The sequence below is a fragment of the uncultured Dechloromonas sp. genome (assembly GCF_945957265.1).
Taxonomy (GTDB): Bacteria; Pseudomonadota; Gammaproteobacteria; order Burkholderiales; family Rhodocyclaceae; genus Azonexus.
The window spans coordinates 1-43,501 of record NZ_CAMFKO010000036.1 but is presented as its reverse complement, the minus strand read 5'-3'; the positions used below and the strand labels follow the sequence as shown (position 1 = coordinate 43,501).

The following is a 43,501-nucleotide window of genomic DNA, read 5'->3' as shown; positions in this document are numbered from 1 at the left end:
GCGCCAATGATAGTGAGCTTCCGCTCGCGAAAGTAGGTCAACGCCAGACTCCCATACTAAAAACCCCCTCCGGATATCCGGTGGGGGTTTTTGCTTTGCAGATTTGAAAAATTGCCCTTTGCACACGGCTTCGGATGCGGTGCAATCCCGCATCCGAACAGGTATTACGACTGAAAGGCCGGCGGGCGGCGCTCGTGTTGAGCGACCATGCTTTCCTTCAGGTCACTCGATAGCAGCATGGCGGCGTTCCAGGTTGCAACGTAGTTCAATCCATCGGCCACGCTGTGGTCGCGGCTATAGTTCAGGATTTCCTTGGTGCCGCGAATGGCCAGGGGGGATTTGCAAGTGATGCTTGCGGCGATTTCATGCACGCCGGCCAGCAGCGCATCCCGGGATGGGAAGATGCGGTTTGCCAGGCCGAGGGAAAGCGCTTCACCTGCGTCCATCGTGCGCCCGGTGAAGGCCAGTTCCCGGACGATACCTTCGCCGACCAGTCGTGGCAGGCGCTGGAGCGTTCCGACGTCGGCCACCATGCCGATATCGATTTCCTTGATGGAGAACACCGCATCGCTGGCGACATAACGCATATCGCAGCAGGTGATGAGATCCAGCGCGCCTCCGATGCAGGCGCCATGGATGGCTGCCAGGACTGGCTTTCGGCATTGCTCGATGCTGCTCAGGCAGCCCTGGAGATCGAGAATGATGCGGCGCAGGGTTTCCCGGCTGCGGGCGCCGTCCGGATTGGCGATCTGCTGTTGGATGCCGGCCAGCATGGCCAGATCAATCCCCGCGCAGAAATTCCTGCCGTCGCCGCTCAGTACGGCAACGCGCGCCTCCGGCGAGCAATCAACCCACGCGAAGGCCTGTCGTATTTCCTGCCACATCGTTTCATTGAGGGCATTCGACTTGTCTGGGCGGTTGAGGCGGATGTCGGCGACATGTTCGCTAAGCGCGATGCTTATGGTCTTGAATTCGGGAAGGTTCATCGGGGGCTGTCTCCATCGTTTTTTGTTCCCCGATCATACGCGAATCGCCCGGATTCCCGGCAGTCCCGGTATCAGGCCATGCTGGCCAGCGCCGAGGCAAGGTCGGCGTTGTCGTCTGCAGCTTTGCCGGCCTGGCTGTCGATCTCCACGATATAGCCGGCAAGACGCAACTGTTCCGCCCAATATTCGGTGTGCTGCCGAGAGGGATGCCACGGACCGTGCTCAATGATGGGACGTTCGGTTCCGTTACGGTAGCGGGTGACAACGCGGTACACGATTCGACTCGGAATTCTATGCGGAGTGTGCTGCCCTTGCTGCGGGCTTACTCGGCGTTCTTGGCTTTCTGCCAGAGTACGTCGCCACGCCCGCTAGCCCGATTGAGCAGTCGGCCGAGAATGAAGAGCAGGTCGGATAGCCGGTTGATGAAGCGGCGGGCGGCTTCCGAGAGCGCTTCTGCGCCATGCAGCCGGACCATTGCGCGTTCGGCACGCCGGCACACGGTTCGGCAAAGGTGGGCAACAGCGGCCGGACGGGTTCCGCCGGGCAGGATGAATTCCTTCAGCATCGGCAGATCCCGATTGAAATCTTCTGCCAGTTCCTCAAGGCGGGTCACCTGGGCATCCTTCATGATGGCCATGCCGGGCAGGCAAAGTTCGCCGCCCAGATCGAACAGGTCATGCTGGATATCGAGCAGGGCCGCCCGCACAGGATCGGGCAGTTCCTCACAAAGCAGCAGTCCGATGGTCGAGTTCAGTTCGTCCACCTCGCCGATGGCGTCGATACGGAGGCTATCCTTGGTCGTCCGGCTGCCATCGCCCAGCCCCGTTGTTCCGGCATCTCCGGTGCGGGTGACGATTTTGGACAGGCGGTTTCCCTTGCGTTCCTTGGGGTTGCTGTTCTCACTCACAATGTTTCTCCTTGTATGCTGCAGATTATACTGACAGGCCGTTCGAGAGACTGCCCCGACCATGCCAAAGTTCGCTGCCAACCTGAGTTTCCTGTTCACCGAACATGCCTTTCGGGAGCGTTTTCGCCTTGCCGCCGCGGCTGGTTTTCAGGGGGTCGAGTATCTCTTTCCTTACGACTGGCCGGCCCACGACCTTGCCGAGTGGCTGATGGCGGCCGATGTGGAACAGGTGCTGTTCAACCTTCCTCCCGGCGATTGGGCTAACGGCGAGCGCGGGCTGGCCTGTTTGCCGGGGCGCCAGGCCGAGTTTGCGGACGGCGTCGAGCAGGCTGTGAACTATGCGCTGGTGCTCGATTGCGAGCGGGTTCATTGCATGGCGGGTTTGCGTCCGTGGGGTGTTGCGGAGGCCGAACTGGAGGACGTTTATGTCGCCAACCTGCGCCATGCCGCCGATCGTTTCGCGACCGTCGGCACCACCGTCATGGTCGAGCCGATCAACAGCCGGGTCGATATGCCCGGATACTGGCTGGACGATATCGACAAGGCGCTCCGCCTGATCGAGCGCATCGACCGCAGCAACGTCAGGCTGCAACTCGACCTCTACCATGCGCAGATCATCCAGGGCGACCTGGCGCGCACGATAGAAGAGAACATCGACCTGATCGGGCATGTGCAGATCGCGGACAATCCGGGGCGCCATGAGCCGGGTACGGGAGAGATTCACTATCCCTACCTGTTTTCGCTGCTCGACCGCGTGGGCTATGCAGGCTGGGTCGGATGCGAATACAAACCCCTGACCACGACCGAAGCCGGCCTTGCCTGGCTACCGCGGCGAGCTTGAGCGCGATGCGTGCTATTGTTTTCCTGCGCTCGGGAACTGCCGCCCATCCTGGCCGCCCCGTACCACCGCCGATGATTTTCGTGCCATCCTGATCAGGTGAACCCGCCATCATGACAGCAATGAACGACACCCCGTTTTCGGTCGACAAGGACAGCCTGCTCCGGCGACTGCGACTCTATCTGCCGGATCGCTGCCTGCTCGCCGACGAGGAGGATTTGCGCCCCTACGAATGCGATGGACTGACGGCATTCCGCGAGCTTCCGCTGCTTGTTTGCCTGCCCGAGACCGAGGGGCAGGTCATCGACATCCTGCGTACCTGTCATCAGCTGGGCGTTCCGGTGGTGGCCCGCGGCGCGGGAACCGGGCTCTCGGGCGGCGCGATGCCCCATGCCCAGGGCGTCGTGCTGTCGCTGGCGCGCTTCAACAGGATACTGCGCGTCGACCCGCTGGCCCGGCTGGCCGTGGTCCAACCCGGGGTGCGCAACCTTGCCGTGTCCGAGGCGGCCGCGCCGCATGGCCTGTATTACGCACCCGATCCGTCGTCCCAGATCGCCTGCACGCTGGGCGGGAACGTCGCGGAAAACTCGGGCGGCGTGCATTGCCTGAAGTATGGCCTGACCGTCCATAACGTATTGCGTATCCGCGTAGTCAGCATCGAAGGCGAGGTCTTCGACATTGGTTCGGAAGCGCCGGATTCCCCTGGCTACGACATGCTGGCGCTGTTGATCGGTTCCGAGGGGATGCTGGGCGTGGTCACCGAGGTGACCGTCAAGCTGGTTCCCAAGCCGGAACTGGCGCAGGTCGTCATGGCCTCGTTCGGCGATGTGGCAAAGGCCGGCGACGCGGTCGCCGCCATCATTGCCGCCGGCATCATCCCGGCCGGCCTGGAAATGATGGACAAGCCGGCGACGGCGGCAGTCGAGCCCTTCGTCAAGGCCGGCTACGACCTGGACGCCGAGGCCATCCTGCTCTGCGAGTCGGACGGTACGCCGGAAGAGGTGGCCGAGGAGATCGCCCGCGTCATCGACGTGCTGAAGAATGCCGGGGCCAGCAACATCAGCGTCTCGCAGTCGGAGGCCGAGCGCCTCCGTTTCTGGGCCGGGCGCAAGGCGGCCTTCCCGGCGGTCGGCAGGATCACGCCGGACTACTATTGCATGGACGGCACCATTCCACGCAAGCGGCTGGCCGAGATGCTGTCGGCGATCGCCGGCATGGAGCGGAAATACGGACTGCGCTGCGCCAACGTCTTCCACGCCGGGGATGGCAACCTGCATCCGCTGATCATGTACGACGCTTCGGAGCCGGGGAACTGGGAAAGGGCCGAGGCTTTCGGCGCCGAAATACTCGAGCTGTCGGTGGCCCTGGGCGGATCGATTACCGGCGAGCACGGCGTGGGAATCGAAAAAATCAATCAGATGTGCGTCCAGTACGCGACACCGGAGCTCGACGCCTTTCGCGGCATCAAGCACGCCTTCGACGAGCAGGGCCTGCTCAACCCGGGCAAGGCGGTGCCCAGCCTGCATCGCTGCGCCGAGTACGGCCGCATGCACGTGCATCGCGGCGAACTCAAGTTTCCCGAACTGGAGCGCTTCTGATGACGCTCGACAAGATCGTTCAGGCTGTCAGGGCAGCGCACGACAGTCATTCCGCCTTGCGTATTCGCGGCGCCGGCAGCAAGGATTTCTACGGCGGGATGCTGTCGGGGGAAACACTCGACGTCGCCGGATACCGCGGCATCGTGGCTTACGAGCCGACCGAGCTGTATATCACGGCCCGCTGCGGCACGCCGCTCGCCGAGATCGAAGCCGCCCTGGCCGAGCGCGGGCAGTTGCTGGCCTTCGAGCCACCCCGCTTTTCGGGGGCCACGGTGGGCGGATGCGTGGCGGCAGGCCTGTCCGGGCCGCGCCGCTCGCAAGCCGGTGCCGTGCGCGACTTCATGCTCGGTGCCCGCTTGGTCGATGGGATGGGGCAGGTGCTCAATTTTGGCGGCCAGGTCATGAAGAACGTTGCCGGCTATGACGTCTCGCGCCTGCTGGCGGGCAGCATGGGCACTCTGGGGATAATGGCCGAGGTCAGCCTGAAAGTGCTGCCGCAACCCACGGCGGAACGGACGCTGGTGTTTGCGATGGACGCGGACGAGGCGATTTCCCGGCTGAATCGCTGGGGCGGGCAGCCATTGCCGATCTCCGCCTCGTTCTGGCACGACAAGCAGCTTTGGCTGCGCCTGTCCGGCGCGCGGGCCGCGGTCGAGGCGGCGATGTCCAAGCTGGGTGGCGCCGAAATGGCCGCAGACAGCGGATTCTGGGCGTCGGTGCGCGAGCAGACGCATCCGGCGTTCGCCGCCGACATCCTGTGGCGCCTGGCCCTCCCTTCGACGGCCGGCGATCCCGGTCTGGCCGGCTTGCGCGCCATCGAATGGGGTGGTGCGCTGCGCTGGTATGCCGGCGAGCAGGAAGCGGTACGCGGGGCTGCCGCGCGCCTAGGCGGCCATGCGACGCTCTATCGCGCTCCCGAGTCGCTGCGCTGCCGGGAGGGGGCATTCGCCCCGCTGTCGCCGGCCATGCTGGCGCTGCACCGGCGCCTCAAGAAATCCTTCGACCCGAAGGGCATCCTGAATCCTGGTCGTTTGTACGCGGAGTTCTGATGGATACCAAACTCACCGACGAACTGCGGGCGACGCCTGGCGGCCGGGTGGCCGAGGAAATCCTGCGCAAATGCGTTCATTGCGGCTTCTGTACGGCAACCTGCCCGACCTATCAACTGCTGGGCGACGAACTGGATGGCCCTCGCGGCCGAATCTACCTGATCAAGCAGGTTCTCGAGGGCAAGCCGGTCAGCGAGAAGACGCGGACCCATCTCGATCGCTGCCTGACTTGCCGCTCCTGCGAAACGACCTGCCCCTCCGGGGTCAAATACAGTCATCTGCTCGACGTCGGCCGCATGGTAGTGGAAGAAAAACTGCCCCGCCGCCTGGGCGACCGGCTGATGCGCACGCTGCTCAAGACGGTGCTGCCCAACCCGGCGTTGTTTGCGTCGGCCGTTGCCGTGGGCCGGGCCATGAAGCCGCTGTTGCCTTCGGCGCTGGCCGACAAGCTGCCGCCGGCGCTGCCGGCCGGCCGCCCCTGGCCGGAAGGCAGGGCGCATGGCCGGCGCATGCTCGCCCTGGCCGGTTGCGTCCAACCCGCGCTGGCGCCGAACATCAACGCCGCGCTGGCGCGCGTGCTGGATCGCCTCGATATCACGCTGTTCGAAGAGAGCAAGGCCGGATGTTGTGGTGCCGTGCGCTTTCACCTCAACGCGCAGGAGGATGGCAAGGCCGACATGCGCCGCAATATCGACGCCTGGTGGCCCCATGTCGAGGCCGGGGTCGAGGCGATCGTGGTCACCGCATCGGGCTGTGGCGTTCAGGTCCGGGACTACGGACATGCCCTGGCCGACGATCCCGCCTATGCTGAAAAAGCGCGCCGCATCGCCATGCTTTGCCGCGATCCCGCCGAGATTCTTGTGGCAGAAACGGATACACTGTTGCCGCTTCTTGGCAAACGTGCCGGAGAGCGGGGCAATCTGGCGTTTCATTCGCCATGCACCCTGCAGCATGGCCTGAAGATTCGCGGTGTGATCGAAACGCTGTTGCAGGCCGGCGGCTATGTGCTGACCCCGGTCGCCGACGCGCATCTTTGCTGCGGTTCGGCGGGCACCTATTCGGTGCTCCAGCCGGAGCTGGCGGGGCGCCTGCGCGACAACAAGCTGCAGGCGCTGCAGGCCGGCGGGCCGGCGCTGGTCGCCACCGCGAACATCGGCTGCCTGATGCATCTGCAGGCCGGAAGCGACCTGCCGGTGAGGCACTGGATAGAACTGATAGACGAGGGTTTGGCGTGATGGCTGAGGCCGCAAATTCTGTTTTCGAGATTACGAAATCGCTGGATGAGCAAGGGAGCGGGCGGATCAAGCGCTTGCTCGAGGGCGGCGTGAAGATTCCGCCGCAGCCGCGCGTGCTCGACGAGCTGCGCAAGCTGATGGCGCGCAAGGAAATGGATGTCCGCCTGCTGGCCCGTGTCATCAACCAGGACCCGGGGCTGACGGCGATACTGTTCAGGATCGTCGGGAATTCGGCCTATCGCCAGCATCCGCCGATGAGCACGGTCGAGGAGATCCTCCATGCCGTCGGTGTGCGCCAGACCTTCAACCTGGTCCAGGCCATCTCGCTGGCCGGGCTGGGGGCGATCAAGAAGAACCGTCAGGTCTACGAGGCGTTCTGGGCGCGTTCGCACACCATTGCCCAGATGGCCATGCTGATTGCCGACGAGCGCATCGCCGTGTGCAACATCTTCCCCGATCAGGCCTATCTGGCGGGGATTTTCCACGACTGCGGCGTGCCGCTCTTGATGCAGCGTTTCCCGACCTACTGCGCCGAGATGCAGCTGGGCGCGCCGGGGCAATGGATCGACCTCGCCGAGGAGGATCGCAAGTTCAACGCCGATCACTGCGTGGTCGGCTATCTGGTCGCCCGTCACTGGTGTCTGCCGGAGTTCATCTGCGACGCCATTCGTTACCATCATTCGATCAACGAGCTGGGCGCCCACGAGGCGCGCAGCATGGTCGCCATCCTGCAACTGGCCATCGAGATCCATTGCGTCGACCAGCGCATGGACAACCCGGAGTGGGATGCCATTCGCGGCGATGTGCTGCCCGAGCTGGGGCTGAGCGACGATACCTTGCCGGAGTTCGTGGATATCGTTCTCGAACGCTTTCAGGGAGTCGCCAATGTGTCGTGATTGCCGCGAAAGCGACGCCGCAACAGTGTTAATCAGGCTTCCCGTCTTTCGTGATAATCTCCCGGCCGAAAAGGAGGAGGGATGTCGATAGCTGTCGACGCGTGCGCTGCGCAACATCAAGGGGATCGCAAGGAGCAGCAGGACCGCGTGGCGATCCTGCCGCATGCCCGCCGCAAGGGCGTGGCGCTGGCCGTGGTCGCCGACGGCATGGGGGGGCACACCGGCGGCGCCCTGGCCGCCGAGCAGGTCATCCATACCGCGAAAACCAATCTGGACCACTTCCTCGGTGCCGACGAATGCCCGCAAGGCATGCTGGAAAACAGCATGGCCGAGGCGCACACCATGATCAAGGCGTCGCGCTTCATGAACGAAATGGACCCGCACAGCACGGCGGTGATGTTGTTGCTGCAGCCCGGGCGGGTCACCTGGGGGCATTGCGGCGACAGCCGCCTGTATCATTTCCGGGGCAATCGACTGGTTCGCCGGACCGTCGATCACTCGTACGTCGAGCATCTGCTGGCATCCGGCAAGATCACGGCCGAGCAGGCGCTCACGCATCCCAACCGCAACGTCCTGCTGGCTTCCCTCGGCGGCCAGGATGAGCCCAAGATCACTCTCGACGAGGTGACCGAACTGACCGCCGGCGATTCCTTCGTGTTGTGTTCGGACGGTTTGTGGGCCTATTTCGACGATCGCGAACTGGGTACCCTGGTGGCCGAGAATTCCGCGCGCCAGGCTTGCGAAATCCTCATCGACAAGGCCCGGCAGCGGGCCAAGGGCGGGGGGGACAACTTGTCGCTGGCCATTATCAAGCTGGTCGAGGCCTTGCCGCCCAAGAAAGCGGCGCCTCCGCCCGGTTTCGTACCGCGCTCGCAGCTCTGATCGGGCAGCATCAAAACGATAACGGCGCCTGGAAGGCGCCGTTATCGTTTGCGGGTGTCGGTCCTACTTGCGGCCCAGTCCGCCGAGCAGCGCGGCGACGACGCGTTTGGGCTTGTGCGGGTCGGCCTTGGGCGGCGCCTTCGGCGAGTCCGGGATTTCGCCGCGCGGGGAGGTTTCCTCGTACGGCTTGCTGAAATCGAAGCCATCGGCGGCGATCATCGGGTTGCGACGCGGCGGGCGGCGGTCGCTGCGTTCGTGGCGTTCCGGCTTGTGGGCCAGCGGCGCCTTCGGCGGCGGCGCCGACGAGCGCTTGCGCTTGTTTCCCGGCGGGTACTCGTATTCCGGCTCCGGTTCGAAACCGGCCACCTCGACCTGTTCGATGGGGCGCTTGATCAGTTTTTCGATATCGACCAGATAGCCGACCTCGTGCGCGCTGACCAGCGAGATGGCATTGCCCATCTTGCCGGCGCGGCCGGTGCGGCCGATGCGGTGCACGTAGTCTTCCGGCGTGTGCGGCAGTTCGTAGTTGATGACGTAAGGCAGGTCGTCGACATCCAGGCCGCGGGCGGCGACGTCGGTGGCGATCAGGGCATGCGTCTCGCCGGCCTTGAAGGCGTCGAGCGCCTTGATGCGGTCGATCTGGCTCTTGTCGCCGTGGATGGCGTCGGCCTTGATGCCGGCCCGCTGTAGTTCGCGGGTCAGGCGCGAGCAGCCCTGCTTGGTGCGCATGAAGACGATGCACTGGCGGATGTCGCCGGACTTGAGCAGCTTGGTCAGCAGGCCGCGCTTGCCGTATTCGGAGACCGGGTGGACGCGGTGGGTGATGGTGTCGGAGACCTGGTTGCGGCGGGCGACTTCGACCAGCACCGGCGATTGCAGCATGGTGTCGGCCAGTTTCTTGATCTCTTCCGAGAAGGTGGCCGAGAAGAGCAGGCTCTGCCGTTGCGCCGGCAGCATTTTCAGGATGCGCGTGACGTCGGGGATGAAGCCCATGTCGAGCATGCGGTCGGCTTCGTCGAGGACCAGGGCCTGGACGGAGTTGAAGCTGACGCTCTTGTTCTCGACGTGGTCGAGCAGGCGGCCCGGCGTGGCGACGAGGATTTCGACGCCCTTCTTCAGTTCGGCGATCTGCGGCTTGATGTCGACGCCGCCGAAGGCGCACATGGCGCGGATCGGCGTGTGCTTGCTGTAGGACTTGACCGACTCGAAGACCTGCAGCGCCAGTTCGCGGGTCGGCGCGAGGATCAGGGCGCGTACCGGGTGCTTGGCCGGCGACGGGCTGCTGCTCGCGAAGGGCAGGATGCGCTGCAGGATGGGCAGCGTGAAGGCGGCCGTCTTGCCGGTGCCGGTCTGGGCGCCGCCCATGATGTCCTTGCCGCTGATGACGAGCGGAATGGCCTTGGCCTGGATCGGCGTCGGTTTGGTATAGCCCTCGTCGGTGACGGCACGCAGCAGTTCGGGCGCGAGGCCGAGGTCGGCGAAGGTGATTTCGGGGGCTGTTTCGGCAGCCGGGGTGCCGGTTGCGTCGCCGGCTAAGGTATTGATTTCAGACATGGGCCGGAATTATACGCCTACCGTTCGCTGTCGGTCAGAATACATGGGCCGCCGGGAGCGGGAGAATGGCCTTTGTCGGAAAAACGCCCGGGTTTACAGTCCGCCGACCATCGTTTCAAGCTGCTGCCGGCTGATCGGTTTGACCAGCACGTCGTCGAAACCGAGGCCCTTCAGGCGATCCAGGTCTTCCTGGAAGGCATGCGCCGTGTAGGCGATGATCGCTGGTTGTGGCGACAGGGCGCTGGCCTTGAGCTGGGCGCAGGTTTCCTCGCCGGACAGTCCGGGCATGCTGATGTCGAGCAGGATCAGGCGGAAAGCGTTTTGCCTTGCCAGCGCCAGGGCGGTCAATCCATCCGCAGCTTCCCTGACCTCCCAGCCCAGGCGCTTGAGCAGCGCCGATGCGAGCAGGCGATTGGTCGGCTGGTCGTCGACGACCAGGGCCAGCGGTTGATCAATCATTGATCGCTCCAAGGGGGAGGAAGACGGTGAAGGTCGAGCCGATGTTGACTTCGGATGTCAGCACGATTCTACCCCCCATGTGTTCGGCGAGCTGTTTGACCAGGGCGAGCCCAAGACCCGTTCCGCCTTGTTCGCGGGTCAGGAAATGCTCCAGTTGCTTGAACTTCTCGAACACCGTCTCCTGGCTGCCCGGCGGAATGCCCATGCCGGTATCGCGTACGGAAAAGGCAATTTCATCCTCAGCCCGGCTGACATCGAGCGAAATTTCTCCGCGCGCCGTGAATTTGACGGCATTGCTCAGCAGGTTGTTGAGGATCTGGCGCAGGCGTATCGGGTCGGTCGGGAAGGTGGCGGGCAGCCCCTCGGCGATCCGCGCCTGGAAGCGGAGGCCCTTGCCTTCCGCGGGAACCCGGTGCAGCGCGGCGCATTCCTCGACGATGCCGGCGATGGACGTCGGAATGGACTGGAAGCCCATTTCGCCCGATTCGATCTTGGCCAGGTCGAGTATTTCATTGACCAGGCTGAGCAGGTGGCTGCCGCTCTGTTCGATGATGGCGGCGTATTCCTGGTGGGCCGGGTTGGCCAGTTCGAGCTTGAGGAGCTCGGCGAAACCCAGTATGCCGTTGAGCGGAGTCCGCAATTCGTGCGACATGGTGGCCAGGAAGGCCGATTTCTGGCGACTGGCTTCCTCGGCTTTTTCGCGCGCATCGTCGAGGCGCTTGAACGATTCCTCGACCGAATCGGCCATGTGATTGAAGGAGCGGGCCAGTTCGCCCATTTCGTCGGTGCCACGCGCATCCAGCCGGCGCCTGAGGTTGCCGCGCTGGAAGTCGTGAATGCCGTCGATCATCCCGGTGATCTGTCGGGTCAGCAGCCCGGCCATCCAGACGGCAATGCCGATGACGATGATCACCATCAGCAAGGTCGAGCCCCACAGACCGAAGGCGGTGGCTGCCAGACTCTCGCTGATGTGATCGAGCAGTTCGCTGCGGCGGTGCTTGAAGTCGGCATCCTTCTGTTCGACCAGGGTATTGATCCGCATTGCCGTGTCGGTTGCCGCTTTGTGGAATTCATCGACGTTGGCGCCGATGGTGACGAAACCGAATCCCTGCGGCGTCTTGCCGTACTGGCCGGTGTAGTAGGGGATCGCGGCAGCCGTCGTGAGTTTCCACAGGCCCGAGAAGAAGATCACGAAGGAGCCCGATCCGCCGTGTTCGGTCAGGGCGTTCCAGCCATCGCACTGCGGCGAGAAATTGAGGTAGCGGCAGTCGAGGCCGATGCTTCCTGCGTCGACCTGCGCCTTGGCCGGCTTGCGCTTCAGGTTCTGGTCGCGGAACGGCGGCACGCCGGCCAGGAACTCGTCGGAGGGCTTGCCGCTGGCCTGCCATTCCGCGTAAAGGTCTGCGTCCATCCACGGCGTGGCCGGGCGCCCGGTCTGCGGGTCGTAGCCGACGATCATGTAGTCGCGGGGGTGGGAAATCGAGCGGCTGCGGTGATCCCAGAGAAACGCGTAGTTGCCCTTGATGGCATCGGCGATCGGGGTGAAGCGTTCCTCGGTCGGCATCAGGCGATCGGAGAACTGGCGGATGTGGTCGTGGTCGAGGGCCAGCGTGACATAGCCGGCGATCCGGCCTCCCCGGAGCACCGGCATGGCCCAGCGGACAATCCCGCGGAAGCGCCTGCCGACCGGGTTTTCCGTACCGGCATAGGCCGAGTCTTCGGGGGCGAAGGGTTTCCCGGCTTTTTCGAGAGCGGCGGGCAGGTAGGGGCCGATGGCATGCGTCCCCACATAGGCGCCGATCACGTTGGAGACATGAATCTCCCCGGGCTTGAGCTTGCCCAGCTCGGCGAAGTAGTTCTCGGCCTTGACGAAGGTGTTGGCCGGGTCGGCAATGTTGCGCCGGCGCTTGTCGGTCAGGTCGCCGCGCGTGACCTTGATCTTTTCATTGCCGGCCAGGTCGACGAAGGTGATTTCGACGAACAGCGGGCGGCGTTGGCGTTCTCCGAGGTATTCCGGAGGGCGCGCATGGAAGTCCTTGGCGTTGTCGGGCAGCGGCGGACGGGGAGGCTTCGTCTCTGTCGCGACCGTTTGTTCGGGAACCCAGGATTTCCCGTCGTCGGCCAGGCGCCACTTGCCGTGCTGATAGATGTCGCGCTGGTGCTCGTTCAAAAACTGCGCGAAAGCCTCCTCGGAGGGCGGGAGGGTGGCGGCCTGGCGGATGTCGTTGTCGCGGTCGTACAGAAAGTTGGCGATTTCCTTGGCGGTATCCGTCGTCAGCGCCTCGATCGCCTCGCGCGAGCGCAGATCCAGCGCGCGTATCGAATCGTCGGTGACGGTCTTGCCCATGGACTTCATGGTCACCAGGATGGCATCGGCCATGCCGCCGGCCTTGGCCGATACGTCGTTGCCCAGGCGACTCGTGGCATACCAGGCGAACCAGGCGAGCAACAGCAGCGGGATCACCTTGATCAGCACGAAGATGGTGATCAGTTTTCCGCGTATTCCGCCCATGAAAGCCGGGAAGGGCATCGATATTCTCCGAGAGGAAAGCTGGCGTGGCGGGCGGTTTAGTGTTTATCCACTTTCTTTTCGCCTTCCGCTTTGGCCTCTGCCTTGGGTTCAGCCTTTGTTTCTGCCTTGGCGTCGCTTGCCGCGGTGGCTTCGGTCGCGTCCTTCTTCGCCTTCTTCCTGGCGCCCGGGGGTTCCGGAGGCGGCAGTTGCGGGGCGACCGTTTCCAGCTTGTTTTCCCGCATGTATTCGTCCATTTCCCGCCAGCCGGCGTAGATGCCGGCTTTCGGCAGCCAGCCGTAGATCGAGTAGCAGTCCTCGATGGCGCGCCCCGATTGGCGGCAGGCGCTGCCGACAGCCTTGGCTTCCGGCTCCATGCGGGCTTCTTTCCTGGCAGGGTCTTCCAGGCCAAGCTTCTGGCCGATCTGGTCGCACGCGTTGAGTGCGATGGCGGCGATGGCGGCTAAGATGTACGTTTTCATGTTCGCGATTCTCGCATATTTGTAAAAGACAGGGAGAGGCGATGCCCTGATTTTGACGGGTATAATCAAGCGCTTTACGCTTCCGGAGTACCCATGCAGCATCGAATTCTCCCTTCCGTCGTCGCCATTTCCCTGGCCCTTGCCTGTGCCACCGCATCGGCGGCCAAGCCGGCAGCCAAGGCTGCGGCCAAAGCGGCGCCGGCACCGGCGGTCGCCGCCGATTTCGAACTCGCGCACAATCTCGGTCCGGCTGGCGAGGAGCAACTGCAGGCCCTGGTCGATCGGTTCAACAAGGAAACGGGTGGCAACCTGAAGCTGTCCCGCCTCGAGAAGGGTGAAAAGCCGGCCGGCCTGAACCTGGTTCGCCGTTATGACATGACCGATATCCTGGCCCAGCCGAAGAGCTTCGTGCCCTTGCACGAGATGATGGCCAAGGCGGGCCAGCCGCTGCAGCTGGCCGATCTCTCCCCCGACCTGAAGGCCGGCGCGGTCGACGGCAAGGGGCGCCTGGTCGCCTTGCCGCTGGTCTATTCGACGCCGGTGCTGTTCTACAACAAGAATGCCCTCCGCAAGGCGAAGCTGGACCCCGAGCAGCCGCCGAAGACCTGGTTCGAGATGCAGGGCGTGCTCGACAAGCTTCAGGATGCCGGCTATTCCTGTCCCTATACCTCGTCGTGGCCGGTCTGGGTCCATGTCGATAACGTGAGCGCCGTGTCCGGGGTTCCCGCGGTCAGCGACAAGGGAGCCCTGACCTTCAACGGGCTGCCGCAGGTCAAGCACATCGCGATGATGGCAACCTGGACCAAGGCCAACTACTTCAAGCTGTTCGGGCGTCGCGACGAAGCCAGTGCCAGATTCCATGCCGGCGAGTGCGCCATGATCACGACCGATTCCCGCGAGCACGTCGATTTCCGTGACGCCAAGGGGGTCGAGCTGGGCGTGGCGCCGCTGCCTTACCACGACGACGTTTATGGCGGTCGCCAGAACACGCTGGCCGATGGCGGCTCGTTGTGGGTCGGCGCGGGCAAGTCGGCTGCCGAGTACAAGCAGGCGGCGAAGTTCGTTTCCTTCCTGCTGTCGCCGGAGATGCAGATAGAAATGGTGCGCATCTATGGCGGCTTGCCGCTGACCGCGGCGGCGCGCTCGGCGGCGCGGAGCAAGCTGCTGCAGGATGGCGACAAGACCCTGGAAGTGGCGTATGCCTCGATGAAGGGGCGCGGTACCGCGAACGTCCCGCACGTTTCCGATGCCGACCCGGTTCGCATCATTGCCAACGAGGAACTGGAAGCCGTGTGGGCGGACAGGAAGCCGGCCAAGGCCGCGCTCGACACGGCGGTGTCGCGTGGCAACGCGGTATTGAATGCCAAGCCGGCCCTGAAGAAGGCGCAGCCCTTCTGATGACGCCGCCGCTGCCGCGCTGGTTTGCCCATCGCGGCGGCGGTTCGCTGGCGCCGGAGAACACCCTGGCCGGCATCCGGCTGGCGGCGCGGCTCGGTTACCGGGCTGTCGAGTTCGATGTGATGTTGTCGGCGGACGGCACGCCGGTCCTCATCCACGACGAAACGCTGGAGCGGACGACCAACGGCGTCGGGCGCGTCTGCGAAACGCCGGATGCCGAGCTGTTCGCGCTCGATGCCGGCAACGGCGAGCGCATCCCGCGTTTTTCCGAGGCGGCCGCCTTGTGCCGCCAATACGGCTTGCTGGCCAATGTCGAGATCAAGCCGGCCGGCGGATTCGAGCGCCAGACGGCCGAGGCGGTCGCCCGTCAGGCGAGCGCGCTGTGGCAAGGGGCCGAGGTGATGCCCCTGCTTTCCTCCTTTTCCCTCGAGGCCGTCGAAATCGCCCGCGACCTGGCGCCCGCTCTGGCGCGAGGCCTGCTGTTCGAGCGGGTTCCCCGGGATTGGCCACAGGAGATGGCGCGCCTGCAGGCGGTGACGCTGCATTGCAACGCCAGGCACCTGGCCGACGATACCCTCGCCGCCTTGACGGATTCCGCCGTTCCCGTGTTGTGCTACACCGTCAACGATCCGGCGCAGGCAAGCGCCCTGTTCGCGCGGGGCGTCAGTGCCGTCTTCACCGACCGGCTCGATCTGTTCGCCTCCGAAACAAGTGCTTACAAAGGCTTGCATTTGGATGGCTGATTTTTAACGCGGTTTAACTTCTAATGGCGTCCAGGGAGTTCGCCCTACATCACAGGAGGAAAACATGAAAACCGTCAAAGCACTTGCCGCCATCGCCGTCGTCCTGCCCACCCTGGCTTTCGCCCAGGCCAATACGCCGGGCGTCGACCAGCGCCAGATCAACCAGGAGCGTCGCATCGACCAGGGCGTCGCCTCGGGCAGCCTGACCCCGCGCGAGGCGAACCGCCTGGACCGCGGCCAGCAGCATGTCAACAACATGGAAACCCGGGCCAAGGCGGATGGCGTGGTGACCCGCCAGGAGCGGGCGCGCATCCATCACGCGCAGGACGTGCAAAGCGACCGTATCTACCGCCAGAAACACGACCGCCAGCATGACTACAATCACGATGGCCGCATGGATCGCCCGCGCCATCGCTGAATCCCTGTCGCCGACACCGAAAACCCGCCGCCGCGCGGGTTTTTCTTTTTGCGCCGGCGGCGTCCCGGCGGGCCATGCTCCTGCACTGAAGGCCGGCACTTTCATTTAAAATGGACGGTTTCGAATTCCAACGCCGCGAAGGCCGCCAGCTTATGAAAAGCTCTGAAATCCGCCAGCAATTCCTCGACTTCTTCGCCTCGAAGGGGCACCAGATCGTCGCCTCCTCGTCGCTCGTTCCGCACGATGACCCGACGCTGCTGTTCACCAACGCCGGCATGAACCAGTTCAAGGACGTCTTCCTCGGTTTCGACAAGCGCCCCTACAGCCGCGCCACCACCTCGCAGAAATGCGTTCGCGCCGGCGGCAAGCACAACGACCTCGAGAACGTCGGCTACACCGCGCGCCACCACACCTTCTTCGAGATGCTGGGCAACTTCAGCTTCGGCGACTACTTCAAGCGCGATGCGATCAAGTACGCCTGGGAACTGCTGACCGAGGTCTACAAGCTGCCCAAGGACAAGCTGATGGTCACCGTCTATGCCGAGGACGACGAGGCCTACGACATCTGGCACAAGGAAGTCGGCGTGCCGGCCGAGAAGATCGTGCGCATCGGCGACAACAAGGGCGCCCGCTACGCTTCCGACAACTTCTGGATGATGGGCGACACCGGCCCCTGCGGCCCGTGCACCGAGATCTTCTACGACCACGGCGAGCAGCACTGGGGCGGCCCCCCGGGATCGCCGGACGAAGACGGCGACCGCTTCATCGAAATCTGGAACAACGTGTTCATGCAGTTCAACCGCGACGAAGCCGGGGTCATGCATCCGCTGCCCAAGCCGTCGGTCGACACCGGCATGGGCCTGGAGCGCATCTCCGCCGTGCTGCAGCACGTCCATGCCAACTACGAGATCGATCTCTTCCAGAAGCTGATCGCCGCCGCCGCGCGCGAAACCTCAGATGCGGACATCAACAGCCCGTCGCTGAAGGTGCTGGCCGACCATATCCGCGCCTGCTCCTTCCTCATCGCCGACGGCGTCATCCCGGGCAACGAGGGCCGCGGCTACGTGCTGCGCCGCATCATCCGCCGCGCCATCCGCCACGGCTACAAGCTCGGCGCCCGCGCCGCCTTCTTCCACAAGATGGTGCCGGACCTGGTGGCCGAGATGGGCGAAGCCTATCCGGAACTCAAGGAAAACCAGGCCAAGGTGGTCGCCACGCTGAAGCAGGAAGAAGACCGCTTCTTTGCCACCATCGAGCACGGCATGGCCATTCTCGAAGGCGAACTGGCCGACATGGCCGCCAAGGGCATCGCCGTCTTCAACGGTGAAACCGCCTTCAAGCTGCACGACACCTACGGCTTCCCGCTCGACCTGACGGCCGACATCTGCCGCGAGCGCGACTTCACCGTCGACGGCGCCGCCTTCGACGCCGCGATGGCCCGCCAGAAGGAGCAGGCGCGTGCCGCCGGCAAGTTCAAGATGGCGCTGGCGCTGGAATATGCCGGCGAGGAAACCACCTTCCACGGCTACGAATCGCTCGACGCCAGGGGCAAGGTGCTGGCGCTGTACAAGGACGGTGCCGCCGTCAATGAGCTGAACGAAGGCGACCTCGGCGTCGTCGTCCTCGACAACACCCCGTTCTATGCCGAATCCGGCGGCCAGTGCGGCGATCGCGGCGAACTGAAGGGCGTCGGCGGCATCTTCGCGGTCGAGGATACGCTGAAGATCCAGGCCGCCGTCTTCGGCCACCACGGCGTGCTGAAGACCGGCAAGCTGGTCGTCGGCCAGGAAGTCGCGGCCCGTGTCGACGCGGTGTCGCGCGCGGCGACGGCCCGCAACCACTCGGTCACCCACCTGATGCACAAGGCCTTGCGCCAGGTGCTCGGCGGCCACGTGCAGCAGAAGGGTTCCCAGGTCGATCCGGACAAGACCCGTTTCGACTTCGCGCACAGCCAGCCGATGACCGCCGAGGAAATCCGCGAGGTCGAGGAAATCGTCAATGCCGAGATCCTCGCCAATGCCGCCACCGACAGCCGCGTCATGGCCATCGACGATGCCCAGAAGTCGGGCGCGATGATGCTCTTCGGCGAAAAGTACGGCGATGAAGTGCGCGTCGTCGCCATCGGCTCGTCCAAGGAACTGTGCGGCGGCACGCACGTCGGCCGTACCGGCGACATCGGCCTGTTCAAGATCGTCAGCGAGGCCGGCGTTGCCGCCGGCGTGCGCCGCGTCGAGGCGATCACCGGCAACAACGCGCTGGCCTACGTGCAGGCGCAGGAAAACCGTGTCCAGGGCATCTCCGCGCTGCTGAAGACGACCCCGGAAGAGATCGCCGAGCGCGTCGTCGGCATCATGGACAACGTCCGTGCGCTGGAAAAGGAGCTGGCCCGCCTGAAGTCGAAGCTGGCTGCCTCGCAGGGCGACGATCTGGTCGGCCAGGCCGTCGACGTCAAGGGCGCCAAGGTATTGGCCGCGACGCTGGAAGGTGCCGATGTCACCGCCTTGCGCGAAACCATGGACAAGCTCAAGGACAAGCTGAAGTCCGCCGCCATCGTGCTGTCGTCGGTCGCCGACGGCAAGGTCACGCTGATCGCCGGCGTCACCGCCGACCTGACCGGCAAGGTCAAGGCCGGCGAACTGGTCAACCTGGTCGCCCAGCAGGTCGGCGGCAAGGGGGGCGGGCGTCCGGACATGGCGCAGGCCGGCGGCACCCAGCCGGAAAACCTGCCGGCCGCGCTGGCCTCCGTCCAGGGCTGGGTCGACGCCAAGCTGTGAAAGCGCTGGCCGCCATCCTGCTGATGCTGGGGGCGGGGCTATGCCTCGCCGCCGAGCCGGAGCGCACGCCGATCGAGGCCGTGACCTCCGACGGGCAGCCGGTGCGCCTGTTTCCGAACGGGCACTGGGAGTTCGTCGATACGGCCAGGGCCGAAGCCGCCCGGAAAGTCGCGGCCGACTACCCGGAAAACAAGGTGCGCAACGCCGAGGCGCAAGGGGGATTGTTCGGCGTCGGGCGTACCCTGATGCCGGGCGACAAGGACTACAACCGCGGCTCGCTCAATCCCAAGCTGCGTTAAGCGGCCAGGCCCGCGCCGCTCAGTTTTCCAGGCGGCGCGTGGCGCCGCCCGTCGCTTCCTCGGCGATGCGGGTTGCCTCGCCGTCGATGACGGTCGATGAGCGTTCCGGCGCGGCGCGGAAGGGGTTTTCCTGGGTCATGCCGTCCCAAGGCTCGGCACGCTGGCGATTGATCTCCTGGCGCAGTTTCCGGGTCCGCCACCACAGCCAGCCGCCGAGAACCAGGCCGAGGACGGCGACGACGGCCAGGGCGACCAGCGAAAACATGAAAGCCAGAACGAGGAAGGCGGCACTCAGGACGAAGGCGAGCAGTTTGGCCAGCGGCCCCTGGGGCGGCCGGCCAAGCGCGTTATGTCCGAATTGCTGGTATGGGCGTTCGCTATCCATGGCATGTCGTGAAGTAGGTGACCCGACGATTATAGGGGCGGCCTGCCCGGCCGGATGTTGTCAGGCTGTGGCGGTTTTGTAACGAAACTCAGGCCGACTGTTCCTGGCCGATCTCGTTGGCCCATTGCAGGGCCAGGGTCTGCGCCCGATTGATGGCTTTCACGCCCAGGCCGGGCAATTCGGCCAGTGCGGCGCTCAGGTCCCTGGTGTCGCCGCGCTCGCTGCTTTCGGTGATGCGCAACAGGGCGCCCAACCGGCCGCTGCCGTGGCACAGCGCATCCCGCACGTCGCTGGCGAGGCCGAGCGGGGCGACGATTTCCTCGATGGTCTGGGCGACCAGAACGGGCATCAGGGACATGATGCCGACCATGAAGACCCGGTCGGCCAAGCCGCTGTCGCCGGGGCTCAGTTCGTCGGCCAGCAGTTCCATCAGCCGGCCGCGCGTGGCCGCCATCTGGAGGAGCGGGTTGCCGCTTGCGCTCTGCTTGCCCGAGGCGAAGAGCAGCAGCTGCAGCCAGCGCTGGAGCTGGCGTCGGCCGAGAACGGCGATGGCGTGGCCCAGCGAGGTGATGCGTTCGGTGCAGCCGGCGCCGACGGAGTTGGTCATGCGCAGCAGGTTGACGGTCAGGCCCGGCTCGGGCTTCAGCGCCGCTTCGAGTTCGCAGGTGTCGGCGTCGCCAAGCAGCAGCCCCATCAGCTTCATCAGCGACAGCTGCGAGTGATCCAGCTTCTTGCCGGCGATGATGGTCGGTTTGGCGAAGTAGTAGCCCTGGAACAGGGTGAAGCCCAGCTTCAGGCACTGTTCCATCTGCTCGCGCGAGTCGACCTTCTCGGCCAGCAGTTGCTTGCCCATGGGCTTGAGCTTCATGCTCAGCTGCATCAGCTGGACGCGCGACAGCGGCTGGATGTCGACCTTGACGATGTCGACCAGGGCCAGCAGCTCGGCAAACTCCGGCTCGAGCTGGATGACATCGTCGAGGGCCAGCGTGAAACCGGCGGCTTTCAGGGCGCCGCAGCGCTCGACGACGGCCGGCGTCGGCGGCACGGTTTCCAGGATTTCCAGAACGACCGCGTGGCGGGGCAGCAATTCGAGCATGTCGCTGAACAGGAACGCTTCGTCGACATTGATGAAGCCGCGATGCTTGCCCAGTGCCGCCGCGACGCCGAGTTCGGTGAAGGCGTTGGCGATGACGGTGGCGGTGGCCTCGACCCCGTCGGTGACGTCGGCAAAATTGTGGCTGCCGCTGCGGAAAAGGAGTTCGTAAGCGAACAGCTGCTGGTCGCGGTCGAGGATCGGCTGGCGTCCGAGGAACAACTGGTCGGCGGCTGATTCGCTCACGAAAATTCCTTAAAACGGTAGCTGGATGCCTGGCCACACCGCGTTGAGCGCCTGCCGGAAACCCTGCTGGATGCGTTCCAGCGCCGCCGCATTGTCGGCTTCGAAGCGCAGGACGACAACCGGCGTGGTGTTCGACGGGCGGGCCAGCCCGAAGCCGTCAGCGTACTCCACCCGGACGCCGTCGATCGTGATGATTTCCTCGGCGCCGGCGAATTTTCCGTTGGCCTTCAGTTTGTCGATCAGGGCGAACGGCTCGCCTTCCGCCATCTTGATGTTCAGTTCCGGGGTCGACGGGGCATTGGGCAGGTTCTTGAGCACCGGGTTGGCGTCGGCCGCCTTGCTCAGGATCTCGAGCAGGCGGGCGCCGGTGTACAGGCCGTCGTCGAAGCCGTACCAGCGTTCCTTGAAGAAGGTGTGGCCGGACATCTCGCCGGCCAGCGGGGCGCCGGTTTCCTTGAGCTTGGCCTTGACCAGCGCGTGGCCGGTGTTCCACATCAGCGGCACGCCGCCGTGCTGGCGGATCCACGGGGCGAGCAGGCGGGTGCATTTGACGTCGTAGATGACCTGGCCGCCCGGCACGCGCGACAGCACGTCGGCGGCGAAGAGCATCAGCTGGCGGTCGGGGAAGATGATCTCGCCGTCCTTGGTCACCACGCCGAGGCGGTCGCCGTCGCCGTCGAAGGCGATGCCGATCTCGGCGTCGGTTTCCTTGAGCGCCCTGATCACGTCGGCCAGGTTTTCCGGCTTGGAGGGGTCCGGGTGGTGGTTGGGGAAATTGCCGTCGACCTCGCAATAGAGCGGCACGATGTCGCAACCCAGGCGTTTGAACAGCTCGGGGGCGATCGCCCCGGCGACGCCGTTGCCGCAATCCATGACGATCTTCATCGGGCGGGCCAGCTTGACGTCGCCGACGATCTTGTCGACGTAGGCGGCCGTGATGTCGGCGCTGCGGCGCTGGCCCTGGCCGTGCTTCAGGTTGCCGGCCTCGATCCGCTTCTTGAGGTCCTGGATGGCGTCGAGGGCCAGCGTGGTGCCGCCGATGACCATCTTCAGGCCGTTGTAGTCCGGCGGGTTGTGGCTGCCGGTGACCGAGACGCAGGAGTGACAGCCCAGTTCGTAGGCGGCGAAGTAGGTCAGCGGGGTCGGCACGCAGCCGACGTCGATGGCGTCGACCCCGGCGGCGTTGATGCCGTCCATCAGGGCGCCGGCCAGTTCAGGGCCGGACAGGCGGCCGTCGCGGCCGACGGCGATGGCGGTCTGGCCCTGTTCGACGGCCAGCGAACCGAGGGCGTGGCCAACCTGGCGGACGACGTCGGCGGTCAGCGATTTATTGACGATGCCCCGGATATCGTAGGCCTTGAAAATTTCGGCAGGAAGCTGGTTCATGATGATGTTTGCTTATGACAATTCGGAAATGAAGAAGTGTAAGAGCCTTTGCGGCAGCCAGTCTAGGTTTCCCGGAAAGGAACCGCTGACGAAGCCGACGTGGCCGCCGGTGGCCGGCTGCTCGAGGCGGACGCTGGCGCTGATGTCGGCCGGGCCGGGCAGCGCCGAGGCCGGCAGGAAGGGATCGTTTCTCGGATTGACGACCAGGGCGGGCACGGCAATCGTTTTCAGCCAGGCCTTGGCCGACGAGCGGGTCCAGTAATCGTCGGCACCGGCAAAACCATGCACCGGGCCGGTCACCGCGTCGTCGAAGTCCCACAGGTTGCGCGAGCGGCGCATCCGGGTTTCGTCGAAAAGCCCGGGGAAGCGCTCAAGACGGGCGGCCGACCGGGATTTCAGCGTGTCGAGGAAATGCCGGGTGTAGATGCGGTTGAAGCCCCGTGCCAGATGGTGGCCGCAAGCGGCGAGGTCGAGAGGGGCGCAGATGCCGGCGACGCCGGTGACCAGCGTGGCGGCGGATTGCTGCTGTTCGCCGGCCCATTTGAGCAGCGCGTTGCCGCCCAGCGAAATCCCGGCGGCGTGCAGGCGGCGGCCGGCGTTGCCCTGGTGCAGGCGACGCAGGATCCAGTCGATTTCCGTCGAGTCGCCGGAATGGTAGGCGCGCGGGCGGCGATTCAGTTCGCCGGAGCAGCCGCGGAAGTGCGGCAGGGCGAGGCGCCAGCCGATGCGCCGGCAGGCGCGGGCGGTCGAGATGGCGTAATGGCTGCGGGCGCTGCCTTCCAGGCCATGGAAGAGAACCAGCAAGGGCGATCCGGCCGGGCCGTCGAGGTGATCGACGTCGATGAAGTCGCCGTCCGGCGTTTCCCAGCGCTCGCGGCGCAGCGGGATGGCTTGCGGCTTGATCAGCAGGGGCCAGAGGGTCTGGGCCTGGCCACCGGGTAGCCAGCCGGGGGCGCGGTAGGGGTTCAATGCAGCGTATGCGGGATGGCGTCGGCCATGGCCTGGTGGCCATCGTCGGCGGCCGAGGCATGCCGGCTGACCATCCGCCAGCCATGGGCGCCGCGGACGTAAACGTGGGTGACGTGGAGCGGTCCGTGCGGGCTGGGATCATCGCCGACGAACAGGATTTCCGTCAGGTGATGGATGGCCATGACGCTACCCTGCCAGTGGGCAATCGACTCGGGCTGGACCTTGATGCGGGCGCTGGTGAAGATGCTGCGCCAGCTTTCGCGGATCGGCGCCTCGCCGCGCAGGCGGACGCCGGTCGGATGTACGCAGATGGTGTCTTCGTCCTCGGCCCAGACCAGCATCAGCAAATCGGCATCGCCGTGCGCGATGGCGTCGTAGAAGGCATGTTCGACATCGTCGGGCGAGGCGAAATGACCGGGCTTGCTCATGGCGAGATCCATTGTTGGCAATGCGCGAGAACCTGCCCGGGCGACAGTTTGTTCAGGCAATCGAGATGGCCGAGCGGGCACTCCCGCTTGAAGCAGGGGCTGCAGTCGAGGTTCAGGCTGACGATGTCGGCGCGATTCGACAAGGGCGGCGTGAAACCCGGCGACGACGAACCGTAGAGGGCGACGATGGGCCGGTCGAGGGCGGCGGCGACGTGCATCAGCCCGGAGTCGTTGCACACCACCAGGTCGGCCAGGGCCAGCAGGTCGACCGCCTGGCCGAGCGACGTGGCGCCGCACAGGTTGCGGCACAGGCCGGGCGCGAGCCGGGCGATTTCCTCGGCGACGGCGTGGTCCTTGGGCGAGCCGAACAGCCAGATGGCGCAGCCTTGTTCCGCCAGGCTGCGGGCCAGCGTGGCGAAATGCGCGGCCGGCCAGCGCTTGGCCGGGCCGTATTCGGCGCCCGGGCAGAAGGCGACGATGCGTTCCGGCTTGCTCAGGCCGAGTTCGGCCAGGGTGCGCTGCCGGTCGGCCTGGCTGGAGCTGATGCGCGGGTGGGCGATCGGCTTGGCCGGCGGCGTGCCCGGGGTTTCGGCCAGTTGCATGAAGCGCTCGACCATCAGCGGCAGCGCCTGCTTGTCGAGGTCGTGGCGGACATTGATCAGGCCGTAGCGCGATTCCCCGGTGAATCCGACGCGTTGCGGGATACCGGCCAGCCACGGCACCAGGGCCGATTTCAGCGAATTGGGCAGGACATAGACCGCGTCATAGCCGCGGGCGGCGAGATCGCGGCCCAGGCGCCAGCGAGCTTTCAGCGACAACTGGCCGTGCCCGAAGGGGCTGTCGACGACATCGCGGATTTCCGCCATGCGATGCAGCACCGGCGCCACCCAGCGCGGCGCCAGGGCGTCGAGTTGCAGGCCGGGGTGGCGGGCGCAGAGCCGCGCAAACAGCGGCTGCGCCATGATGGTGTCGCCGATCCACGAGGGGGCGACGATGAGGGCTTTCATCGCGTTGCTAGTAGCTAGTTGTTAGTCGCTAGCAACTAATGACTAGCGACTAGCGACTAGTGGTGTCCCTTGGGCGCTTCGCCGGTGAAGACGTACTTGGCGCTGCAGTACGGGCAGGTGACTTCGCCGGTCTTCAGCACGTCGAGGAAAACGCGCGGATGCTGGCTCCACAGCGGCGCGTTCGGCGTTGGGCAGTGCAGCGGCAGGTCGTGGGCGGTGATTTCGATGCTCTTCTTGTCGGACATGGTTTTCTCCCTGGATTAGACGACGGCCAGCCAGTCGGCATGCGCGGCGGAGCGGCCATAGACCACGTCGAAATACTTTTCCTGCAGCGCCTTGGTGATCGGGCCGCGATGGCCGACACCGATCTGGCGGTTGTCGAGTTCGCGGATCGGCGTCACTTCGGCGGCGGTGCCGGTGAAGAAGGCTTCGTCGGCGCAATAGACTTCGTCGCGGGTGATGCGCTTCTCGATGACCTCGATGCCCAGCTCGCCGGCCAGTTGCATGACGGTGGCGCGGGTGATGCCTTCCAGGCAGGCCGTCAGGTCAGGCGTGTACAGCTTGCCGTTCTTGACGATGAAGAGGTTCTCGCCGGCGCCTTCGCAGGCGTAGCCTTCCGGATCGAGGAGCAGGGCTTCGTCGTAGCCGTCGGTGGTCGCCTCGTTGTTGGCGAGGATGGAGTTCATGTAGTTGCCCGAGGCCTTGGCGCGCACCATGGTGATATTCACGTGGTGGCGGGTGTAGGACGAGGTCTTGATGCGGATGCCGCGCTGCATGCCTTCCTCGCCGAGGTAGGCGCCCCACGGCCAGGCGGCGATGATGACGTGAACCTTGGCGCCCTTGGGCGAAACGCCCATCTTTTCCGAGCCGTAGAAGGCGAGCGGACGGAGATAGCCGGATTCGAGCTTGTTGGCGCGGATGACTTCCTTCTGCGCCTCGTTCAGTTCCTCGACCGAGTACGGCATCTGCATCTGGAAGATGTGAGCCGAACGGAACAGGCGCTCGGTGTGTTCCTTGAGACGGAAAATCGCCGTGCCGCGCTCGGTCTTGTAGGCACGGACGCCCTCGAATACGCCCATGCCGTAGTGCAGGGAGTGGGTGAGGACGTGGGTGGTCGCTTCGCGCCAGGGCACAAGCTTGCCATCCTGCCAAATGAAACCGTCGCGATCCGACATGGACATGGTGATTCTCCGTGTTGCCGTGTGTAAAAGCCCATAATTCTAGCCGAATTCAGACGGTAAAATAATGGTTTTGCCGTTCGAGTCTCGCCATGGTCTGGAAGCCCCACGTCACCGTCGCCGCCGTCGTCTATCGCGACGGCAAGTTCCTGTTGGTCGAGGAGGAAACCGAGGCCGGCCTGGCCTTCAACCAGCCGGCCGGACACCTCGAGGAGGACGAGCCGCTGGTCGATGCAGTGGTGCGCGAGGCGCTGGAGGAGACGGCCTACCACTTCAAGCCGACGCACCTGGTCGGCATCTACCACTGGAAGCATCCGACCAAGGAAGACACGACCTATCTGCGCTTCGCCTTTGCCGGCGAATTGCGTGGCTTCGAGGCGGACCGCAAGCTGGACGACGGCATCGTCGCCGCCCGCTGGCTGACGCTGGACGAGGTCCGGGCGACGCAGGCGCGCCATCGCAGCCCGCTGATCCTGCGCTGCTGCGAGGATCTGCTGGCCGGCAAGCGCTACCCGCTCGACATGCTGGTGCACTACGACTGATGTTGCGCTGCTGGTGCCTGCTGCTCGCCTGCTTCTCCGGCGGCCTGTTCGCCGATGAGTCGGTGCGCATCTGCCACGGCTATGGCTGCGAGCATCAGGTAGCGGTGCGTTATACCGAAGGCCAGCTCGGGCAGGTTCGCCGGATGCTGTTTGCCGCGGCCGACCCGGCCGGCGAGCGCGGCGTGCTGGCCGTGGCTGTCGGCCGCCTGTACGAGTGGGGCGGCGAGCAGTCGGATATTCGCAACGATCGCGGCGGCAATTTCGACGACGACAATGTGTCGGGCAAGATGGATTGCATCGATCATTCGACCTCGACCACCCGCCTGCTGCAGTTGCTGGCCAGGCGCGGCTACCTGCGCTGGCATCGCGTGCTCGAGCCGGAGAGCCGGAATTTCGCCGGCCTGGTGCCGGTGCATTGGTCGGCGGTGATCGAGGAAAAAAGTCAGGAGGGCGAACCGCGGCGCTACGTCGTCGATAGCTGGTTCGTCGATAATGGAAAGCCGGCGGTGGTGTTGCCGCTGGAAGACTGGAAGAAAGGGGCTGGGCCCGATGTCTAAGAAAACCGTGGTCGTCGGCTTGTCCGGCGGTGTCGATTCCTCCGTGGCGGCCTTGCTGCTCAAGCGCCAGGGCTGGAACGTGATCGGCCTGTTCATGAAGAACTGGGAAGACGACGATACCGATGAGTATTGCTCGTCGCGGCAGGATCTGATCGACGTGATGAGCGTCGCCGACCGCATCGGCATCGACGTCGAAGTGGTCAATTTCGCCGCCGAATACCGCGAGCGCGTGTTCTCCGAGTTCCTGCGCGAGTACCTGGCCGGGCGGACGCCGAATCCGGACATCCTGTGCAACTCGGAAATCAAGTTCAAGGCCTTCCTCGACCATGCCATGAAACTGGGCGCCGAGAAGATCGCCACCGGCCACTACGCCGGGGTGCGCGAGTTCGACGGCGAGTTCCAGCTGCTGAAGGCCGAGGACGGCACCAAGGACCAGAGCTATTTCCTGTATCGGCTGAACCAGGCGCAGTTGTCGAAGACCCTGTTCCCGCTGGCCGACATCTACAAGCGCGAGGTGCGCAAGATCGCCGAGGCGGAAGGCCTGCATGTCGCCGCCAAGAAGGATTCGACCGGCATCTGCTTCATCGGTGAGCGCCCGTTCAAGGATTTCCTGTCGCGCTACCTGCCGCCGAAGAAGGGCGAGATCCGCCGCCTCGACGACGGCAAGGTCATGGGCGAGCACGACGGCCTGATGTACCACACGCTCGGCCAGCGCAAGGGGTTGCATATCGGCGGCATCAAGGAAAAGGGCGTGGCGGGCGGCGGCGACCACGACGCCTGGTTCGTGGCCGGCAAGGATATGGACAGGAACGTGCTGTACGTCGTGCAGGGGCACGATCATCCGGCCTTGCTCAAGGAAGGGCTGGTCGCCGAGCAGTTGAGCTGGGTGTCGGCCAAGGCGCCGCACACGCACTGGGTGTATACCGCCAAGCCGCGCTACCGGACCTCGGACCAGCCGTGCGAAGTGGAGCGCGTCGATGCGGCGTCCTGCGAGATTCGCTTTGCCGAGCCGCAGTGGGCGCTGACGCCGGGGCAGTCGGTGGTTCTGTACGAAAGCCGCGTCTGCCTCGGGGGCGGCATCATCCGCTAGGCGCTTGCGCCGACGGTGCCGGGGTCAGCGGTTTTCGATCACGGCACCAAAGGCGTGCACCAGGTCAGGGTCGTGCTTGCTGCCCGACTCGCTGACCAGGATGTCCATGACCGCCCGGTGGTTGCGCGCGTCATGGTAGGGGCGGCGGGCGATCATCGCATCGTAGCTGTCCACCACGGAAATGATGCGGGCGTCGAGCGGAATGGCGCTGCCCTGGAGTCCGTCCGGGTAGCCCGAGCCGTCGAAGTGCTCGTGATGGTGCCTGACCGTGCGCGCCACGCTGCTCGCCCGGCCGCCGTTGATGGCGAGAACGATCTGCTCGCCGATCAGCACGTGCTGCTTCATGCATTCCCACTCGTGGGCCTCGAAGGGTGCGGGCTTGCGCAGGACGGTGTCGGGGATGCCGATCTTTCCCAGGTCGTGGAAGCGCGCCCCCAGCGACAAATGCTCCAGTTCCTTGCTGGTCAGGCCCAGGTGCTTGCCCAGGGCTTCCGACAGTTGGACGACGCGATCGCAGTGGACGCGTGTGTAGTGGTCACGAGCGCCCAGCGCAACCGTGAGTGCGTGGGCGATGGCGTCGATCGGCGTTGCCGCTTCGGGGGGAGAAATCATGCGTGACGTCCTCTGGATGGTCCCGGCTAGAGGGAGACTGGCCAAAAGGATTTTGGTTCAGTGGGTATAAACGAAAAGGGCGCCTGTGGCGCCCTGGATTGGCTGTGCGGTGCGCTCAATCGTGCGGGATCGTGTCGGCGAAGGCCGGGCGCTGCATCAGTTTGTCATACAGCTTGGAAAGGTTCGGATGGTCGGCCTGCCAGGCGATTTCCGGGAAGCGGAAGTTCAGGTAGCCGAGTGCCGTGCCCAGCGCCAGGTCGGCCATCGAAATGTGCGTGCCCATGCAGAAGCTCTTTTCGTCCAGCTCTTCCGACATGAAGGCGAGCGCGCGCTTGACCTTGGCGAACTGGCGTTCGACCCAGTCGGCGCTTTGCTCGCTGGCCGGGCGCTTGCGCTCGAGGAGGGCGGCGACGGCGGCGTCGCACAGGCCGTCGGCCAGGGCTTCCCAGCGCTTGACCTCGATGCGCTCGCGGTTGGGGGCGGGGAAGAGCTTGTTGTTCGGCGTGACGTTGTCGATGTATTCGACGATGACGCGGGAGTCGAACAGCGCGGTATCGTCGTCAAGAACCAGAACGGGAATCTTGCCCAGCGGATTGTAGTCCGGCACTTTGCTGTCGTTCGCCCAGGGCGAGTCGACCACGAAATCGTATTCAATCTTTTTTTCCGCCAGCACGATACGCACTTTGCGCGTGTAGGGGCTGGTATGGGAGCCGATCAGCTTCATCGCGAGCTCTCTGGTTTGGGGGCTTCGATTATAGCGTATGGGCAGCGCATGGCGGGGAAGGTAAAATTACCGGCTTATTGAAAAGGATGTGCATATGACCTTCGATCCCTTGACTGCCCTTTCCCCGCTCGACGGCCGCTACGCCGGCAAGGTTGACGCCCTGCGCGAGCATTTTTCCGAGTTCGGCTTGATCCGCGCCCGCCTCAAGGTGGAGATCGAATGGCTCAAAGCCCTGTCAGCCGAGCCGCATTTCGCCGAGATCGCCGCCTTCTCGCCGGCCACCGTCGCCGAGCTGGACGCGCTGGTCGCCAACTTCGGGCCGCAACAGGCCGCCGAGGTGAAGGCCATCGAAGCCACCACCAACCACGACGTCAAGGCGCTGGAATACTGGATCAAGGACAAGACCAAGGGCAATGCCGAAGTGGTCAAGGTCAGCGAGTTCATTCACTTCGCCTGCACCTCCGAAGACATCAACAACCTGTCGCACGCGCTGATGTGCCAGGGCGCCCGCGAGCAGGCCATGCTGCCGACGCTGGACAAGGTCATCGCCAAGCTGGTCGAACTGGCCCACGCCTACGCCGACATCCCGATGATGAGCCGCACCCACGGCCAGCCGGCGACGCCGTCGACCATGGGCAAGGAAATGGCCAATACCGCCTACCGCCTGCAGCGCGCCCGCGCCCGCATCGCCGCCGTCGAACTGCTCGGCAAGATCAACGGCGCGGTCGGCAACTACAACGCCCACCTCGCCGCCTACCCGGGCTACGACTGGGAAGGCTTCGCCAAGAAGTTCGTCGAGTCGCTCGGCCTCGTCTTCAACCCCTACACCATCCAGATCGAGCCGCACGACGCGCTGGCCGAGCTGTTCGACGCCTTCGCCCGCGCCAACAGCATCCTGGTCGACCTCGACCGTGACGTCTGGGGCTACATCTCGCTCGGCTTCTTCAAGCAGAAGGTCAAGGCCGGCGAGATCGGCTCGTCGACGATGCCGCACAAGGTCAATCCGATCGACTTCGAGAATTCCGAAGGCAACCTCGGCCTGGCCAACGCCGTGCTCAAGCACCTCGCCGAGAAGCTGCCGATCTCGCGCTGGCAGCGCGACCTGACCGATTCGACGGTGCTGCGCAACATGGGCGTCGGCCTCGGCTACACGCTGCTCGGCTACGATTCGCTGCTGAAGGGCCTGGGCAAGCTGGAAATCAATGCCGACCTGATGAAGGCCGACCTCGACGCCAACTGGGAACTGCTCGCCGAGCCGATCCAGACCGTGATGCGCCGCTACGCCGTGCCGAACGCCTACGAAAAGCTCAAGGAACTGACCCGCGGCACCCGCGTCTCGCGCGACGGCATGCAGGCCTTCGTGTCCACGCTGGACATCCCGGAAGCCGCCAAGGCCGAGCTGCTCAAGCTGACGCCGTGGGACTACACCGGCAAGGCCGCCGAACTGGCCAAGCGCATCTAAGCCATGAAGTGCAGCAAGTGCGGCCAGGACGTGCCGGCCGATGCCATCTACTGTCCGCATTGCACCGGCGACCGGAAAACCACGGATCAGGAAGTGATCCGTGGCGGCATCCGGGGCGGTGCGATCGGCCTGTTCCTCGGCATGCTGCCGATGGCCTGGCTGCTCTTCCATTTCGGCGCCGAGCGCGGCATCAAGGCCATCGCCTTCACCGTGCCCATCGCCACCTTCACCACCGGCCTGGTCATCGGCCTGGTCAGGGCCAAGCGGGACTGGAAGTAGGGGGGGGCTGGTTGCTGGTAGCTAGTCGTTAGTTGCTAGCAAAACCCAATGCCAACCCCGAGCGCTAACGACTAACTACCAACGACTAGCAACTAAAAATGTCTTTTGCCGAAAATCTGAAGAAACTGCCGGGCATCTCGCACCTGGCCGCCATCAACCTGCTCGACGCCGACGGCAATGTCGCCGCCAGCATCGAGAACAAGGCCGGCAGCCAGGGTTCACTGGCGGTCTACAACCATCTGGCGCAGACCTACGGGTCGATCAACGCCGAGGCGGCCAGGAAAGGCCTGGAAATCTTCGCCGAGCATACCGAGGACGAGCGCGCCAATCCGGGCAAGCATCCGAACATCGCCCGCCTGCTGGCCATCGACGCCGGCGCGCCGGCGCTGCGCGTCAAGCACGTCTTCGCGGTGTGATCCCGGGTCGGTGACCCAGGTCACTGAAATGCAGCCTGTGGCTGATAGAGTGCGGTTTGACGGGCCGTTCGAAAGTATTTGGGAATAGTTGCCGGCCCGGCTGCGTATACATCGGTGTATTTAACCCAACAACGGAGAAGAATTCATGAAGTCGAAGCTTTTGCTGTCCCTGCTGGCGGTCGCCATGGCCGGTACCGCCGTCGCCCAGGTCAAGCCGGAAGATGCCATCAAGTTCCGCCAGTCGGGCTATGGTTTCATGGCCTGGAACATGCAGCGCATCAAGATGAACGTTGAAGGCGGCAACTACAACAAGGAAGAGGTCGTCAAGGCGGCCAACGCCATCCAGGCCATCGCCAACGCCGGCATGGGCGCGCTGTACCTGCCGGGCACCGACAAGGGCACCGGCTGGGAGCCGACCCGCGCCAAGGCCAACATCTGGACGGACAAGGAAAAGCTGGGCAAGGTGGCCATGGAGTTCAACAAGGAAGCCAATGAAATGGCCAAGGTCGCGGCAAGCGGCGACGCGGCTGCGGTTGGCGTCCAGTTGGGCAAGCTCGGCGGTACCTGCAAGGGATGCCACGACGATTTCAAGGCCAAGAAGTAAGGCCGCACGTTCCGGTTGCGGCATGCAGGCGCCCTTGGGCGCCTGTTTCATTTGACGAGGAAGGGCAGGGTATGAGCAGCAAGCGGATTCTCCTGTGGGATCTACCGACGCGCCTGTTTCACTGGCTGCTGGCGGCCTCGGTGGTCGCCGCCGTGGTGAGCGGGCAAATCGGCGGCAATCTGATCGAGTGGCATGGAAAAATCGGCATCCTGATCGCCGGCCTGCTGGGCTTTCGCCTGGTCTGGGGCGTGCTCGGCTCGACCTACGCCCGTTTTGCCCATTTCTTTCCGACGCCTGCCAGGATCAGGGCCTACCTGGGCGGTCGCTGGCGTGGCGAGGGGCACAATCCGCTCGGCGCGCTGTCGGTATTCGGCCTGGTCGTTCTGCTGCTCGTGCAGGTGGTCAGCGGGCTGATGGCCAACGACGACATCGCGTTTACCGGGCCGCTCGCCGATCTGGTCAGTCGCGAGATCAGCAACCGGCTGACCGGCGTGCACCAGCTGCTGTCGAATGTCCTGATCGGGCTTGTCGTCCTGCACATCGTCGCCATCGCTTTCTACGGCCACGTCAAGAAGCGGAACCTGGTCAAGCCGATGATTACCGGCTGGAAAGAGGATGCGGATGGCGAATCCGCTCGCGGCGGCGGTTTTCTGGCGCTGCTTGTCGCGCTGGCGATTGCCCTGGCGGCGATCTACGGTGCCAGCGGCGCCTGGTTGCCGGAGGCGCCGCCGCCGGCGGTCGGCGACGTGCCGACCTGGTAGCGGTACGGGGCGCCTTGGCGCCTCAGTCTTGCCGGTCCGCGTCGTATTGCAGCCAGTGCAGGACGGCTTCGTAGAGCTTGGCGGGGCTGATCGGCTTGGGCAGGTGGCTGTTCATGCCGGCCTCGAGGCAATCCTTGCGGTCTTCGTCGAAGGCGTTGGCGGTGGTGGCCAGGATCGGCGTGGCGGTGTTCAACGACTGGCCGCGGATGGCCCGGGTGGCTTCGGTGCCGCTCATGCGCGGCATCTGCATGTCCATCAGGATCAGCGCATAGGCGTTCTGGCGCGATAGCGCGAGGGCTTCCATGCCGTCGCCGGCGATGTCGACGGCAAGCCCCGCGTGCTCAAGCAACTCGCGGGCGATTTCCTGGCTGACCGGTTCGTCGTCGACAATCAGTATCCGCGCTCCCCCGAATCTGGCGCGGATCGTTTCCTCGGTTGCCGGCCCCGAAACGCTTGCGGGCAGGGGTAGCGAGGGCTGATGCAGGTCGCTGAGCCTGACGGTGAACCAGAAGGTGCTGCCGCGCCCGGGCTGACTCCTGACGCCGATGCTGCCGCCCATCAACTCGACCAGGCGCTTGCAGATGGCGAGGCCCAGGCCGGTGCCGCCATGGTGCCGGCTGGTCGAGCTGTCCGCCTGCTCGAAGGCCAGGAACAGCCGTTCCTGGTCTTCCGGCTGGATGCCGATCCCGGTGTCCTCCACTTCGAAGTGCACCATCAGCTCGTCGCCCTCGCTGCTCATGATGTCGGCGCGCACCGCCGCATGTCCGTGCGGCGTGAATTTCATGGCGTTGCCGAGCAGGTTGATCAGTACCTGGCCGAGGCGCAGCGGGTCGCCCGTCAATACCCGGTTCATCAGTTCCGGCGCGATGGCGATCCGGACATCGAGCCCGCGATTGCTGTCGGCGCGCAGGAGCAAGGCGTTCTGGACGTTGTTGATGACGCCCGACAGGGTGAATGGAACCGACTCCAGCGACATCCGGTTGGCCTCGATCTTGGAAATGTCGAGGATGTCGTTGATCACGGCGAGCAGATGGTTCGACGAACCGAGAATCTTGCCGATCTGGTCGCGCGCTTTCGGATCGTCGGTGCGTTTCATCAGCAGCGACGCCATGCCGATGATGCCGCTGAGCGGGGTGCGCAGTTCGTGGCTCATGTTGGCCAGGAAAGTGCTCTTGGCGCGGTTGGCCCGTTCGGCTTCCTCGACGGCGCGAATCAGCGCCGCTTCGTCCTGCAGGCGACGATTGCTGCTTTCCAGCGCCAGCGTGCGCTGGCGCAGCGCCTCGGTCAGGGCGTGGGTATCGGCCAGCGTGTTGCGATTCGTCCTCAGCAGCAGGAGCAGGTCGCCGAGCGGATTGTGGGCGGGAAGGGCGTGGAGCGGGATACCCAGGCTGGTCAGTTCGTCCGGATCGGTGACCCAGGGCCAGCCGAGGAAAAACAGCTGGCGCGATGCGCTGCAGGCAAACCATTCGCCCCGGAAGACCAGCGCCGGGGGCTGGCTCTGTCGCATCGCGGCGGGGCGCCGGTGTTCAGCCGAGAGTTGATCGAAGCTGGTGAATCCGCCGCTCTTGCCGATGGGCTGGAAGGCGCTGGCCAGCGAATCGCCGGCTTGCAATCCCGGGTAGGCCTTGCCCATCAGCGGACCGGTTTGCACGATGCGCAAGCGGTCGTCCAGCTCGATCAAAAAGGGAAATAGCTCGCCGAGTGGTAACGGAGAACCGTGCTCCATGTCAGGCGATCCGGATGTCGAAGCTGTCGTGGTCGGCGCCGGCGTTCCGGTCGCCGGACTGGCGGATCGTCAGGATCTTGCCGAAGCGTTCTCCCAGCCCCTCGATCAGGCCGACCACCATGGGGGCCAGGCCCGGGCGTTCCGAAAAGTAATGCAGTGTCAGTCCGTCGTCGCGGACATCGCTGCAGCTGAAGGAGGGCGGCTTGAGGGCCGGGTACATCAGACCGACCCGGACATGCAGGTCGTCGAGGTTGGCCAGGATTTCCTGCAGCGAACTGCCCGCCCCGTCGAGCAGCGATCCGTAGCCTTCCTGCCCGGTGAACAGCACCCAGTGGCGACCGAAATCCCGCAGCAGGGCGGCCGCTTCGATATTCAGCGATGCGCACGCCGCGCCGACCAGGCGATAGGTGATGTCGTCGGGATAGGACTCCATGCGGACGAAGAATTCAACATCAACCCCGGCCGCGGCCTTGATGGCCTGCCAGCTTGCGTCACCATGGTGCTTGCAAATGAATTCCTGCAATGCCCGATTGACTAGTCCGTACACGACGTTTGCCTCAAGTGCCTGATATATGCCGCAATTATGACAGTTGTGACATGTCTTGGGGAGGTGCCTTGGCCCGCAAGGCCGATGGCAAAAAAGAAGGGAGCCCGCGGGCTCCCCTCTTTCGTCGTCGATGCGGCAAGGCTTAGACGACGGCGCCTTCTTCGTTGGCGCCTTCGACGACCTTCTTCTGCCGGATGAACTGTTCACGCGATACGCCCAGCCACATGACCAGCGGGCTGGCGACCAGCACCGACGAGTAGATGCCGAAGCAGATGCCGATGGTCAGGGCGAGCGCGAAGTAGTAGAGCGTTTCGCCGCCGAAGATCAGCATCGACAGCACCATCAGCTGGGTGCTGCCGTGGGTGATGATGGTCCGGCTGATTGTGCTGGTGATGGCGTGGTCAAGGACCTCCGGCGTGCTCAGGCCACGCACCTTCTTGAAGGTTTCGCGCACCCGGTCGAAGACGACGACCGACTCGTTGACCGAATAGCCGAGCACGGCGAGCACCGCGGCCAGCACCGACAGCGAGAATTCCCACTGGAAGAAGGCGAAGAAGCCGAGAATGATCACCACGTCATGCAGGTTGGCGATGATGGCCGATACCGAGAAGCGCCATTCGAAGCGGAAGGCGAGGTAGATGACGATGCCGATGACGACCAGCAGCAGGGCCATGGCGCCGTTCTCGGCCAGTTCCTTGCCGACCTGCGGGCCGACGAACTCGACGCGCGACAGCGCGGCACCCGGGGCTTCGGTTTCCAGCGACTTCATGACGGCTTCGCCGAGCTGCGAGGTGTTCTGCTCGCCCTTGAGCGGCAGGCGGATCATGACGTCCTGCGACGAGCCGAAGTTCTGCACCGAGTAGTCGGAAAAGCCCGACTTGCCGAGCGCGCCGCGGATCTTCTCGAGATCGGCGGCCTGCTGGTACTTGACCTCGACCAGCGTGCCGCCGGTGAATTCGACCGACAGGTGCAGGCCCTTGGTGAACAGGAAGAACACGGCGAGGATGAAGGTGACGAGCGAAATGACATTGAACGTCAGCGCATGGCGCATGAACGGGATGTCTTTCTTGATGCGGAAAAATTCCATGTCCGTGATTCCTTATTTCTGCGTGCCGGCTGCGACGCCGGGCTTCCACACCTGGCCGATGGCGACCTTGGTCAGCTTCTTCTGGCGGCCGTAGATCAGGTTCACCAGGGCGCGCGAGACGACCACCGACGAGAAGATCGAGGTCAGGATGCCCAGGCAGTGCACCACGGCGAAGCCGCGCACCGGGCCGGAGCCGAAGATGAGCAGGGCGAGGCCGGCGATCAGGGTGGTGATGTTGGAGTCCAGGATGGTGCCGAAGGCGCGCTCGTAGCCTTCCGAGATGGCGGCCTGCGGCGGCATGCCGGCGCGCAGTTCCTCGCGGACGCGCTCGTTGATCAGCACGTTGGCGTCGATGGCCATGCCCAGCGTCAGCGCGATGGCGGCGATGCCGGGCAGGGTCAGCGTGGCCTGCAGCAGCGACAGGATGGCGACCAGGAACAGCAGGTTGGAGGCCAGCGCCAGCACCGAGACGACGCCGAACATCTGGTAGTAGAGGATCATGAACACGGCGATGGCGGCGAAGCCCCACATCGTCGAGTGGAAACCCTTCTTGATGTTCTCGGCGCCGAGCGACGGGCCGATGGTGCGTTCCTCGATGATCTCCATCGGGGCGGCCAGCGAGCCGGCGCGCAGCAGCAGGGCGGTATCGTTGGCTTCGACGGTGGTCATGCGGCCGGAAATCTGCACGCGGCCGCCGCCGATCTCGGTGCGGATGACCGGGGCGGTGATGACCTCGCCCTTGCCCTTCTCGATGAGCAGGATGGCCATGCGCTTGTTGACGTTCTCGCGGGTCACATCCTTGAAGATGCGGGCGCCGGCGGAATCCAGGGTCAGGTGGACGGCCGGTTCCTGGGTCTGGTTGTCGAAACCGGGCTGGGCGTCGGTCAGACGGTCGCCGGTGAGGACGACCTGCTTCTTGACCAGCAGCGGCTGGCCGCCGCGCTCGGTGTAGACCTCGGTGCCGAACGGCGGATTGCCGGCCAGCGCGGCGTCGAGCGCGCCCGGGGTGTCGTCGACCAGGCGGATTTCCAGGGTCGCCGTGCGGCCGAGGATATCCTTGGCCTTGGCGGTATCCTGCACGCCCGGCAGCTGGACGACGATCCGGTCCTGGCCCTGCTGCTGGATCACCGGCTCGGCGACGCCGAGTTCGTTGATCCGGTTGTGCAGGGTGGTGATGTTCTGCTTCAGCGCCGATTCGCCGATCTTCTGCTGCGCCTGAACCTTCAGCGTGGCGATCAGGCGGGGCTCGCTGGCGTCGCCGGCCTCGACGACCTGCAGGTCCGGCTGGCTCTCGGACATGGCGAAGCGCGCCTTGTTCTGCGTCTCGGTGTCGCGGAACTTGATGACGATGCGGTCGCCCTCGCGATTGACGCCGCCATGGCGCAGGTTCTTGTCGCGCATCAGGGTGCGCAGGTCGGCCGAGGTCGAGTCGAGGCGCTTGGTCAGCGCGCCCTTCATGTCGACCTGGAGCAGGAAGTGCACGCCGCCGCGCAGGTCGAGGCCGAGGTACATCGGCAGCGCGTGCAGCGAAGTCAGCCATTGCGGCGAGGCCGACAGCAGGTTCAGGGCGACGACGTATTGCGGATCGGTGGCATCCGGATTGAACGCCTTTTCCAGGGCGTCCTTGGCCTTCAGCTGGGTGTCGGTGTCCTTGAAGCGCGTCTTGACGCCGTTGAAGTCGAGCTGGATGCCGTCATGGGCGACGCTGGCCGCCTTCAGGGCTTCCTCGACGCGGTTCTGCGTCTTCTGATCGACCTTGAGCGTGGCCTTGGCGCTCGAAACCTGCACCGCCGGCGATTCGCCGAAGAAGTTGGGCAGAGTGTAGATGAAGCCGAGCACCAGCGCGATGGCGACGGTGACGTACTTCCAGAGTGGGTAGCGATTCATGGCGGCTTTAAAGCGAAAAAGGCGGCGATGGTGTCAACCTCGCCGCCTTCCGGGGTGAATTACAGCGACTTCAGCGTGCCCTTGGGCAGAACCAGGCCGATCGACGGCTTTTGCACGACGACTTCGGTGCCTTCGGCGATTTCGACGGAGACGTAGTTCTCGCCGACCTTGGTCACCTTGCCGACGATGCCGCCCTGGGTGACGACTTCATCGCCCTTGGCCAGCCCGGCGAGCAGGGCCTTGTGTTCCTTGGCCTTCTTCATCTGCGGACGGATCATCAGGAACCACAGCACGACGAACATCAGGATCATCGGCAGCAGCTGCATGAAGCCGCCGGTCGGGTCGGCAGCGGCGCCGGCGGTTTGGGCGTGGGCAATACTGATCATTGTTGTAACTCCGGATTGCTTGAAAACGAAACGGGGGATTCTATCACCGGCCCGAGGATCGGTCGCGGGCAAAGCCGGCCGACCACGCGTCCAGCGTGCCGGCCTCGATGGCGGCGCGCATCTCGGCCATGATGACCTGGTAGAAATGCAGGTTGTGGATGGTGTTCAGCATGCCGCCGAGAATCTCGCCGCAGCGGAAGAGGTGGTGCAGGTAGGCGCGGCTGAACTGGGTGCAGGTGTAGCACGAGCACGACGGGTCGAGCGGGCCGGTGTCGGTCTTGAAGCGGGCGTTCTTGATCTTGATGTCGCCGAAGCGAGTGAACAGGTGGCCGTTGCGGGCGTTGCGCGTCGGCATCACGCAGTCGAACATGTCGATGCCGCGCTTGACGGCGAAAACCAGGTCTTCCGGCGTACCGACGCCCATCAGGTAGCGCGGCTTGTGGGCCGGCATCTTCGGCGCCACGTGCTCGAGGATGCGCGCCATGTCTTCCTTGGGCTCGCCGACCGACAGGCCGCCGATGGCCATGCCGTCGAAGCCGATATGGTCCAGCCCGGCCAGCGATTCGTCGCGCAGGTCCTCGTACATGCCGCCCTGGACGATGCCGAACAGCGCGTTGCTGTTCTCCAGCTTGTTGTGCTCGTCGCGCGAACGCTGCGCCCAGCGCATCGACAGGCGCATCGACTTGGCCGCCTCGTCGCGGGTCGCCGGGTAGGGCGTGCACTCGTCGAAGATCATCACGATGTCGGAATTCAGCACCTTCTGAATCTGCATCGAGATTTCCGGCGACAGGAACAGCTTGGCGCCGTCGTGCGGCGAGCTGAACTTGACGCCTTCCTCGGTGATCTTGCGCAGGGCGCCCAGCGAGAAGACCTGGAAGCCGCCGGAGTCGGTCAGGATCGGCTTCTGCCAGTTCATGAAATCGTGCAGGCCCTGGTGCGCCTGGACGACCTCGAGGCCCGGGCGCAGCCACAGGTGGAAGGTGTTGCCCAGGCAGATCTGGGCGCCGATGTCGTTGAGCGATTGCGGCGTCATCGCCTTGACCGTGCCGTAGGTGCCGACCGGCATGAAGACGGGGGTCTGGATGACGCCGTGGTTCAGCGTCAGCGTGCCGCGGCGGGCGGCGCCGTCGGTTTTCAAGAGTTCGAATTGCATCGTGTGGGCTTTTTGTAACAACTATTTGCTTGTGCGGTGCGAGATTGTATAGTTTGTGCGTTCAATCTTCGAATCCCCATGTTCAAACACCTGATTGCCCGCCTGTTGCTGCTGGTCATGCTGTCGACCGTTTTCTCGCCGAGTTTCGGCTGGGAGATGGTCGATGCCGCGTCGCCGCACGAGCATGGCGCGTTGGCGCTCGGGGCCGACGAGCATGCCGGGCATGAAGGGCATGGCGCGCTCGCCGTGCATGACGACCAGGCGGCCTGCGACGACCAGGACCACCATTGCTGCCCCGGCCATATCCTGGGGCACCTGCCGGGTAGCCTGGGAGCGTCTGGCCTGGCCGTCATGGTGACGGCCGATTCGTTCGCGCTGGACGGCCATGCCGATCGTTTCGCCTCGCGGGTTCCCGAGGGACTCGAACGCCCGCCCAGAGTCGCCGCCTGAGTCGCGGCGGCTTGTCCTGACACTCCGTATTCCTGTTTGAGGCCCTGACGGGCCGGTGCGGCATGCCGCCGGTTGTTCCATTGCAACCGGAGGAAATCCCATGCGAAGCGTTTCTTGCATCGCAATTACCCTGATCTTCAGTCTGGCCTTGCCGGCCCGCGGCGAAACGCCGTTGGCCAAGGCCTTTGCCGACGCCTGGCAGCGCCAGCCGGCCACCGCCGCGCTGGCTGAGCGCCAGCGTGCGGTCGACGCCCGCCTCGGCGCCGCGTCGGCCTTGACGGCTGCCGCGCCCAGCCTGGAGCTGGGCGTGCGCAGCGACCAATTCAATCGCAACCGGGGCGCCCTGGAAAACGATCTCGGCCTGGTGCTGCCGCTCTGGCTGCCCGGCGAGCGCAGTGGCGCCCGGGCGGCGGCAGAGGCCGAGGGCGCGGCGCTGGCCGGACGGACCGACAGCTTGCGCCTGCAGCTGGCGCAGCTGGTGCGCGACGCCTGGTGGGGCTGGCAAGCCCAGCAAAACGAAGTCGCCCTCGCCGCCGATCGTCTTGGCGCGGCACAGCGCCTGCGCGACGATGTCGCCCGGCGTTTCGCCGCCGGCGACCTGTCGCGGGCCGATCTCAACCAGGCCGACGGCGTCCTGGCGCAGGCCCGTGCCCAGCAGGCGGAAGTCGAGGCCGCCGAGACGCTCGCCCGCTATCGCCTGGAAAGCCTGACCGGGGCGCCGGCCGCGGCAACGGGCTGGCAGCCGGAGGCGGTGCCGGCACCGGCCGGCGAGACGCATCCGCTGTTGCGCGAATGGCAGGGCCGTTCCGAACTGGCGCGGCGCAATGCCGACCTGGCGCACGTGCAGTCGCGCAGCAATCCGGAGCTCGCCGTGTCGACGCGGCGCGACCGGGCGGCCAGCGGCGAATATGCCGACCAGACCTGGGCGCTCTCGTTGCGGATTCCTTTCGGGGATGGTCCGCGCCACGATGCCCGGGTGGCCACCGCGAATGCCGAGGCCATCGAAGCCACGGTCGAGTTCGAACGCCTGCGCGAGCGACTGGCGCGGGAGGCCGATGCCGTCGGCCGGCAGGTCGCCGCGGCACGCCAGCAGCTGGCGGCGGCGGAGGAACGAGCCCGGCTGGCGCGCGAGAACCGCGGCTATTACGAGAAGTCCTTCCGCCTGGGCGAAACCGATCTCCCGGCGCGGCTGCGCATAGAAGCCGAAGCATTTGAGGCGGAGCGCGCGCTCGGGCGCGCCCGTATTGCCCTGGGACAGGGTATTTCGCAACTGCGCCAGAGTCTCGGCCTGTTGCCGGAATGAGGAAGATCAACATGAAGCTTGCACGATCAATGGGCGCCCTTGCGGCCCTGGTGTTGTCGGCCGCCGTGGCGGCCGGCGAAGCGCCGCCGATCTCGGTCGCCGTGGCCGAGAGCGAGGGTTTCGAGGCGGTGGGGCGGATCACGCCCGAGGGCATGAGCTGGTATGTCGATCGCGCCGACAGCAATGCGCCGGTGCTCAACGCCGAGCTGGAGCTGGAGGCCGGCGGCCAGTCGGTCAAGGCGCGCTTTCGCCCGGAGCGGGGCGATTACCTGGTGGCCGACGAGAAGTGGCTGCAACCCCTGCGTCGGCCGGGCGAGCATGCGCTGGTGCTGACGCTGATTGCCGGTGGCGACAGCGATCTGCTCAGCGGCGACCTGCATGTCGAGGCAGCGGATGCGGACGCCTCGGCGGCGATGCTGCCGCTCCCGGCCGGCTGGCTGGTACTGGCCCTCGGCGTGGTCGGATTGATCGCCTGGCGCCTGCGTCGCCGGATGAAAGGAGGTGCGCGATGACTAAACGATTGTTCGTGCTGGCCCTGCTGGCCGGTATCCATGCGGCGGCGCTGGCGCACGAAGGCCACGACCATGCCGACGAGAAGAAAACGGCCCGCCCGCTGGGCGATGCGCCGCAGCGCCTGCCGGACGACACGATTTTCGTGCCCAAGCCGGCGCAGCGCGGCATGGGCGTGCTGACGCTCAAGGTGCAGCCGGAAACGCTGCCCAAAACGCTGGAGCTGCCGGGGCGCGTGATCATGGACCCGCACCTCGGCGGGCGCGTGCAGGCGATGATTCCCGGCCGCATCGAGCCGGCCGGCGCGCATGGCCTGCCGGCGGCGGGCAGCCGGGTCAGGAAGGGCGAGATCCTGGCCTGGGTGGTGCCGGCTTCCGGCGCCATCGAGCGGGCCAACCAGGCGGCCCTGCTGGCCGAACTGAAGGCCGCCCTGGGCCTGGCCGAGCGGCGGCTGGCCCGGCTCAACGAACTGGCCGATACGGTGCCGAAAAAGGATATCGACGGCGCCGAGAGCGAGGTGGCCAGCCTGAAGGGGCGCATGGCCGCGGTGGGCGGCGGCCTGTCGGGGCGCGAGGCGCTGGTGGCGCCGGTCGGCGGCGTGCTGGCGGCGAGCAACGCGGTGGTCGGGCAAGTCGTCGAGCCGAAGGAGCTGATCTTCGAGGTCATCGACCCGGACAGCCTGCATATCGAGGCCACCGCCTTCGAGGCCGTGCCGCTCGGCGAGGTGGCGGCGGCGACGGTGGCCGTCGCCGGCCGTTCGGTGCCGCTGGCCTTCGTCGGCGCGCCGCGCCGCCTGCGCGAACAGGCCTTGCCGCTGATCTTCGAGAACCACGCGGCCGGCGCCGGGCTGGCGCTGCCGCTCGGCCAGCCGGTCAAGGTCCAGGTCCAGCTCAAGTCGACCGTGTCCGGACTGCCGCTGCCGGCGACGGCCCTGGCGCGCAATACGGCGAACCAGGTGATCGTCTGGGTGAAGAGCGCGCCGGAGCGTTTCGCGGCGCGGGCGATCCGCAGCGAGCCGCTGGACGGGCTGCGGGTGCTGGTCACCGGCGGCCTCGAGCCGGGCGACCGGGTCGTCGTTCAGGGCGCCAGCCTGATCGCGCAGATCCGCTAGGAGCACACCATGTTTCAGTGGCTTGTCGAAAAAAGTCTGGGTAGCCGCTTCTTCGTGCTGGTGGCGGCCACCGCATTGATGATCTGGGGCGCCGTGCAGGCGACGCGCTTGCCGGTCGACGTTTTCCCCGATCTCAACCGGCCGACGGTGACGGTGATGACCGAAGCCGGCGGCATGGCGCCCGAGGAGGTCGAGCAGTTGATCAGCTTCCCGCTCGAGACGGCGATGAGCGGCTTGCCGGGGATTGCGACGGTGCGCTCGATTTCGAGTGCCGGCCTGTCCTTCGTCTATCTCAGCTTCGACTGGAGCGTCGATGTCTATCGCGCCCGGCAGATGGTGACCGAGCGGCTGGCGGCGATGGAGTCCGCCTTGCCGCCGGGCAGCGTGCCGCGCATGGGGCCGGTGTCGTCGATCATGGGCGAGATCATGCTGGTCGCCATTCCCATCCGCGGCGACGGGGCCGATCCCAAGGCGGCGCGCGAATACGCCGACTGGGTGCTGCGCCCGCGTTTGATGGCGATCTCCGGCGTCTCGCAGGTCATTCCGATCGGCGGCGAAGTCCGCCAGTTCCAGGT

The 43,501-nt window shown here is 65.3% G+C and carries 47 protein-coding genes; 24 read left to right on the top strand and 23 right to left on the bottom strand.

Going from position 1 to position 43,501, the window contains the following annotated elements:
* Positions 1 to 164 precede the first annotated feature (164 nt).
* The 3 genes from Q0P59_RS16225 to Q0P59_RS16215 all read right to left on the bottom strand — a co-directional run bounded on the left by Q0P59_RS16225 (position 165) and on the right by Q0P59_RS16215 (position 1,893).
* A complete protein-coding gene (locus Q0P59_RS16225) occupies positions 165 to 986 on the bottom strand; it encodes a crotonase/enoyl-CoA hydratase family protein (protein WP_295008180.1) in 822 nt (273 codons plus the stop codon).
* 71 nt (positions 987 to 1,057) lie between these two features.
* A complete protein-coding gene (locus Q0P59_RS16220) occupies positions 1,058 to 1,261 on the bottom strand; it encodes a hypothetical protein (RefSeq protein ID WP_295008178.1) in 204 nt (67 codons plus the stop codon).
* 47 nt (positions 1,262 to 1,308) lie between these two features.
* The gene (locus Q0P59_RS16215; protein ID WP_295008176.1) at positions 1,309 to 1,893 is read right to left on the bottom strand and encodes a cob(I)yrinic acid a,c-diamide adenosyltransferase; all 585 of its coding nucleotides are present in this window, start codon (positions 1,891 to 1,893) and stop codon (positions 1,309 to 1,311) included.
* Between the two features lie 61 nt (positions 1,894 to 1,954).
* Here Q0P59_RS16215 and hyi point away from each other — a divergent pair, with 61 nt between their 5' ends.
* From hyi to Q0P59_RS16185, 6 genes are all read left to right on the top strand, one after another.
* Positions 1,955 to 2,734, top strand: a complete 780-nt coding sequence (gene hyi, locus Q0P59_RS16210; protein ID WP_295008174.1) for a hydroxypyruvate isomerase — start codon at positions 1,955 to 1,957, stop codon at positions 2,732 to 2,734.
* A 110-nt stretch (positions 2,735 to 2,844) separates the two neighbouring features.
* A complete protein-coding gene (locus Q0P59_RS16205; protein ID WP_295008172.1) occupies positions 2,845 to 4,329 on the top strand; it encodes an FAD-linked oxidase C-terminal domain-containing protein in 1,485 nt (494 codons plus the stop codon).
* The gene (gene glcE / locus Q0P59_RS16200; RefSeq protein WP_295008170.1) at positions 4,329 to 5,378 is read left to right on the top strand and encodes a glycolate oxidase subunit GlcE; all 1,050 of its coding nucleotides are present in this window, start codon (positions 4,329 to 4,331) and stop codon (positions 5,376 to 5,378) included. The genes Q0P59_RS16205 and glcE overlap by 1 nt, the downstream gene beginning before the upstream one ends.
* A complete protein-coding gene (gene glcF / locus Q0P59_RS16195; protein ID WP_295008168.1) occupies positions 5,378 to 6,613 on the top strand; it encodes a glycolate oxidase subunit GlcF in 1,236 nt (411 codons plus the stop codon). Before glcE ends, glcF begins: the two co-directional genes overlap by 1 nt.
* Entirely contained in the window at positions 6,613 to 7,509 is an 897-nt protein-coding gene (locus tag Q0P59_RS16190) for an HDOD domain-containing protein (protein ID WP_295008166.1), read from the top strand. Before glcF ends, Q0P59_RS16190 begins: the two co-directional genes overlap by 1 nt.
* 81 nt (positions 7,510 to 7,590) lie before the next feature.
* Complete coding sequence (locus tag Q0P59_RS16185; protein ID WP_295008164.1) at positions 7,591 to 8,391, top strand: protein phosphatase 2C domain-containing protein; 801 nt, start codon at positions 7,591 to 7,593, stop codon at positions 8,389 to 8,391.
* Between the two features lie 63 nt (positions 8,392 to 8,454).
* Here Q0P59_RS16185 and Q0P59_RS16180 read toward each other — a convergent pair whose 3' ends face one another.
* From Q0P59_RS16180 to Q0P59_RS16165, 4 genes are all read right to left on the bottom strand, one after another.
* Entirely contained in the window at positions 8,455 to 9,879 is a 1,425-nt protein-coding gene (locus Q0P59_RS16180) for a DEAD/DEAH box helicase (protein ID WP_295008183.1), read from the bottom strand.
* 159 nt (positions 9,880 to 10,038) lie between these two features.
* Positions 10,039 to 10,404: a response regulator gene (locus tag Q0P59_RS16175; protein ID WP_295008162.1), complete on the bottom strand. Its 366-nt coding sequence runs from the start codon at positions 10,402 to 10,404 to the stop codon at positions 10,039 to 10,041.
* Positions 10,397 to 12,934 carry an ATP-binding protein gene (locus Q0P59_RS16170; protein WP_295008160.1) on the bottom strand — a complete coding sequence of 846 codons (2,538 nt, stop codon included), beginning with the start codon at positions 12,932 to 12,934 and terminating at the stop codon, positions 10,397 to 10,399. The genes Q0P59_RS16175 and Q0P59_RS16170 overlap by 8 nt, the downstream gene beginning before the upstream one ends.
* A gap of 38 nt (positions 12,935 to 12,972) precedes the next feature.
* Positions 12,973 to 13,395, bottom strand: coding sequence for a hypothetical protein (locus tag Q0P59_RS16165; RefSeq protein WP_295008158.1), 423 nt, complete (start codon positions 13,393 to 13,395; stop codon positions 12,973 to 12,975).
* 93 nt (positions 13,396 to 13,488) lie between these two features.
* On the opposite strand from Q0P59_RS16165, the gene Q0P59_RS16160 reads away from it, so the two are divergent.
* The 5 genes from Q0P59_RS16160 to Q0P59_RS16140 all read left to right on the top strand — a co-directional run bounded on the left by Q0P59_RS16160 (position 13,489) and on the right by Q0P59_RS16140 (position 19,027).
* Positions 13,489 to 14,793, top strand: coding sequence for an extracellular solute-binding protein (locus Q0P59_RS16160; RefSeq protein WP_295008156.1), 1,305 nt, complete (start codon positions 13,489 to 13,491; stop codon positions 14,791 to 14,793).
* Entirely contained in the window at positions 14,793 to 15,536 is a 744-nt protein-coding gene (gene ugpQ, locus Q0P59_RS16155) for a glycerophosphodiester phosphodiesterase (protein ID WP_295008154.1), read from the top strand. The genes Q0P59_RS16160 and ugpQ overlap by 1 nt, the downstream gene beginning before the upstream one ends.
* A gap of 64 nt (positions 15,537 to 15,600) precedes the next feature.
* Positions 15,601 to 15,954 carry a hypothetical protein gene (locus Q0P59_RS16150; protein ID WP_295008152.1) on the top strand — a complete coding sequence of 118 codons (354 nt, stop codon included), beginning with the start codon at positions 15,601 to 15,603 and terminating at the stop codon, positions 15,952 to 15,954.
* A 152-nt stretch (positions 15,955 to 16,106) separates the two neighbouring features.
* Positions 16,107 to 18,728, top strand: a complete 2,622-nt coding sequence (alaS, locus tag Q0P59_RS16145) for an alanine--tRNA ligase (RefSeq protein WP_295008150.1) — start codon at positions 16,107 to 16,109, stop codon at positions 18,726 to 18,728.
* The gene (locus Q0P59_RS16140) at positions 18,725 to 19,027 is read left to right on the top strand and encodes a hypothetical protein (protein ID WP_295008148.1); all 303 of its coding nucleotides are present in this window, start codon (positions 18,725 to 18,727) and stop codon (positions 19,025 to 19,027) included. The genes alaS and Q0P59_RS16140 overlap by 4 nt, the downstream gene beginning before the upstream one ends.
* A 19-nt stretch (positions 19,028 to 19,046) precedes the next feature.
* Here Q0P59_RS16140 and Q0P59_RS16135 read toward each other — a convergent pair whose 3' ends face one another.
* The 8 genes from Q0P59_RS16135 to Q0P59_RS16100 all read right to left on the bottom strand — a co-directional run bounded on the left by Q0P59_RS16135 (position 19,047) and on the right by Q0P59_RS16100 (position 25,722).
* On the bottom strand, positions 19,047 to 19,412 hold the full coding sequence (locus tag Q0P59_RS16135; RefSeq protein ID WP_295008146.1) for a hypothetical protein: 366 nt from the start codon (positions 19,410 to 19,412) through the stop codon (positions 19,047 to 19,049).
* Positions 19,413 to 19,500: 88 nt separating this feature from the next.
* Positions 19,501 to 20,751, bottom strand: coding sequence for an EAL domain-containing protein (locus Q0P59_RS16130; RefSeq protein WP_295008143.1), 1,251 nt, complete (start codon positions 20,749 to 20,751; stop codon positions 19,501 to 19,503).
* 9 nt (positions 20,752 to 20,760) lie between these two features.
* A complete protein-coding gene (locus Q0P59_RS16125) occupies positions 20,761 to 22,137 on the bottom strand; it encodes a phosphomannomutase/phosphoglucomutase (RefSeq protein ID WP_295008141.1) in 1,377 nt (458 codons plus the stop codon).
* 12 nt (positions 22,138 to 22,149) lie between these two features.
* Positions 22,150 to 23,106 (bottom strand): alpha/beta fold hydrolase, encoded by a 957-nt coding sequence (locus Q0P59_RS16120; RefSeq protein ID WP_295008139.1) that lies wholly within the window; start codon positions 23,104 to 23,106, stop codon positions 22,150 to 22,152.
* Positions 23,103 to 23,534: a nuclear transport factor 2 family protein gene (locus Q0P59_RS16115; protein WP_295008137.1), complete on the bottom strand. Its 432-nt coding sequence runs from the start codon at positions 23,532 to 23,534 to the stop codon at positions 23,103 to 23,105. Before Q0P59_RS16115 ends, Q0P59_RS16120 begins: the two co-directional genes overlap by 4 nt.
* Complete coding sequence (gene waaF, locus Q0P59_RS16110) at positions 23,531 to 24,541, bottom strand: lipopolysaccharide heptosyltransferase II (RefSeq protein WP_295008135.1); 1,011 nt, start codon at positions 24,539 to 24,541, stop codon at positions 23,531 to 23,533. Before waaF ends, Q0P59_RS16115 begins: the two co-directional genes overlap by 4 nt.
* Positions 24,542 to 24,597: 56 nt before the next feature.
* The gene (locus Q0P59_RS16105) at positions 24,598 to 24,786 is read right to left on the bottom strand and encodes a zinc-finger domain-containing protein (RefSeq protein WP_295008134.1); all 189 of its coding nucleotides are present in this window, start codon (positions 24,784 to 24,786) and stop codon (positions 24,598 to 24,600) included.
* Positions 24,787 to 24,801: 15 nt separating this feature from the next.
* On the bottom strand, positions 24,802 to 25,722 hold the full coding sequence (locus tag Q0P59_RS16100) for a branched-chain amino acid transaminase (protein WP_295008132.1): 921 nt from the start codon (positions 25,720 to 25,722) through the stop codon (positions 24,802 to 24,804).
* An 89-nt stretch (positions 25,723 to 25,811) separates the two neighbouring features.
* On the opposite strand from Q0P59_RS16100, the gene Q0P59_RS16095 reads away from it, so the two are divergent.
* From Q0P59_RS16095 to mnmA, 3 genes are read left to right on the top strand one after another with little or no spacing between them, the layout of a single operon-like run.
* Complete coding sequence (locus Q0P59_RS16095) at positions 25,812 to 26,261, top strand: NUDIX hydrolase (protein ID WP_295008130.1); 450 nt, start codon at positions 25,812 to 25,814, stop codon at positions 26,259 to 26,261.
* Positions 26,261 to 26,818: a hypothetical protein gene (locus Q0P59_RS16090; RefSeq protein WP_295008128.1), complete on the top strand. Its 558-nt coding sequence runs from the start codon at positions 26,261 to 26,263 to the stop codon at positions 26,816 to 26,818. The genes Q0P59_RS16095 and Q0P59_RS16090 overlap by 1 nt, the downstream gene beginning before the upstream one ends.
* A complete protein-coding gene (gene mnmA, locus Q0P59_RS16085) occupies positions 26,811 to 27,908 on the top strand; it encodes a tRNA 2-thiouridine(34) synthase MnmA (protein ID WP_295008126.1) in 1,098 nt (365 codons plus the stop codon). The genes Q0P59_RS16090 and mnmA overlap by 8 nt, the downstream gene beginning before the upstream one ends.
* A gap of 24 nt (positions 27,909 to 27,932) precedes the next feature.
* Here mnmA and Q0P59_RS16080 read toward each other — a convergent pair whose 3' ends face one another.
* Positions 27,933 to 28,520, bottom strand: a complete 588-nt coding sequence (locus Q0P59_RS16080) for an HD domain-containing phosphohydrolase (RefSeq protein ID WP_295008124.1) — start codon at positions 28,518 to 28,520, stop codon at positions 27,933 to 27,935.
* A 115-nt stretch (positions 28,521 to 28,635) separates the two neighbouring features.
* Positions 28,636 to 29,244 (bottom strand): glutathione S-transferase, encoded by a 609-nt coding sequence (locus tag Q0P59_RS16075; RefSeq protein ID WP_295008122.1) that lies wholly within the window; start codon positions 29,242 to 29,244, stop codon positions 28,636 to 28,638.
* 94 nt (positions 29,245 to 29,338) lie between these two features.
* Here Q0P59_RS16075 and purB point away from each other — a divergent pair, with 94 nt between their 5' ends.
* From purB to Q0P59_RS16050, 5 genes are all read left to right on the top strand, one after another.
* Complete coding sequence (purB, locus tag Q0P59_RS16070; protein ID WP_295008120.1) at positions 29,339 to 30,706, top strand: adenylosuccinate lyase; 1,368 nt, start codon at positions 29,339 to 29,341, stop codon at positions 30,704 to 30,706.
* Between the two features lie 3 nt (positions 30,707 to 30,709).
* Entirely contained in the window at positions 30,710 to 30,985 is a 276-nt protein-coding gene (locus Q0P59_RS16065; protein ID WP_295008118.1) for a zinc ribbon domain-containing protein, read from the top strand.
* A 98-nt stretch (positions 30,986 to 31,083) separates the two neighbouring features.
* Positions 31,084 to 31,401: a DUF2322 family protein gene (locus Q0P59_RS16060; protein ID WP_295008116.1), complete on the top strand. Its 318-nt coding sequence runs from the start codon at positions 31,084 to 31,086 to the stop codon at positions 31,399 to 31,401.
* Positions 31,402 to 31,546: 145 nt separating this feature from the next.
* Entirely contained in the window at positions 31,547 to 32,005 is a 459-nt protein-coding gene (locus tag Q0P59_RS16055) for a cytochrome c (protein WP_295008114.1), read from the top strand.
* A 71-nt stretch (positions 32,006 to 32,076) separates the two neighbouring features.
* Positions 32,077 to 32,766 (top strand): cytochrome b/b6 domain-containing protein, encoded by a 690-nt coding sequence (locus Q0P59_RS16050; protein WP_295008112.1) that lies wholly within the window; start codon positions 32,077 to 32,079, stop codon positions 32,764 to 32,766.
* 22 nt (positions 32,767 to 32,788) lie between these two features.
* Here Q0P59_RS16050 and Q0P59_RS16045 read toward each other — a convergent pair whose 3' ends face one another.
* From Q0P59_RS16045 to tgt, 6 genes are all read right to left on the bottom strand, one after another.
* Positions 32,789 to 34,492 (bottom strand): ATP-binding protein, encoded by a 1,704-nt coding sequence (locus Q0P59_RS16045; protein ID WP_295008109.1) that lies wholly within the window; start codon positions 34,490 to 34,492, stop codon positions 32,789 to 32,791.
* 1 nt (position 34,493) lies between these two features.
* Positions 34,494 to 35,039: a heme NO-binding domain-containing protein gene (locus Q0P59_RS16040; RefSeq protein WP_295008107.1), complete on the bottom strand. Its 546-nt coding sequence runs from the start codon at positions 35,037 to 35,039 to the stop codon at positions 34,494 to 34,496.
* A gap of 142 nt (positions 35,040 to 35,181) precedes the next feature.
* Entirely contained in the window at positions 35,182 to 36,126 is a 945-nt protein-coding gene (gene secF, locus Q0P59_RS16035) for a protein translocase subunit SecF (protein WP_295008106.1), read from the bottom strand.
* A gap of 12 nt (positions 36,127 to 36,138) precedes the next feature.
* The gene (gene secD, locus Q0P59_RS16030) at positions 36,139 to 38,013 is read right to left on the bottom strand and encodes a protein translocase subunit SecD (protein ID WP_295008104.1); all 1,875 of its coding nucleotides are present in this window, start codon (positions 38,011 to 38,013) and stop codon (positions 36,139 to 36,141) included.
* A 59-nt stretch (positions 38,014 to 38,072) separates the two neighbouring features.
* Positions 38,073 to 38,399, bottom strand: a complete 327-nt coding sequence (gene yajC / locus Q0P59_RS16025; protein ID WP_295008102.1) for a preprotein translocase subunit YajC — start codon at positions 38,397 to 38,399, stop codon at positions 38,073 to 38,075.
* Between the two features lie 43 nt (positions 38,400 to 38,442).
* The gene (gene tgt, locus Q0P59_RS16020) at positions 38,443 to 39,552 is read right to left on the bottom strand and encodes a tRNA guanosine(34) transglycosylase Tgt (RefSeq protein WP_295008100.1); all 1,110 of its coding nucleotides are present in this window, start codon (positions 39,550 to 39,552) and stop codon (positions 38,443 to 38,445) included.
* Positions 39,553 to 39,630: 78 nt separating this feature from the next.
* Between tgt and Q0P59_RS16015 the strand changes: the two genes are divergently transcribed.
* From Q0P59_RS16015 to Q0P59_RS15995, 5 genes are all read left to right on the top strand, one after another.
* Positions 39,631 to 40,002, top strand: coding sequence for a hypothetical protein (locus tag Q0P59_RS16015; RefSeq protein ID WP_295008098.1), 372 nt, complete (start codon positions 39,631 to 39,633; stop codon positions 40,000 to 40,002).
* Between the two features lie 100 nt (positions 40,003 to 40,102).
* Positions 40,103 to 41,305: a TolC family protein gene (locus Q0P59_RS16010; RefSeq protein ID WP_295008096.1), complete on the top strand. Its 1,203-nt coding sequence runs from the start codon at positions 40,103 to 40,105 to the stop codon at positions 41,303 to 41,305.
* An 11-nt stretch (positions 41,306 to 41,316) separates the two neighbouring features.
* A complete protein-coding gene (locus Q0P59_RS16005; RefSeq protein WP_295008094.1) occupies positions 41,317 to 41,817 on the top strand; it encodes a hypothetical protein in 501 nt (166 codons plus the stop codon).
* The gene (locus tag Q0P59_RS16000; RefSeq protein WP_295008092.1) at positions 41,814 to 42,926 is read left to right on the top strand and encodes an HlyD family efflux transporter periplasmic adaptor subunit; all 1,113 of its coding nucleotides are present in this window, start codon (positions 41,814 to 41,816) and stop codon (positions 42,924 to 42,926) included. Before Q0P59_RS16005 ends, Q0P59_RS16000 begins: the two co-directional genes overlap by 4 nt.
* A 9-nt stretch (positions 42,927 to 42,935) precedes the next feature.
* Positions 42,936 to 43,501, top strand: a 566-nt coding sequence (locus Q0P59_RS15995) for an efflux RND transporter permease subunit (protein WP_295008090.1), incomplete at its 3' end; no start/stop codon positions are given.

Bases quoted from the DNA above. Each gene is read 5' to 3' on its own strand.
- hyi (WP_295008174.1), top strand. From the start codon at position 1,955: ATGCCAAAGTTCGCTGCCAACCTGAGTTTCCTGTTCACCGAACATGCC.
- Q0P59_RS16150 (WP_295008152.1), top strand. From the start codon at position 15,601: ATGAAAACCGTCAAAGCACTTGCCGCCATCGCCGTCGTCCTGCCCACC.
- yajC (WP_295008102.1), bottom strand. From the start codon at position 38,399: ATGATCAGTATTGCCCACGCCCAAACCGCCGGCGCCGCTGCCGACCCG.
- Q0P59_RS16005 (WP_295008094.1), top strand. From the start codon at position 41,317: ATGAAGCTTGCACGATCAATGGGCGCCCTTGCGGCCCTGGTGTTGTCG.
- Q0P59_RS16225 (WP_295008180.1), bottom strand. From the start codon at position 986: ATGAACCTTCCCGAATTCAAGACCATAAGCATCGCGCTTAGCGAACAT.
- Q0P59_RS16160 (WP_295008156.1), top strand. From the start codon at position 13,489: ATGCAGCATCGAATTCTCCCTTCCGTCGTCGCCATTTCCCTGGCCCTT.
- Q0P59_RS16190 (WP_295008166.1), top strand. From the start codon at position 6,613: ATGGCTGAGGCCGCAAATTCTGTTTTCGAGATTACGAAATCGCTGGAT.
- Q0P59_RS16125 (WP_295008141.1), bottom strand. From the start codon at position 22,137: ATGAACCAGCTTCCTGCCGAAATTTTCAAGGCCTACGATATCCGGGGC.
- Q0P59_RS16095 (WP_295008130.1), top strand. From the start codon at position 25,812: ATGGTCTGGAAGCCCCACGTCACCGTCGCCGCCGTCGTCTATCGCGAC.
- Q0P59_RS16015 (WP_295008098.1), top strand. From the start codon at position 39,631: ATGTTCAAACACCTGATTGCCCGCCTGTTGCTGCTGGTCATGCTGTCG.
- Q0P59_RS16000 (WP_295008092.1), top strand. From the start codon at position 41,814: ATGACTAAACGATTGTTCGTGCTGGCCCTGCTGGCCGGTATCCATGCG.
- alaS (WP_295008150.1), top strand. From the start codon at position 16,107: ATGAAAAGCTCTGAAATCCGCCAGCAATTCCTCGACTTCTTCGCCTCG.
- Q0P59_RS16175 (WP_295008162.1), bottom strand. From the start codon at position 10,404: ATGATTGATCAACCGCTGGCCCTGGTCGTCGACGACCAGCCGACCAAT.
- secD (WP_295008104.1), bottom strand. From the start codon at position 38,013: ATGAATCGCTACCCACTCTGGAAGTACGTCACCGTCGCCATCGCGCTG.
- Q0P59_RS16115 (WP_295008137.1), bottom strand. From the start codon at position 23,534: ATGAGCAAGCCCGGTCATTTCGCCTCGCCCGACGATGTCGAACATGCC.
- secF (WP_295008106.1), bottom strand. From the start codon at position 36,126: ATGGAATTTTTCCGCATCAAGAAAGACATCCCGTTCATGCGCCATGCG.
- glcE (WP_295008170.1), top strand. From the start codon at position 4,329: ATGACGCTCGACAAGATCGTTCAGGCTGTCAGGGCAGCGCACGACAGT.
- Q0P59_RS16100 (WP_295008132.1), bottom strand. From the start codon at position 25,722: ATGTCCATGTCGGATCGCGACGGTTTCATTTGGCAGGATGGCAAGCTT.
- Q0P59_RS16050 (WP_295008112.1), top strand. From the start codon at position 32,077: ATGAGCAGCAAGCGGATTCTCCTGTGGGATCTACCGACGCGCCTGTTT.
- Q0P59_RS16170 (WP_295008160.1), bottom strand. From the start codon at position 12,934: ATGCCCTTCCCGGCTTTCATGGGCGGAATACGCGGAAAACTGATCACC.
- Q0P59_RS16080 (WP_295008124.1), bottom strand. From the start codon at position 28,520: ATGATTTCTCCCCCCGAAGCGGCAACGCCGATCGACGCCATCGCCCAC.
- Q0P59_RS16135 (WP_295008146.1), bottom strand. From the start codon at position 19,412: ATGGATAGCGAACGCCCATACCAGCAATTCGGACATAACGCGCTTGGC.
- Q0P59_RS16045 (WP_295008109.1), bottom strand. From the start codon at position 34,492: ATGGAGCACGGTTCTCCGTTACCACTCGGCGAGCTATTTCCCTTTTTG.
- Q0P59_RS16075 (WP_295008122.1), bottom strand. From the start codon at position 29,244: ATGAAGCTGATCGGCTCCCATACCAGCCCCTACACGCGCAAAGTGCGT.
- Q0P59_RS16165 (WP_295008158.1), bottom strand. From the start codon at position 13,395: ATGAAAACGTACATCTTAGCCGCCATCGCCGCCATCGCACTCAACGCG.
- waaF (WP_295008135.1), bottom strand. From the start codon at position 24,541: ATGAAAGCCCTCATCGTCGCCCCCTCGTGGATCGGCGACACCATCATG.
- Q0P59_RS16065 (WP_295008118.1), top strand. From the start codon at position 30,710: ATGAAGTGCAGCAAGTGCGGCCAGGACGTGCCGGCCGATGCCATCTAC.
- ugpQ (WP_295008154.1), top strand. From the start codon at position 14,793: ATGACGCCGCCGCTGCCGCGCTGGTTTGCCCATCGCGGCGGCGGTTCG.
- Q0P59_RS16090 (WP_295008128.1), top strand. From the start codon at position 26,261: ATGTTGCGCTGCTGGTGCCTGCTGCTCGCCTGCTTCTCCGGCGGCCTG.
- mnmA (WP_295008126.1), top strand. From the start codon at position 26,811: ATGTCTAAGAAAACCGTGGTCGTCGGCTTGTCCGGCGGTGTCGATTCC.
- Q0P59_RS16185 (WP_295008164.1), top strand. From the start codon at position 7,591: ATGTCGATAGCTGTCGACGCGTGCGCTGCGCAACATCAAGGGGATCGC.
- Q0P59_RS16205 (WP_295008172.1), top strand. From the start codon at position 2,845: ATGACAGCAATGAACGACACCCCGTTTTCGGTCGACAAGGACAGCCTG.
- tgt (WP_295008100.1), bottom strand. From the start codon at position 39,552: ATGCAATTCGAACTCTTGAAAACCGACGGCGCCGCCCGCCGCGGCACG.
- Q0P59_RS16010 (WP_295008096.1), top strand. From the start codon at position 40,103: ATGCGAAGCGTTTCTTGCATCGCAATTACCCTGATCTTCAGTCTGGCC.
- Q0P59_RS16105 (WP_295008134.1), bottom strand. From the start codon at position 24,786: ATGTCCGACAAGAAGAGCATCGAAATCACCGCCCACGACCTGCCGCTG.
- glcF (WP_295008168.1), top strand. From the start codon at position 5,378: ATGGATACCAAACTCACCGACGAACTGCGGGCGACGCCTGGCGGCCGG.
- Q0P59_RS16055 (WP_295008114.1), top strand. From the start codon at position 31,547: ATGAAGTCGAAGCTTTTGCTGTCCCTGCTGGCGGTCGCCATGGCCGGT.
- Q0P59_RS16060 (WP_295008116.1), top strand. From the start codon at position 31,084: ATGTCTTTTGCCGAAAATCTGAAGAAACTGCCGGGCATCTCGCACCTG.
- purB (WP_295008120.1), top strand. From the start codon at position 29,339: ATGACCTTCGATCCCTTGACTGCCCTTTCCCCGCTCGACGGCCGCTAC.